Genomic DNA, 57,671 nt, shown 5'->3' with positions numbered 1-57,671 from the left:
TTGGCCGCCCTGCGCAGCACGCTGCATCTCTGGACGCGGTGCTTGCGGCGCACGCTGCATTTCCGGTCGCGGTGCCTGCTGTGCACGTTGCATCTCCGGCCGAGGTGCCTGCGGTGCACGTTGCATTTCCTGACCCGGGGCTTGGGGTGCGCGTTGCATCTCCGGCCGCGGCGCCTGAGGTGCACGTTGCATTTCCTGGCCTGCGGCTTGCGGTGCACGCTGCATATCCGGTCTCGGTGCCTGTGGAGTGCCTTGCATTTGCGCACGCGGCGTCTCGCCAGGACGAGCGGCCTCACCCGGCCGAGCAACCTCCGTTGGCCTCGCACCCGCTCCCGGCGGATGCGGAATTTCGCCTGGGCGAGCAGCCTCGCCCGATTGCGGCGCCCCGCCCGCGCGCACCGAGTTCGAGATCGGACCGCCTGCCGCACGAGCCGCGACCACACCTGCGCCGCTGAATTGACCCGGGCGGCTGGTCGCCGCAATGGTCGGCCGACCCTGGTTGACCGAGAGGCGTAGATCGCGATTGCCGCTTGCCGTCTGCTGATGCTGTGTCTGCAATGCCGTCGGAGCGATATGTTGCTCGCGCCCAAACGTTTGTTGCTGCGCACTCGGCCGCGCCGCGATCCCGCCCGTGCCGCCGTTGAAGCTGACGTTGTTGACCGTCGTACGGTTGATCACCGTCTTGTTATAGACGTTGGTGATGTGCGTATGGCCGAAGTTATTGACGGAGCGGTTGTAGTTGAACTGCCCGTGGTTCCAATATCCGCCTTGGTAGCCGTCGCCGCCATATCCATAACCATAGTTGATCCCGCCATAGAATCCGACGTGAGGCCCCCAATAACCGCGGTTGAATACGTAATAGCCGTTGTCCCATCCCCAATAGCCAGGCGTCCAGAGCACCCCGACCATCGGCGGCTGCACCCACGTGCCCGGCACCCAGAAATAACCCTCCTGTCCATAAGCCCAGTAACCCGGCGCCCAGATATAGCCCGGCGCGGGAATCTCAGGTTGGATATACACAGGTAACGGCGGCGGCGCTATGTCGATGGATACGCCGACATCGACCTGGGCCAAGGCCGCTGTAGAACCACAAAACAGAATACTCGCGGCCAATTGGGCAGCGTGAAGGCGGAAGTGCCGCATGGTGATCCCCTGATTTTTTTAAATGGTGATGGCGTCAAACCGATAGCTGGGTCGGGCTGTGTTTAGTGCTGTGGTTTTAGCAGCCCAGCCATGCGCGCCTGTTTGCTTGTGACCCGAGTCGGCGCGCAGCGCTATTCTACGTATTCGACGCATAGACTAATGCGATCGTCGCGATCATACGATGAGATCAGAGCGTGATTGGGGCTCGAAGTTCCACCCCGAGGGCGAACGGGCTCGCTCTCAGGTCGCTATTGCGCCGTAAATGCAATATCGAGGCCGTCTCAGTCCAGATCGATCGAACCGAGTGGGTCATACCCAATCGCCGGGATGTTCGATATGCGATCTGTGGAGGCTGCCGCTGGTGGACTCGCGTCGAGTCACCCAACCTAAGGCAAATGCAACGACCGCAAGTGTAAAAATTACAATCGTTACCCAGAGAGGGTCGACACCGATGCTCAACGACCCGACGCACAGCAGAAACCCGGCAATACACGCGGACCATATGTCTTTTTGCATTTTGTCACCCCTTGCCATGTCGTCTGGAACGATTCGAAACGGCACGTTGCCGCTCGAGTTACTCTTTATAAGCAAGAGTCGATCCAGCCGGCGCAATGCTGGCCGGGTTTGCCAACGGGGTTGCCAGTAGGCTTGCGTTACGGGTTTGCGTTACGCGGTTGGGTAACAAACGCCCTCATACGCCGCGTACGGGCGCAGGCACCGAGCACGCCAATAATCCTCCAACGCAAACAAAAAGCGCCGCCCATGAAAAACACCCCAAAGAGTGGACGGGTGTCCAACTTTTGGAATGCTGTTCACTAGCGGCGCTTCTATCAAATTCTTATTTTCGTCCATCCATCAACGAGGGACGACACGCGTCCCTCGATCGGTGATAGACGCTACCGACCTTTAGTGTCTGTAAGGCGGCAGGCCTGCGCTATTTTCCTGTTCAAGCGTTGCTACGCGGCGGCGCACTTCTTTCAACTGCTGCTGCGCAGTCTGGCGTTCCGTTTCCAGTTGCTTGGACTGCTGCATGATCTGCTGCTGACGGGCAGTAACCTCGGCTTGCTGCGTATGCGCAATCGTCAAGTCGGCCTGCAACTGGTTGGCACGCGTTTGCGACAGCGCGATCATGCGCTCGGTGTAGACCTTTTGCGATTCGAGTTCAGTCTTGCGAATTTCGACTTGCGACAACTGCACGGTCTGACGCACGAAATCGTTGAAGATCGCATTGGCCCGATCCGAGTTCTGAGTCTTGATGACTCGCCAGAAACTCTTTTGCTGGAACAGGGCAATGTAATAGGTCATTTCCTTGCCGTCAAACAACAGGCTCGCGCCGAAACTGCCGTTGTAGGTCGTGCGGAACTCCGTCAGCGCGCTGGCGCTAATCAGGCGCTGCACCTCAGCCACGTCACCACCGACCGCGTCGGGTGCGGGAGCGCTCGCCACCGGCGCCGGTTGTTCCGCCGGAGCCTGCTGAACGGCGCCTTGTTGGCTGCCGGGCGTGAGTGCCGTACTGGCAGGTTGAGGTGCTGCATCGTCGACACTTTGTGCTACTGCAAAATGACTTACCCCGAGGAGGGCCAGCATGAAGGACGCTGACCTTAACCCGCTTAAAATTTGTTTCATGTGGTTCTCAAGATCGAACTGCTTTTTTTTAAATTACTTGAATTATTACCTAAAAAACTTTCGTCGAAAATTCGTATCTATGAAATTTCGCAACTTTGTTTAAAAACGGCCCCGATGCCATCGCGCACCAGCATACGACACACGCGATCAATTGTGTTTGAAACAATCACGAATTTTAACAAGCTCGGCGCACATGCCTGCAATCTGTTGTGTGTCGACCGCAACTACGGGACGCCTCGGGTTGACGGAACCCCACAAAGCAGCGCTATATCGCCGCTCGCGACAGCCCATAGTTAGAAGTACCGCTGGCGAAAATACCGACGCAACTTCGCGTATGCTGCTTGAGCGATCAATAGCGTAGCGACAACCATCCGATGGAGACACCTGCATGACTCGACTGACCGAATCGACGCGCCCGCTCAGCGGCCGCCTCATGATGATTCTGGCCGCCGTTTCAATAGTGATCGGCTCAAACACCCTCGCCCACGCACAAACGACCGCAGAAGACTCACCGCTCGGCGTCTGGCAGACCATCGACGACCACACGGGCCAAGCCAAGGCGCTGGTCCAGATCAGCCAATTACCCGATGGCACACTCAGTGGAAAGGTTCTGACCGGGCTCGGTGCCGAGCACGATCCTCTGCGCCGCTGCACGGCCTGCACCGATGCGCGCAAGGATCAGTTGGTACAGGGGATGGTCATTCTGAGCGGACTCAAACGCGACGGTGACAATTGGGACGGTGGCGAGATTCTCGACCCCGAGAACGGCAAACTCTACAAATGCAAATTGCATGTCGAGAATCAAGGTCAAAACCTGGTGGTACGCGGCTATATCGGCTTCTCGCTGATAGGCCGTTCACAGACTTGGCGTCGCGACACGGGAACGCCCAAAGTGGAATAGTGAAGTAACGCGCGGGCCACGGCACTCACGGCCGAAAGTGAGGTGCCCGAACCTAGCACCGAAGCGGCAAGATAGCGCCCTTACGTCGCTATCTTGCCGGTCCAAGCGCTATATGCTCACTCGGATGCGGGGCGCCTCACTCGGACGCGGGGTGCGCGTGGGCGTCGCGGCAACCTGGGTCGCGCACGCGCAGGTCCGGCCACCCCGCCGGGTGCCGTGGCACCTTCTGCCGCCGCGGTGTCCGTCGCAACCGCGGGTTGCGGTTGACGCATACGCATGAGCACCCGCGCGTACACCTGCTCCACATCCTCGCTATATAGCTGCTTGAGCATATCTTCGAGGATGCCCTCCTCGTGCCACGCTTTGAAGCGCCGATGGCACGTTTGATACGGCGGAAACGTGCGAGGCAACAAGGACCAGGAGATCCCGGTCGAAATAATCCACAGCACCCCATTGAGCACGGCTCGACTATTGGACAGCGGCCGCCCGCGCAAATCCCTGCGGGGACGGCTTTCAGGCAACAACGGAGCGATCAAACGCCACTCTTCATCCGTAACTTCACGATAAGGTCTCATCCCTTCACCTCTGAACAAACGGCGCCTAAGCACCGGGTTCGCGGCCGCCATATAACAGGCCGGCTACGGCTCATCCCGCAGCCGGCCAAGAAGGTCCGAGGCAGTACACGTCAAAGACGGCGCTCGGCCGGGTCGGCCGGATACGGAAACCAGGCTTGCTGAGTCAGCAAGCCCAGGAGGACAAATTTATCGGGACGGAGCGCGCCTTGATATAAGACGATTCTCAAATCTGAGGACAATCGAACAGATCGCCGCGCAGCGCGTGAATTTCAGGTCAAGGTTGTATCGACAATACGACGCGGCGCAGCGCGATATTCTTCCGATTGCATTTCGATGATGCGCGAAACGGTACGCGCAAATTCATTGGCCATGGGCCCCTCCACGTACAGCTCGGAGGCTTGCGCTTGTGCCGACATGAGCAGCTTGATGCTATGGTCGTACAACACGTCGATGAGCCAGGTAAAACGCCGTGCTTCCGATTGCATCCTGGGCGTCATGACCGGCACCTCGGACAGAATTACGGTATGAAAACGAGTCGCCAATTCGAGGTAGTCATTTTGCGAACGCGGACCACCGCACAGCGTGGCGAAGTCGAACCAGACCACGCCGTCGGCCCGGCGCAGGGCCTTGATCTCACGCTGTTCGATGCGCAGCAGCGGGCTCTCGTCGGGCACCGCCGCGCTTTCCCTGAACGCATGACGCAATGCGCGGTCAGCCTCCGCGCCCAACGGGGTGTAATACGCCGCCACGCCAGCCATCGCGCGATGCCGATAATCGACGCCGGCATCGACATTGACGATATCGAGCTTGTCCTTGAGCAATTCGATCGCCGGCAACAGGCGATCACGGTGCAGGCCGTCCGGGTAAAGCGTATCGGGATGGTAATTCGAGGTCATCACAAACTGCACGCCGTTCTTGAACAACTGGTCCAACAGGCGATACAGCATCATGGCGTCCGCCACGTCTGAAATGTGAAACTCGTCAAAGCAAATCAGCCTGTAACGCTTGGCGATGCGCTTGGCCAATTCATCGAGCGGGTCCGCGGTGCCGCGCAGTTCTTCGAGCTGGCGGTGCACCTCACGCATGAACTCATGAAAGTGCAGACGCGTCTTGCGCGCAAGCGGCACCACCGCGTAGAAGCTGTCCATCAGGAAGCTCTTGCCGCGTCCGACACCACCCCATAGGTAAATCCCTCGAGGCAGATCGGGGTGAACGATCAACTTCTTGAAAGCATTGGAACGCCGGGATTTATATGCCATCCACTCGTCGTAGCAACGTTGCAACCGGTCGACCGCGGCGCGTTGCGCCGGGTCCGACTGGAAGTTGCGTTTCGTGAGTTCGCTTGCGTAATACTCGTTGACGTCCATTGCCACCGCCCAAAATAGATAAAGGCGAGCCAACTCGCCTTTATCGGTTCACTTCAAACTGGCCTGCTTACATATTCAGCGCGCGTTTGTCGACTGCGAGCGCCGCTTCACGCATCACTTCCGACAGCGACGGATGCGCATGGCAAACCCGACCGATGTCTTCCGAGGCGGCTTTGAACTCCATCGCCGCAACGGCTTCCGCAATCAAGTCAGAGGCGTTAGTCGAAACGATATGCACGCCGAGAATCTCGTCCGTTTTAGCGTCGGCGATCATCTTGACGAAGCCATCGGCGTTACCCATGCCGAGCGCACGGCCATTGGCCATGAACGGGAACTGGCCGGTCTTGATTTCGCGCCCTTCCTGCTTCAATTGCTGCTCGGTCTTGCCGACCCACGCAATTTCCGGATGCGTGTAGATCACCCACGGCACGCAGTTGTAATCGATGTGCGGCTTCTGGCCGACGATGACTTCGGCAACCAGCACGCCTTCGTCTTCCGCCTTGTGCGCCAGCATCGGGCCACGCACCACGTCGCCGATCGCGTAGACATTGGGCAAGGCCGTGCGGCACTTGTCGTCCACGTCGATGAAGCCACGAGCGTTGGCAGCCAGACCGATATTCTCAAGACCCAGGCCATCGGTATTGGGCACGCGGCCAACCGATACGATCAGGCGGTCTGCCTGCAAGGTTTGGGCTTTGCCCTCCTTGTCGGTGTAGTTGATCGCAACGCCCTTCTTGTCGGTCTTGACATCGCCCAGCGTGATGCCCAGCTCGATCTTCAGCCCTTGCTTGGTCAGCAGCTTCCACGCTTCTTTCGCGACGCCCTCGTCGGCTGCACCCAGGAAGGTCGGCAGCGCTTCGAGGATCGTCACTTCAGCGCCCAGGCGGCGCCAAACCGAGCCCAGTTCCAGGCCGATCACGCCGGCGCCGATTACGGCGAGCTTCTTCGGAATCGAGTCGAATGTCAGACCGCCTTCATTGTCCGACACGAGCACGTTGTCGACCGGCACGCCCGGAAGATGGCGCGCTTTCGAGCCGGTCGCGATGATGACGTGCTTGCCCGTGACCGTTTCGGTCTCGCTAGCGCCCGCCACTTCCAACTGATAACCGCTGTCGCTCTTGCCGACGAACTTGCCATGCCCCTTGAGCCAGGTGATCTTGTTCTTGCGGAACAGGAACTCGATGCCCTTGGTCATCTTGCTGACGATATTATCCTTGCGGGCCAGCATCTTGGCGACATCGATCTCGACGCCCTTGACGCTAATGCCGTGGTCGGCGAGGTGGTGCGACGTGTTTTCAAACTCTTCCGACGAAGCGAGCAAGGCCTTCGACGGAATACAGCCCACGTTCAGGCAGGTGCCGCCGAGCTTGAGCTCGCCGGCCGGGTTTTTCCAGCTTTCGATGCAAGCTACAGACAGACCCAATTGCGCCGCGCGAATCGCCGCAATATAGCCGCCGGGGCCGGCTCCGACCACGACGACGTCAAATTCTTTAGACATGAATTCCTCTTTGTTAGCACAGGATGAACACGCTGCCGCCCGCCTATCGTGACGTTTCGTGACGATAGGCGGCGCAATGCGGGTCCTCTACAGATACTTTTTTTTGACCGACTACATACACCAACCACAAGCACCGATCGCGGGGATCGGTGCTTGTGCGGGTGTTTGAGTCTGTGCCTGCTGTGTCGTCGCTAATGAGCAGTGACGATCATTGACGACAGCGAGCTGGGAGCCCTTACAGGTCCAGCAGCAGACGCGCCGGATCTTCCAGCGCTTCCTTCATCGCGACCAGCGCCAGCACGGCTTCGCGGCCGTCGATGATACGGTGGTCGTAGGACATCGCGAGATAGTTCATCGGGCGCACGACGATCTGGCCGTTTTCAACCACGGCGCGATCCTTGGTCGCATGCACGCCCAAGATCGCCGACTGCGGCGGATTGATAATCGGCGTCGAGAGCATCGAGCCGAAGGTGCCGCCGTTGGAGATCGAGAACGTGCCGCCCGTCAGGTCGTCCAGCGACAACTTGCCGTCCTTGGCTTTTTGGCCGAACTCGGCAATCTTCTTCTCGATATCGGCGAGGCTCATCTGATCCGCATTGCGTACGATGGGCACCACCAGACCGCGCGGCGAACCCACAGCAATACCGATGTCGAAATAGCCGTGATAAACGATGTCGTTGCCGTCCACCGATGCGTTCACGACCGGGTACTTCTTTAACGCATGCACTGCGGCCTTGACGAAGAACGACATGAAACCGAGCTTCACGCCGTGTTCTTTTTCGAACTTGTCCTTGTACCGGCCGCGCAGGTCCATCACCGGCTGCATATTGACTTCGTTGAACGTCGTCAAGATGGCATTGGTTTGCTGCGATTCGAGCAAGCGCTGCGCAACCCGCGCACGCAGGCGCGACATCGGCACGCGCTGTTCCGGACGGCCTTCGAGCCATTCGTCGCTATTGACCGGCGCCTTGACGTCCGGCAGGGACGCTTTCGGCGCTGCTGCCTTGGCTGCCGCAGGAGCGGGAGCCGCGGCGCGAGCAGGCGCTGCAGCAGCCTGTCCGGCTTGCAACACGTCGCCCTTGGTGATGCGGCCATCGCGGCCGGTGCCCGAGACCTGGCTTGCGCTCAGACCTTGCTCGCTCATCAACTTCGCAGCCGACGGCATCGCGCGGGCTTGATCCGCAGCCGGTGCTGCTGCAGCGGCCGCGGGTGCTGCAGCAGCAGGCGTAGCGTCGCTGACCGGGCGCACTTCCATCGGGCTGGTCGATTCCTTGGCCTCGGTGTCGATCTTGGCGATCACTTCCTCGGCGGCGACTGTGTCGCCGTCTTGACGAATCACCTGGGCCAGCACACCGGCGGCAGGTGCCGGCACTTCCAGCACCACTTTGTCGGTTTCGATTTCGATCAGGATTTCATCCTGTGCGACATACTGACCTGGGCGCTTCTTCCACTGCAGCATAGTTGCTTCGGAAACCGATTCCGACAGCTGCGGGACTTTGACTTCAACAATAGCCATTTTCTATTCCTGATTACCGTTTTCTTGGAGCGATGCGAGCGCGGCAAGGAGCCCATGCCCCTCGCCGACTATCGATGCTAAGTTATTTCACAAGGATGACGCCTTTGAGCCGGCCGAACGCGCCTTCGACCAGCGCTTTCTGCTGTTCGTAGTGTTTCGCGTAATAGCCCACTGCAGGCGACGCCGAAGCGGGACGTCCGCTGTAACCGAGCTTCATGCCGGGGCGCATGCCTTCGAGCAGATGATGCTCGATATAGAACCACGAACCTTGATTCTGCGGCTCGTCTTGCGCCCAGACCACATCGACCGCATTCTCGTACTTCTTCAGCTCGGCATCGAAGGCCTTGTGCGCGAACGGATAAAGCTGTTCGACACGTATGATCGCAACGTCCTTGATCTTGGCTTCGCGACGATGCGCGAGCAAGTCGTAGTAGACGCGGCCCGAGCATGCCACGACGCGCTTGACCTTTTTCGGGTCTATCGTTGCGTCCTTCTCACTGAGCACCGGATGGAAGCTGCCCTTGGCCAATTCCGACAGATCGCTCACCGCTTCTTTATGACGCAGCAGCGATTTCGGCGTGAAGACGATCAGCGGTTTGCGGAACAAGCGGATCATCTGACGACGCAGCAAATGGAACATTTGCGCGGGCGTACTCGGCTGCACCACTTGCATGTTGTTGTCGGCGCACAGTTGCAGGAAACGCTCGATACGTGCCGACGAGTGTTCCGGGCCCTGGCCTTCATAGCCGTGCGGCAGCAGCATGGTCAAACCGGAGACGCGGCCCCACTTCACTTCACCCGACGAAATGAACTGGTCGATCACCACTTGCGCGCCGTTGACGAAATCGCCGAACTGCGCTTCCCATGCCACCAAAGTATTGGGTTCGGCGGTCGAATAACCATATTCGAAACCGAGCACCGCTTCTTCGGACAGCACCGAGTCGATCACTTCGAACTTGGCCTGGCCATCCGCCACGTTTTGCAACGGAATATACGTGCCGTCGTTCCAACGTTCGCGATTCTGGTCGTGCAATACCGAGTGGCGGTGCGTGAACGTACCGCGGCCGCTGTCCTGACCGGTCAAGCGCACGGCGTAGCCGGACGCCACCAGCGAGGCAAGCGCGAGATGCTCGCCCATGCCCCAGTCCAGCGGTGCATCACCACGGCCCATCGCGCGACGATCGTTGATAACGCGCTCGACCAGCGGGTGAACCTTGAAGTTTTCCGGCACCGTCGTGACGCGTTCGGCGAGCCGCTTGAGCTCGGCCAGCGGCACAGCCGTGTCGGCAGCGTCGGTCCACTTGCGGTTCAGGAACGGCACCCAGTCCACCGCATACTTGCTCTTGTAGTTCGAGAGCACCGGATCGATCGTGTGATGACCTTCGTCCATGGCCTTGCGGAATGCCTTGATGTAGTCATCCGCGTCTTCAGCCGTGATCACGCCCTGCGCCACCAGCTTGTCGGCGTACAGCGCGCGCGTACCCGGGTGTTGCGCAATCTTCTTGTACATCAGCGGTTGAGTGACCGCCGGCGTGTCCTGCTCGTTGTGACCGAGTTTGCGGAAGCAAACGATATCGATCACGACATCCTTCTGGAACTCGGTGCGGTAGTCGATGGCCAACTGCACCGCGAGCACGACGGCTTCAGGATCGTCGCCATTGACGTGCAACACAGGCGCTTCGATCATCTTCACCACGTCCGAGCAATACATCGTCGAGCGCGAGTCGCGCGGATCCGACGTGGTAAAGCCGATTTGGTTGTTGATCACCAGATGAACCGTGCCGTGCGTGCCGTAACCGCGCGTCTGTGCGAGGTTCAGCGTTTCCATCACGACGCCCTGGCCGGCGAATGCCGCATCGCCATGCACCTGCACCGGCAACACTTGACGGCCTTCGAAATCGCCGCGGCGTTCCATACGTGCCTTGGCTGATCCTTCGACCACCGGGTTGACGATTTCCAGGTGCGACGGGTTGAACGCCAACGACAAATGGACCGGGCCGCCAGGCGTCGAAACGTCGCTGGAGAAACCTTTGTGATACTTGACGTCGCCAGCCGGCAGATCGTCGACATGCTTGCCTTCGAACTCGGCGAACAGGTCCGCCGGCATCTTGCCCAGCGTATTGACCAGCACGTTCAGGCGGCCACGGTGGGCCATGCCGATCACGATTTCCTGGATACCCTTGCTGCCGGCATGCGTGACCAGCTCGTCCATCGCCGCGATAAAGCTTTCGCCGCCTTCCAGCGAAAAACGCTTCTGACCGACGTAGCGCGTATGGAGATAACGCTCCAGGCCTTCGGCAGCGGTCAGGCGATCGAGGATGTGCTTTTTCTTCTCGACCGAGAACGTCGGGGTCGCACGCATCGATTCAAGGCGTTCATTCCACCAGCGCTTTTGAACCGGGTCGCTGAGGTACATGAATTCGGCGCCTATCGTGCCGCAATAGGTATCGCGCAGCGCTTTGACGATATCGCGCAACGTTGCCTGCTCAAACCCGAAATACAGATTGCTCGCATGGAAGGTCTGATCCATGTCGGCTTCGGTGAAATCGTAGAACGCCGGCTCCAGTTCGGGAATCGCCGGCCGTTCTTGGCGCTTGAGCGGATCGAGATTCGCCCAGCGTCCACCCAGGAAACGATATGCGGAGATCAACGACTGCACGTACACCTGCTTGCGTGCGGCGGTCAGATCGCGCGTGCCGACCCGGGGTAAAAATGCGTTGGATTTTGCGCGTTGCGCAAAGGACTCGAGGATCGGGCCATGGGCCACGTCGTTCGAATTGGTACCGTCAGCGGCGGGAACATTCTGGAGCGCATCGAAATAGTCGCGCCAGTTGTCCGGAACCGAGGCCGGATTATCAAGATAGGCTTCGTACAGTTCTTCAACGTACGGAGCATTGCCGCCGAACAAGTAGGAGTTCGACTGTAGTTGTTTCATCATTTGACGCTCACCTTTCTTCGAGTTTCTCGAAAAATAGCGGGTTACTCAACCTTCCGCGACACGGCCTGACCGTTCTGCGGATGCGTGAATCAAGGGTGCTTGGAAGGACCAAAATAATGCACAAACGGAGCATACCATGCCCAACGATATCGGGACAGACAGGGACATGAAGCAAATCCCCGCCGTTACACAGTAACTCTTTCCTGCCCGCTTTCCTGCAATTAGCGGGACCCAGCATGATACTACTACCGAGTATCACAAAGCCATCCCACTTGCTGCACAGAATAAAAAAAACCGCCCTCTAACCGGGCGGTTCGATCAATCTTTAAGCAGCCGTTTCGCGACCGGCTTTACGACGTTCATGCTCTTTCAAATGACGTTTGCGCAAACGGATCGATTGCGGCGTCACTTCGACCAATTCGTCGTCGTCGATAAACTCGACCGCGTACTCGAGCGACATCTGGATCGCCGGCACCAGACGCACCGCTTCGTCGGTACCCGACGCACGCACGTTGGTCAGTTGCTTGCCCTTGATCGGGTTCACGACCAGGTCATTGTCGCGGCTGTGTATGCCGATAATCATGCCCTCATACAACGCATCGCCCGGCTTGACGAACATGCGGCCGCGATCCTGCAGCTTCCACAAGGCGTAGGCCACGGCCGCGCCATCATCCTGCGAGATCAGCACGCCGTTACGGCGCTCGCCGATGCTGCCTTCACGCACTGGCGCGTACGCATCGAAAATGTGGGCAGCCAAACCCGTACCGCGGGTGAGGGTCAGGAATTCACCTTGGAAACCGATCAGGCCACGCGCCGGAATGCGATATTCAAGGCGCGTGCGGCCCTTGCCGTCCGATGCCATATCCAGCAGCTCGCCTTTGCGGCGGCCCAGCTCTTCCATCACTGCGCCCTGGTTGGCATCTTCCATATCGACGGTCAGCAATTCGTACGGCTCATGCTTGACGCCATCGATCTCATGGAGCACCACGCGCGGACGCGACACGGCCAACTCGTAGCCTTCGCGACGCATGTTTTCGATCAGGATGGTCAGGTGCAATTCACCGCGGCCCGACACTTCGAACACGGTTTCGTCGCCGGTATCTTTCACGCGCAGCGCCACGTTGTGGTTCAACTCACGGTTGAGGCGATCGCGGATCTGGCGGCTGGTGACGAACTTGCCTTCACGGCCGGCCAGCGGCGAAGAGTTGACGCAGAAATTCATCGTCAGGGTCGGTTCATCGACCGTGATCATCGGCAGCGCTTCGGGCGTATCGACAGCGCAGATGGTAGCGCCGATGCCGATGTCCTCGATGCCGTTGATCAGCACGATGTCGCCAGCTTCAGCCGTATCGACCATCACGCGTTCCAGGCCGCTGAACGACAGCACCTGGTTGATCTTGCGGTTCATCACTTCGCCTTCAGGGCCGAAGCGCATCGATACCGGCTGCCCCGGACGCAGACGTCCGCGCGAAATCCGGCCTACGCCGATGCGGCCGACATAGGTCGAATAGTCGAGCGAGGTAATTTGCAATTGCAGCGGGCCTTCCGGATCGGCGGGGCGCACCGGAACGTATTCCAGCACAGCATCGAACAGCGGACGCATGTCGCCTTCGCGTGCGTTGGGGTCCATGCTCGCGTAACCGTTGAGCGCCGACGCATACACCACCGGGAAATCGAGTTGCTCTTCGGTGGCACCCAGCTTATCGAACAGGTCGAACGTCTGGTTGACCACCCATTCCGGACGTGCGCTCGGACGGTCGATCTTGTTCACCACGACGATGGGCTTGAGGCCCAGCGCCAGCGCCTTGCGCGTCACGAAACGCGTTTGCGGCATCGGGCCGTCCACGGCATCGACCAGCAACAGCACGGAATCGACCATCGACAGCACACGCTCGACCTCGCCACCGAAGTCGGCGTGTCCCGGGGTGTCGACGATATTAATGTGGGTCTCGCCATATTCGACCGCGCAGTTTTTCGCGAGAATCGTAATGCCCCGCTCTTTTTCAATGTCGTTCGAGTCCATGACGCGCTCGACGAGATGCTGATTTTCTCGGAACGTGCCGGACTGCCGAAGCAGCTGGTCAACCAGGGTAGTTTTGCCGTGATCGACGTGAGCGATGATGGCGATATTGCGGAGCGCGCGGGTCATAAGGGAGCTTGATAGAAGTCGTTTGGGCGGCCGCCAGGGCCTGTGAGGCGCAAATCGGGCGCCCAGTTTGGACGGAACGCGTCTGCCACATACACGCTTCGAACCCGGTTGGGATATCGAAGACGCTAAAGATCCGAACTACAGATCGTATTTCTAGAAAGGCCGCATTCTCGTTAGCCTTGGATTATAGCATGCGTACATGAATTAACCGATGGCGATGCTGGGTTTGTGCAACGGGACCTGCAGTTCGACGACAACGGCGACACGACCGGGGGAACAATCGGGGAGCACCGTTGCGCGCCCAAACGTTGGCTGCGCAGCGCGCAATATTTACCCCCTCCATTAAAAATGAGATTATTGCCTAGTCAATTATAACTAGCTATACTCATGCCTAGTCAACTATTGCTTCACAATATAATCTTTCATGGCCGACTGCCCACCCAGCCTGTTTAACGAAATCTCCAAATATAAATTCGATGACAGTGTTGGCTACCTGCTCGCTCGCGTGCGCTCGACCATGTCGAACGCGGTGAATCAGCACACGATGGGCGAACTCGGCATCACCAGCACTCAGGCCAGCATTATTTTTCTGCTGGGTACCGGCAAGTGCGCCGCTGCCGTGGACTTGGCGCGCGAATACGGCATTGATGCCAGCGCCGTCACCCGCCTGATCGATCGGCTTGAAAAACACGGGCTGCTGGCGCGTATTCGCAGCAAGGAAGACCGTCGCGTCGTCAAACTCGAACTGACTGCACAGGGTTATGACCTCGCGGCGCGCATGCCGGCCATTTTCAACAAGGTGCGGGACGAAATGCTCAAAGGATTGGCGCCCGTCGAAGTCGATACGCTGCGGCAGACGCTGAAACGGATTCTATGCAATGCGGACGAGCGCGCGCCCCTTCAATCGGGCAGGCTCTGCGACGAATCCGGCGACACATAAAAAATCCAGGCGTCGGTGCGGACCCGGCATCGGTCCGCAAGCACCGATCCCCCATGCAGGCCACCGCTCATATTGTCGTCGTACCCGGTGCATCATCCCGACACGAAACGTTTTTTTAAAAACTGCGCAATGATCCTTCTTCCTCACACGCTCATGCCCCGTGGCTGCAAAATCAAGACCGCCGGCCTGCTCGCCGCGGTGGCGCTGAGCTTGGCCGGTTGCGTTACCTATACCGATATCAAGAACAGCAACCATGTGACCGCCGCCGATCAGCTCAACGCACAGCGCAGCTTGCCCGCCGAAGGCGGTCGCTGGCCGGACGTCGACTGGGCTGACCAATTCGGCGATCCCCAACTGACCAAGCTGATCGACGAAGCGCTGGCGGACAGCCCGAGCGTGGCGCAAGCGCGCGCTCGCATTGCGGCAGCCGCCGCCTACACGCAGGGCGCCGACGCCAAGCTGATGCCCCAGGTCAGCGTCGGATACACCCTGAATCGCGAACGCTATTCCGCCAATGCGCTTTATCCGCCTCCCTTCGGCGGAAGCTGGTACACGGAAAACACCCTGCTGCTGAACGCCTCGTTCGAACTCGATCTGTGGGGCAAGAATCGTCAAGGCGTACTCCAGGCGGTCTCGCAGGAAAAATCCGCGCAGGCTGATCAGCAGCAAGTCAGGTTGACGCTGGCCACCTCGGTGGCGCAAACCTACAATCAGCTTGCACGCGAATATGCGATCCGCCAGATCGCACAGCAGACCACTGACGATCGTCGCCATCTGGGCGCTCTCACCAACGGGCGTGTGTCGTCCGGCCTCGATAACCAGTTGGAACAACGCTCGACCGAAGGCGACCTGGCGTCCAGCCAAAGCAACCTGACCCAGATCGACGGCCAGATAACCGTGACGCGGTATCAGTTGGCCGCGCTGCTCGGTAAAGGCCCGGATCGCGGCATGGCGATCGAGGCGCCCAAGCTCGGACTTGGCAATCCGCTGCGCTTGCCCGATAACCTGCCGGCTGACCTGGTGTCGCGTCGCCCCGATCTGGTATCGGCTCGCTGGAACGTGGACGCCGCCTCGCACGGTGTCAAGGTCGCCAAGGCCGAGTTCTATCCCGACGTGAACCTGGTCGCGCTGGCCGGCTTTGACTCTTTTGGCTTTGGCCGCCTGCTCACCGCGAGCAGCAGTCAGTTTCAAGCGGGCCCGGCCATACACTTGCCGATCTTCGATGCCGGCACGCTGCGGGCCAACCTCAGAGGTCAGTATGCGAATTACGACAGCGCGGTGGCCTACTACAACCAGACGCTAATCAGCGCGCTCAATGAAGTCGCGACCGATGTCGAGACGATACGCTCGACCGACAAGCAATTGGTGGATGCGCAGAAAGCCGCTGAAGCGGCACGGCGGCGCCATGAACTCGCGCTGCTGCGCTATCGCGCCGGGCTATCGCCCGAAGCTAGCGTGTTGGACACGAATTTGAATTGGCTGGCCCAGCAGCAAGCTGTCCTGGATCTGCGCATGAGCCGCCGCTATCAGCAAATGGGCTTATACAAGGCGCTCGGTGGAGGCTTTGACGCGACAGGAAGTGCGCTCGCGCCCGACGCCGACGCTAAGAGCGGGGCTAACACAGATGTTAAGACAGATACGCACGCCAGCGCTGCGGCTGCGGCTGCGGCAAAAGCCGAGTGAAAAAACGACTGAGCAGCCGACTGAACACGATACCAAATATAACGAATCGACCAGAATTGAGAATACGGAGTAATTCATGAGCGACACCCAAGACCATCCATCGAGCACGCCCCCAGCGCCCAAGAGCAACGGCCGCCGCAAGACCATGATGCTGCTGCTGGGCGCGGTGGTGCTGATCGCGGCAATCGCTTACGCGTTGTACTACTTCCTCGATGCACGCTTTTATGAAAGCACCGACGACGCTTATGTCAACGGCAATGTGGTGCAGATCACCCCGCAGGTGATGGGAACCGTCGTTGGCGTGAACGCCGACGATACGCAGATCGTCAAGATCGGCGACCCCTTGATTACGCTCGACCCGGCCGATTCGAAAGTCGCGCTCGACCAGGCCGAAGCGAGCCTGGGTCAGGCTGTGCGCCAGGTACGCACGCTGTACGTGAACAACAACGCGTATGCCGCCGACGTCGTACAGCGCCAGGCCCTGTTCAGCCAGGCTCAGGAAGATTTGCGCCGACGCATGCTGGTGGCCCAATCGGGCGCCGTCTCGGGTGAGGAACTCGCCCATGCACAGGACGCCGTCAAGACGGCACAAGCGGCGCTCGACGTCTCGCAACAGCAGCTCGCCTCGAATCGTTCGTTGACCGACAATACGTCGATCACGCGCCATCCCAACGTCATGGCCGCTGCCGCCAAGGTCCGCGATGCCTACATCAACTACGCGCGCAACACCTTGCCCGCCCCGGTAACCGGTTACGTCGCCAAACGCACCGTGCAGGTCGGCCAGCGTGTCTCGCCGGGCACGCCGCTGATGGCCATCGTGCCGCTGAACAGTGTGTGGGTCGACGCCAACTTCAAGGAAGTACAGTTGCGCCACATGCGAATTGGCCAGCCGGTCGAATTGACGGCCGACGTCTATGGCTCGTCGGTGGTCTACCACGGCAAGGTCATCGGCTTTTCGGCCGGCACCGGCAGCGCGTTCTCATTGCTGCCCGCACAGAACGCAACCGGAAACTGGATCAAAGTGGTACAGCGTTTGCCGGTACGCATCGGGCTGGACCCGCAGGAACTCGAGAAGCATCCGCTGCGCATCGGGCTGTCGATGGGCGTCGAAGTCGGGGTTCGCGACGATCGTGGCACTCAACTCGCCGCAGCCTCGAACACGGTCTATCAAACCAATGTGTTCGAGAAATATGGTGACGAGGCCGACGCCGAAATCGGGCGTGTGATAGCCGCGAACGCCGGTCTACCCAACGACGTCCAGTTGAATCCGTCACGCAACACGCGCCAGATGCGTCCCATCCCGAAATTGATGTGAGCGGGATCTGATCGATGGCTCAAGCGTACGAAGCCCACGCCCCGTTATCAGGCATCAAGCTAGGCCTGGGAACCCTCGCCGTCTCGCTGGCGGTGTTCATGAATGTGCTGGACACATCGATCGCCAACGTTTCGATTCCGTCGATTTCAGGCGACCTCGGTGTGGCCTCCGACCAGGGCACCTGGGTGATCACGTCGTTCGCGGTCGCCAACGCGATTTCGGTGCCGCTGACCGGTTGGCTGACTGACCGGATCGGTCAAGTGCGCTTGTTTGTCGGGTCTATCATCCTGTTCGTCATTTCGTCGTGGCTGTGCGGCCTGGCGCCTACGCTGCCGATACTTCTGGCTGGGCGCGTATTGCAGGGCGCGGTGGCCGGCCCGATGATTCCGCTTTCGCAAACCCTGCTGCTGGCCAGTTATCCGAAGGCCAAGGCGCCGATTGCGCTGGCGCTGTGGTCCATGACCACGCTCACGGCCCCCGTCGCGGGGCCAATTCTCGGCGGCTGGATCTCCGACAATATCTCGTGGCCGTGGATTTTCTACGTGAATATTCCTGTCGGGATACTCGCGGCGGCCCTGACCTGGTTTATCTTTCGCGATCGCGACTCGGCTATCAAGAAGGCGCCGATTGACAGCATAGGACTCGCATTGTTGGTGATCTGGGTCGGCTCGCTGCAAGTGATGCTCGACAAAGGCAAGGATCTCGACTGGTTCAACTCGACAACGATCGTGACGCTGGCGCTGGTGGCCGTGATTGGCTTCACGATGTTCGTGATCTGGGAACTGACGGACGACCACCCGGTAGTCGATTTGTCGCTGTTTTCACGGCGCAATTTCACCGGCGGCACCATATCGCTTTCGATCGGCTATGGCCTGTATTTCGGCAACCTGGTGCTGTTGCCGCTGTGGCTGCAGACCACCCTCGGCTACACCGCGACGAACGCCGGTTTGATGCTCGCCCCTGTGGGCCTGTTCGCCATCCTGCTCTCGCCGCTCACCGGCAAGATTTTACCGAAGACCGATCCGCGCTACATCGCGACCATTGCGTTTCTGGTTTTCGCGCTGTGCTTCTGGATGCGCTCGCTCTATACCACCGAGGTCGATACTTGGGCCTTGATGGTGCCCACCTTGATCCAGGGCATCGCGCTGGCGGGATTTTTCATTCCCCTCGTGTCGATTACCTTGTCGGGCTTGCCAGGCAGCCGGATCCCCGCGGCGTCCGGACTCTCGAACTTCGTGCGGATCATGTGCGGCGGTATCGGTTCATCGGTCTTCACGACCGCGTGGGATCATCGCACCATCCTGCATCACGCCCAGTTGGCGGAACAAACGAGTGTGTATAACCCGGCGTTCAACCAATCTGTTACGCAATTGCAAGGGCTGGGAATGAGCACCCAGGCCGCCTACGCGTCGGTCAACGAGAGTTTGTCGCAACAAGCGGCGATGCTGGGTGTGAACGATTTGTTCTATCTGTCGGCTGGGATATTTATCGCGCTGATCGCCCTGATCTGGATCACCAAGCCGGAACGCAGCGCAGGTGGCGATGCAGGAGCAGCGGCCGCGGCGGCACACTGATCGTGATGCGGCGATCTTAGCGCGCTGATCGTGGTGCGTCGATCGTGGTGAGTCGATCGTGGTGAGTCGATCGTGGTGAGTCGATCGTGGTGAATCGATCGGGGTGCGTTGATCTTGGCATCGATGCCGATGGCGCTTTTAGTCAGCGGCAACAGCGCGCAACGCGTTCAAACCGCTTGAGTTGCAATCACCCGTTCGGGCGCCAGCAGTCCCTCCAGAAACCGCGCGGTCCCGAGCAGCCTGCCTTCGCCTTCGTAGACCCTGACGCGTTGACCACCCAGGTCGTCGCCATCGCCACCCTCGCTCAGCAGTAACGGCGCCGGCACAAGCGCTTGCGGCAAACGTATCCGCTGCCCTTGCAAAAACCGTAGTGTCAATTCCGGATCGAGCCTCACCGCAGCAAAAGTCGACAGCAGCACATCGACCGGCTGCAACCACGCGTCGCGCTCGCTGGGCTGCGCTTGCTCAAGCGCGGCCAGACCGATGGCGGCGTCCAGCGTCAGCGCACCGACTCCCGTGCGACGTAATGCGCTCAAGTGAGCACCGCAACCGAGCTGCTCGCCGATATCTTCGCCCAGGGTACGAATATACGTGCCCTTGCTACAACGCACGCGCATCCGGAACTCGGGCACGGCCGGCAAACCGCAGTCGATAATTTCCAGACTATGTATCGTGACTGGACGCGCCTCGCGCTCCAGTACTTCGCCAGCTCGCGCATATTCATAAAGCGGCTTGCCGTCGCGTTTGAGCGCCGAGTACATCGGCGGGATCTGCGTGATCTCACCGCGAAACGCGGGCAATACCGCGTCGAGCGCCGCCCGATCGCACTCTACCGGTCGCGTTTGAACGGCTTCGCCCTCGGCGTCGCCCGTGGCAGTACGCACGCCGAGCCGCACCGTAGCTTCGTAGGTCTTGTCGGCTTCGAGCAAATCTTGCGAGAATTTAGTCGCTTCGCCAAAGCACAGCGGCAACAGCCCCGACGCCAACGGATCGAGTGTGCCGGTGTGCCCGGCTTTCTTCGCCAGCAGCAGGAATTTGGCGCGGATCAGCGCGTCGTTACTGGACAAGCCAAGCGGCTTGTCGAGGAGCAGCACGCCGTCAAGCGTGCGCCGTTGCAAACGGGGACGATCGGACATACTTGGCGCTTAGTCGTCCTTGCTGCGGGTTGCGTTGGCGTGGTCAATCAAACGCGACATCTCGACCGCATGAGCGACCGTTTCGTCATAGACGAAATGCAGCGTCGGCACCGTGTGGATTTGCAGGCGCTTGAACAACAGATTGTGCAGGTGCCCGGCGGCATGACTGAGCGCGGCCTGGGTCGCGACCGGATCGCCGGTCAAGGTCGTGAAGAAAATCTTGGCGTGCGCGTAGTCGGGGGTCAGCTCGACGTTTTGTATCGTCACCATGCCGATGCGCGGATCCTTGACCTCGCGCTGGATGAGTTCCGACAAATCGCGTTGAATCTGGTCGGCAATGCGTACATTGCGATTGGGAGAAGCGCGTTTCCTGGGCATGACTGAATCCAAAAATAAAACAAAAAGCGGGGTGAGGCCGCGCACATCATTGCCGCCCCACCCCGCTTCGGTCGAAACACTTAAAGCGTGCGCGCGACTTCCGTGACTTCAAACACTTCAAACTGGTCACCCTCAACGATGTCGTTGAAGTTCTTGACCGACATACCGCACTCGAAGCCTTGCTTCACTTCGCGGACATCGTCCTTGAAGCGCTTGAGGGAGTCGAGTTCGCCTGTGTGTATCACGACGTTGTTGCGCAGCACCCGTACCTGCGAAGAGCGCTTGACGACACCGTCCAGCACCATACAGCCGGCCACGGCACCGATCTTCGGAACGCGGAACACTTGTCGAACTTCGACCAGTCCGATGATCGACTCTTTCTTCTCCGGCGCCAGCATGCCCGACATGGCTGCTTTCACTTCATCCACGGCATCGTAAATGATGTTGTAGTAGCGAATGTCGACGCCATTGGATTCCGCCAACTTGCGCGCCAGTGCATCGGCACGCGTGTTGAACCCGATGATCACGGCCTTCGAAGCGGTTGCCAGGTTGACGTCCGATTCGCTGATACCGCCTACCGCGCCGTGCACGATCTGCACGCGCACTTCGTCGGTGGAAAGCTTGGTCAGTGCGTGCACCAACGCTTCCTGCGAACCTTGCACATCGGCCTTGACGATCAAAGGCAGATTCTGGATCTCGCCTTCGGCCATCTGATCGAACATGCTTTCCAGCTTGGCAGCCTGCTGCTTGGCCAGCTTCACGTCGCGGAACTTGCCTTGACGGAACAACGCGATTTCGCGCGCCTTGCGTTCATCCGGCAACACGATGACTTCTTCACCGGCACCCGGGACTTCCGAGAGACCCTGGATTTCGACCGGAATGGACGGACCCGCTTCCTTGATCGGTTTGCCGGTTTCGTCCAACATCGCGCGAACCCGACCGTATGCCGAACCCGCCAGCACCATGTCACCGCGCTTGAGCGTGCCCGATTGCACCAGGATCGTGGCAACCGGACCCTTGCCCTTGTCGAGCTTGGCTTCAATCACGAGACCCTTGGCCGGCGTGGAAACCGCCGCAGTCAACTCCAGCACTTCGGCTTGCAACAGCACTTGCTCGAGCAAGTCGTCGATACCCTGACCGGTCTTGGCCGAGACCGGAACGAATGGCGATTCGCCGCCGTACTCTTCCGGTACCACACCTTCGGTAATCAGCTCTTGCTTGACACGCTCGGGTGCAGCTTCCGGCTTGTCGATCTTGTTCATTGCGACCACGATAGGTACGCCGCCCGCTTTCGCGTGAGCGATCGCCTCCTTCGTCTGCGGCATCACACCGTCGTCGGCAGCGACCACCAGAATCACGATGTCCGTAGCCCGCGCACCGCGAGCCCGCATCGCCGTAAAGGCCTCGTGACCCGGCGTGTCGAGGAAAGTGACCACACCGCGCGGCGTTTCGACGTGGTACGCGCCGATGTGCTGCGTAATGCCGCCCGCTTCGCCCGATGCCACCTTGGCGCGACGAATATAGTCCAGCAGCGAGGTCTTGCCGTGGTCGACGTGGCCCATCACCGTGACAACCGGCGGACGCGGCAACAATTCCACATTGGGCGCTTCGCCTTCGTTCTCCAGCAACGCTTCGGGATCGTCCAACTTGGCCGCAACCGCGCGGTGTCCCAGTTCTTCGACGATGATCATCGCCGTTTCCTGGTCCATCACCTGATTGATCGTCACCATCTGGCCCAGCTTCATCATCACCTTGATGACTTCCGAAGCCTTCACCGCCATCTTGTGGGCAAGGTCGGCCACCGAAATGGTTTCCGGTACATGCACCTCGCGCACGATAGGCTCGCTCGGCGCCTGGAAGGTCGTGGCGTCCTGATGCTTGCCCCGGCCGCCGCGCGGGCCGCCGCGCCAGCTGCGGTCAACGCCGCCACTGGTGTCGCCACGCGTCTTGATGCCGCGCCGTTTGGCTGCGTCGTCCTGCCATGTCGAGGTCTTGCCGGGCTTCTTCTTGTCCGGCATCGTGGTGGTCGTGGTCGCGACCGGCTTCTTGACTTCTTTCTTGACAACGGCTTCGCCAGCCGGACGAGCCGGCTTGTGCAGCGTGCCCTTGGCTTCGGCGAGCTTGGCGGCTTCAGCGGCAATCTGTGCAGGCGTCGGCGGCGGCGGTTCAGCCGGCTTCGGCGGCTTGCGCGGCGTGTTCATCATTTCGCGGATGGCTGCAGCCTCGGCTTCGGCCTTCGCGCGACGCACGCTGATTTCCGCTTCTTCCTGGCGAGTGCGCTCGGCGGCCAGACGCGCGGCGTCGGCAGCCTGCTTCGCCGCTTCGCGTTGCGAAGCGCGCTCGGCAGCCGCATGATCGTCAGCTTCTTTCTGAGCGGAGACCGGTTCGGCCTCGGCGCTATCTACAGTGCTGGCTTGCACAGGCTCAGCGGTCGCGGCTTGCTTCTTCTGCTCAGCCGCACGCTGTGCAGCCTCGCTTTCGGCACGCAGACGCTCGGCTTCGGCGGCGTCTTCACGCGCACGTCGCTCGGCTTCTTCGCGGGCCAGTTGTTCCTGGCGCTCATGCAGCTCACGCGCTTTTTGCTCGAGCAGCGCGGCTTCGCGGCGCGCCTCTTCTTCGCGACGCGTCAACTCCGCGTCGTCGATCTCGGGCGTGTCGAGCTCAACCGCGAGCTCGCCCGCGGAGGCACCGCCAGCCACGCCGGCGGCATCGACACGTACGCCGTCGGGCGTGCCTTCGTCGCGTTTGACGAACACACGTTTCTTGCGCACTTCGACCTGAATCGTGCGAGCCTTCCCGGTCCCGTCGGATTGCTTGATTTCCGACGTCTGCCGGCGGGTCAGCGTAATTTTTCGCTTCTCCGCGTCTTCGGTGCCGTGGGAACGACGCAAATGCTCGAGAAGTTGCGCCTTGTCTGTTTCGGACAAGGTGTCGTCATCGCTTTGCTTCTGAACGCCTGCGGCCTGCAACTGCTCAAGCAGTACGCCAGAAGGCATTTTAAGTTCCGCGGCAAATTGGGCTACGTTGTTGCTCGCCATTCATACCTCTTAAAGCAAGGAACCTGTCCTTGCGGTTAAACGTGATCAATGTGCCATACGAGCTCACTGAAACCAGTGTTCGCGTGCTTTCATGATGAGCGCCTTCGCCTCATCCTCGCCAATTCCCGTCAGCTCAGTCAGCTCATCCACTGCCAATTCAGCCAGGTCGTCGCGCGTATGGATCTGATGCTCGGCGAACTTCGCAAGGAGTTCATCGGTCATGCCATCCAGGCTTTTCAGATCGGCCACGATATGCTCGGCCTTTTCTTCGTCGGCAATTGCCATCGTCAGCAAGGCATTGCGCGAGCGATTGCGTAGTTCGTGTACTGTGTCTTCGTCGAAGGCTTCGATTTCAAGCATTTCATTCAACGGCACGTAGGCAATTTCTTCGAGGCTGGTGAAGCCCTCGTCGATCAGGATATCGGCAACCTCTTCGTCAACATCGAGACGCGCCATAAACAGACCACGCAGCACCGAACGCTCTTGGTTCTGCTTCACGGCCGATTCATCCGGCGTCATGATGTTGATCTGCCAACCGGTCAGTTCGCTCGCGAGACGGACGTTTTGTCCGCTACGGCCAATCGCGACAGCCAGTTCGTTTTCGTCCACCACCACGTCCATCGAATGCTTCTCTTCATCGACGACGATGGATTGGACTGCGGCCGGTGCGAGCGCACCGATTACGAACTGCGCGGGATCCTCCGACCATAGCACGATGTCGACGTTTTCGCCACCCAGCTCATTGCGCACGCCCTGCACCCGCGAACCGCGAATGCCCACGCAGGTGCCGATCGGATCGATGCGCTTGTCGTAGGCCACGACAGCAATCTTGGCGCGCACGCCGGGATCGCGGGCGGCCGATTTGATCTCGAGCAAACCCTGTTCGATTTCCGGCACTTCCATGTCGAACAATTTGATCAAAAATTCGGGGCAAGTCCGTGACAGCTCGATTTGCGGCCCGCGCGCAGTACGGTCGACCTTGGTGATATAGGCCCGCGCACGGTCGCCAATCCGCAGATTTTCCTTCGGGATCAACTGGTCGCGCCGCAACAAGGCCTCGACCCGGCCCGATTCGACCACCAGATTGCCCTTGTCGAGCCGCTTGACGGTGCCCGTCATGATCATTTCGCCGCGATCGAGGAAATCGTTGAGGATCTGCTCGCGCTCGGCATCACGAATTTTCTGCAGAATAACCTGCTTGGCCGCCTGGGCGCCAATCCGGCCGAATTCGAGCGAAGCGATCGACTCTTCGATGAATTCATCGAGTTGGATCTCGGGGTCCTGTTCGCGGGCCTCAAACAACAGAATCTGCTTGTCCGGTTCCTGCAAACCGGCTTCATCCGGCACCACAAGCCAACGGCGGAACGTCTCGTGCTCGCCCGAATTGCGATCGATCGCGACCCGGATATCGACGTCTTCGTCGTAAAGCTTTTTGGTGGCCGAGGCGAGAGCAGCCTCGAGCGCGGCGAAAACCACATCTTTATTGACGTTCTTTTCACGCGCCAGCGCATCCACCAGCATCAACACTTCGCGACTCATTGTTTGCGGCTCCTAAAATCTACGTGCGGTACCAGACGCGCTTTATCGATATCAGCCAACGTGAAATCGAGCACGGCGGGTCCTTCCTTTCCTTCAAATTCCAAACCAATGGATTCACCTTGCGGCGCCTTGAGCATGCCGCGGTACTGCTTGCGGCCGTCCAGCGGCTTTTTCAAGGTGATGGTAGCTTCGCAGCCGGCGAAGCGCTCAAAGGCCGCGAGCGTTTTCAGCGGTCGATCGAGTCCAGGGGAAGACACTTCCAGGCGCTCGTAGTTGACGTTTTCAACCGTCAGCACGTGCTGCAACTGGTGGCTTACTTTTTCGCAATCGTCGACCGAGATCCCGCTGGGCTGATCGATGGAAACGCGCAACAGACCACCGCCGGACCGTTCGAGGTCGACAAGCTCGTATCCGAGAGATACGACCGTGGCTTCAATCAATTCTGTCAAATGCACCTTAACCCCAGAAAAATCGTTCAATGTGCCGAGGACGCTTTTCCCGGAGCGCCGGCCACGACACAGGCCGACAACACCACGCGCGATATGCCACGCGCGTCAACCCGTACCACTTATGCAAATCGTTGCGACAAAAAAAAATGGGCGTAACGCCCATCTTCCGCACTGCCTTGCCCATTTATCACGCCACAATCATGCGGCTTGGGGCGGTGTTCGAGACACAAAAAAAGCAAGTGCCCGGCGACTTGTGGATTTTACTTATTTTTCAGTCAATTGGCAATTCGGAATACCGAAAACTGTCATGAATCACCCAAGAAATTATTAAAAACAGGTGTATTCACCACAGCGGCCGGTATTGGCAAAACCAACCGGCTCACAGCCGGAATTCAGCGCCCGCGTGTACGGTTGCGCGAGTTGCCGCGCGAGCCGCCAAAGCCGCCATTGCCTTCACCACTGTTGCCGTAACCGCCGCGTCCGCCCGCACCAAAACTGGCCGAACCGTTTCCGGTCGTAACTCGGCCGAAGGCTTGGTTCGGGCTGCGCGGCGCGCTGGTGCGCGGCCCAAAGCGTTTGGGCGCTGTCGCATCCTGGGCGGCGAAACCGAGACCGGTCTGCATCGGGTCTGGTTGACGCCGTGGTGCAGCATCGGCTTTCGATTTGTGCGTATCGCCCCCGGTCGGCACTTTCAGGCCGACCGACTGCAGCAACGCGCGCACTTGATTGTCTTCGAGCTCTTCCCAACGGCCGCGATGCAGCCCCTTAGGCAGCGTTACCGCGCCGTGCCGGGTGCGAATCAGACGGCTCACCAACAGCCCGGCGGCCTCGAACATGCGTCGCACTTCGCGATTGCGGCCCTCGGCCAGCGCGACGTGATACCAGCGGTTCGAGCCTTCGCCGCCGCCATCCTGAATGCGCAGGAAATTGGCCGGACCATCTTCGAGTTCCACGCCATGCAACAGTTTTTGGCGATTGCCTTCGGCCAGCTCGCCGACTACGCGCACCGCATATTCGCGTTCGACGTTGTAGCGCGGATGCATGAACCGGTTCGCCAGATCGCCGGAAGTGGTCAGCAATAACAAGCCTTCGGTATTGAAGTCGAGTCGACCGACCGCCAGCCATTTGGCCGTTTTCATTTGCGGCAGCTTGTCGAACACCGACGGGCGCCCTTCCGGATCCGCGTGACTGACGATTTCCCCGGCAGGCTTGTGATAGAGCAACACGCGCGGTGGGCGGTTCGCCAGCTTGCGCTTGATCAGCTTGCCGTTGATGCGGACCTGATCGGTCGGCATGATGCGTTGTCCGATATGCGCAGGCTCGCCGTTCACCGAGACCCGACCGGCAATGATCAGCTCTTCCATCTCGCGGCGCGAACCCATGCCAGCCTCGGCCAGCACCTTATGCAGCTTCGGCGTGTCGTCGTCGGGGGCAAGCACGCGCTTGGGGTTGGCCTCGGGCTTGCGGCCGCGCCGTACCAGCGGCGCGGGCACGCCGTCGCCGGAGCCGTTATCGGCGTCGAACGCCGGCGATGTTACATAAGCGAATACGTCCTCGGTGGGGGCTTTTGTCCCTTGCGCGCCGCGACCGCCAGCATTGGGTTTGCGCCCGCCCTCGCGCTTCTGCTCGCCGCGTCGTTCCTGCCCCGGCGCGCCCTTGGGGCCACCGCCGTTGGCGCCGCGACCCTGACCTGCTGCTTGCCCTGGACGCCCTTGTCCGGTGCGTCCCTGACCGTTACCGTTTCCGTTACCGTTACCTTGATCTGCGCGCTGTCCAGCACGGCCGTCCGGCGGGCGACCGCGACGCGGCTGGCCGCGGCCGCCCTCCCCGCGTGGAGCACGTGGCTGTGCTGCGTCGCCAGGCGCGGCAGAGGCCTCGAACGTATTGCCCGGCTCACCCGCTTGATCCGCTTGATCCGTTCGGGCCGCCCGGCCCGGTTGGCGATCGCTGCTGCGCTCGGCCGAATGCGCGGCGTCGCCGCCCTGCGCATCACCCTCTTTCTGTTTCGATCCGGCACGTCGACGCGCAATCAGACTGCGCGGACCACGTCGCAGACCGCGACGCTGGCGGCCATCGCCACCGGCCTCTTCCGTCGCCCCATTGTCGCCGGTCGCGCCAGCGCCTTCGGTCGCGGCGCCTGCCGTACCTCCGCCGACTGTGCCGTGCGGGGCGTCGTCAGCAGTGGAAATCATGCAGATCTTGCGCGGCGCATGGGCATGCGCGGAGTCTGATACCAGCGACTCGATAGCTTGGGTACGTTTCAAAACAACCTCTGAGTGTGATGGCGCGCGCGTCATGGCAAGCGCCGTAAAAGTCTTGCGTATCAGGTGCCCTGGGGAACCTGATCGTCGATATCGTCCGGAATTTCAAGCGTGCCGACGACGGTGTCATCCGATGAAACTTCTTTATGCGAATGCGGTTGCGCCGACGCCACTTGCGCGCCGATAGCCGGATCCACGTTGCCCTGAACTTCAGCTGCCGGCTGTGCCGTCTCGCCGGGTTCGTCGTGTGCCTTGTTTTGCGCGTCGGCTAGCGCTTCATGGGCGCTGTCTTGCGCTTCGGGCGCATCGTCTTGTGCCGCAACAGCGGCGATTTCCGTGTCAGGCGTCTCGTTGTCCGCTTGTGCATCGGCGTCGACGGCTTCCGGCGCCTCGCTCGCGTGCTCTTGCAGGGCTAGCGACTCCATGGAAGATTCGACAGGCGAATCCGCCAACAATTCGACCGATAATGCATCTGACAATTCACCTGACAGCTCAGCCGACTCCGGGAAATCGATCGCATGCTGAGCCAGTAAATCGATTTGCAATTGCGCATTCGGATCAGTCAGCGCCGGCAATTGATCCAGCGCCTTCAAACCGAGGTCGTCGAGAAACTGCTTGGTGGTCGCGTAAAGCGCCGGGCGTCCCGGCACGTCGCGGTGCCCGATGACTTCGATCCAGTTTCGATCTTCGAGCTGCTTGACTACCTGGGTATTGACCGTGACACCGCGAATTTCTTCGATGTCGCCGCGCGTAACCGGCTGCCGATACGCAATGATCGCCAGCGTTTCGAGGACCGCCCTCGAATACTTGGGAGGCTTTTCCGGGTGCAGACGATCCAGGTACGACCGGTATTCCGGCTTGCTCTGAAAACGCCACCCAGACGCCAGCGCCACCAGCTCAACGCCGCGGCCACTCCATTCAGTCCGCAAATCCTCAAGCAACGATCGTACGATGTCCGCCGAAACCGCATCGGCAAACAACTTGCGCATGTCGGCAACCTTGAGCGGCTCCTGCGCGCAAATCAACGCTGTCTCGAGGACGATTTTCGCCTCTTGGGTATTCATGCAGCTGACCAGACCCTTCAGATGAGCAGAACCAGATCAAAACCGGACCGTATCAGCCTGCCGGATCGAACGGGTGTATTAACTGCCCGTTAAAACGCCAACGCATAACAAGGCCCAACTTAAAAGCCCGGATCTGATGATGGTAGTGTGTATGGGAGCACATTTCAGGCGGCCCGCACTGATACGCATCGGCCGTTGGAGCGTGCCCCGAGGCCTTGCGCGGACTTGACCGCACAGCGAAAACCCTGGCGGGCTCGCTAAACTTGAACGTATGGTACGCAAAAAACCGGTTTGCGTAAACCTATGTCATGCGGAAATAGCCACCTGGGCGGTAGGGACGGCCTAAACCGACTCTTTTTCAAGGAAATGGCTCAAGCGGGCGACCCCTTCGTCCAACAAAGCCCGCTTGCCTGAGTAACACCATCGCACGAAACCTTCGCCTTCGTCGCCAAATGCGCTGCCGGGCGCCAGACCCAGTCGCGCTTCGCGCACCAGCCGAACACACAAGGCCAGGCTGTCCGATGCGCCAGGCAAACGAAAAAAGACATACATCGCGCCGTCGGGCGCTTTGACATCGAGCCCCGGTAGCGAATTAAGACCCTGCACCAGATGTTCGCGCGCTTGGCCCAGCTCGGCCACGACGCGAGCCGTGAGCTCGGCGCCGCCTTGCAGCGCCGCGATACCCGCATGCTGGACGAAATCCGGCGCGCACGACGTGTTGTATTCCAGCAATTTGCCGAGATCGGCCATCAATGCCGCGGGCGCCACGATCCAACCCAGCCGCCACCCGGTCATCAACCACGCTTTGGAAAACGAGTTGACGCACAGCACCCGCTCGTCGCGGCTCGCCAAATCGAGGAACGAAGGCGCGGCCGTGCCCTCGCCGTAATAAAGCCGCTCGTACACCTCGTCCGCAACGATCCAGATACCGTGCGCGCGGCAGTGCCCCAGCACCCGGCTCTGCTGCGCCCGCGTCATCACCCAGCCGGTCGGGTTGTTCGGCGAATTCACCAGGAGCATCTTGGTTTGGGGTGTCAACGCGGCAAGCAGCGCGTCCAAATCGAGCGTCCAGCCATCGGCACCGTGCGTGAGCGCCACGGTCTGGACGTGCGCACCGAGAATTTTCGGGATTTCGACTAGATTCGGCCACAACGGGGTCACCGCAACGACCCGGTCGCCCGGATCGACCAGCAATTGCGCGGCCAGCATCAACGCGTTGACACCCGAACTCGTCACTGCGATCTGCGCGGCGGAAGTCGCGCCATGCAAGCCCGTGACATAGTGCGCCAAGGCATCGCGCAGCGCGCCGAGACCGAGATTGTGGGTATAAAACGTATGGCCAAGCCGCAAGGCGGCGCTCGCCGCGTCGCAGATGAATTGCGGCGTGCTTTGATCCGACTCGCCAAACCAGAATGGCAGCACATCGGGCATATCGAGCGCCGCATTGGCGACCTCACGGATGCGCGACGCGCGTAGCGCCTCCACGCTGGGACGTGCGCGGACTCGTTGGCTAAGGTCCGCCCGCAAATCGGGATAATTCATCAACGCTCCAAATGAAATCCTACTTGCCGCAATGATAGGGACATCTTTCCCCAAGCGCAGCGTTATCGAATGCAATTTTATTGTCGCAGCGGGTACAGCCGGCGTAGGCACCCAAATCCGGTACCCAAACCCGGTATCTAAACCCCGCACCCAAACCCAGCCCCACACCCCACACACTCAATGGTGCAGACGGTGACCCGAGACAGCGCATATCGCTCTCCCGCGTGCACGAGATTGGTGATTCCCCCTGTATCGAAAATAGTGGCTATGGCCCAAGATCTGGCCACGGTCGCCGAGTCACGCGGCCAAGAGGCCGCATGCGTTGATTTTACGAGGCATGGCACGCTTCATGCTTTTTAGGATACCAAGTGGGGCAAGCCGTTCCAGAGCAGCCTGAAGGCATAAAAGCGGCAAGCGAAGGAACAACGCGAGTAGGAGCTCACTCCCGCTCGCCAATTGTCCACACAGGGGCTGGCACTTTACAAAGTGCCGAAGAGAAGTACGCAGATCGCGCTGCTTCGGGATTTGCTTCGTTGAGGTGAAATATGATGCTGTTCGATGATTTGAAAGATAACGAATGGGAACTGGTCGAAGACTTGTTCTGCGACGAACCCAAGCGTAGCGAACGCCGCGGTCGTCCTCGTGTCGAGTCGCGCGCTGTCGTCAATGCTGTGTTGTGGGTATTGGCGACTGGCGAAGGCTGGTCCAAGTTGCCGGGTCGTTATCCGTCGCCACCGACCTGTCGTCGCCGCTTCGACGAATGGCAGACGGACGGCACACTGGTCGAGGCGGTCAAGCGCCTGGGCACAGTAGGGCGTCCGATTTCCCTGCGCGGCCGCTTCGGCACCGCCATCGTCAAACCACCGGCTCCTCCGGTTAGGGATCGCCTGCGCGGCGCATTCTGGACCAACCCGGAATCGTGGCGTGCTCCGGCAAAGATGGCCTGAACACGGATAAAAGCATGCTGCGTGCGTGGTGCCCATGGTGCGTGTATACGTGTGGCGCCATAATGCCGCGGCGTGCTTTAGTCGACCCGCTGTGGTGGACCCGCTGTGGCCCTCGTCTCAAGGCTGATCCATCTAGGGTGATCCATCAAGCCTGATTCATAAGGCTGACTTATCAAGGCGGATTCACCAAGGCTGGTTCAAAACCGATACAGCCCCGCCGACTCGCATCACACTGGCCCGACAACTTGCCGGGCCACACGCGTCAGCCCTGACTATCGCGGCGCCCCATCACCTCTGGGGCGTTTTGCTATGGCGCGATGACCGAAGCCGGCTCGTCGTGCCGCGTGTACCCGAGCACACGCAGATCATCCCAATGCAGCGCCCGCTCATCGCGCTCCAGCCGCTCGATTTCTGACTTCCCCGAATCGGTCAGTACGGCGATATCGACCGGACTATGGTAGCCCGGCGCCGCCGCTGTACGCTGTCGCACTGTTTCAAGCAAACCCTGCGTGCGAAGAAATTCGAACACCAGGGGACGCTTGACCCACGGCACCTGGCGTAACTGGGCACGGCGAAGTGCCTCCAGAACTGCTTCGTTTGAATAAGTCATGATGCTCATCAAGAATTCAGTCGAATCAAAAGCACTGGCAAACCGCATTTCTCGCTACAAACCGCAGCTTATGCCAAAGCCAACCAAGCAGTACCGAAACAGTAAGATAATCTACTCATCATAAGCGCATCCCGACGATTCACCTATAGAGACAAAATATCATGGCACCGAGTCACGCCCAAGGCTGTCCGCTCGGCTATCGCCGATATGTATCACGTATGCTACATTCCGCCATCCCGAACCTTGTACCGCGCATTTGACCGAAAGGAACCGCATGAGCCATATCCAGTTTGATATCGAGTGGACCGAAGCCGCATCGCAAAAAATCGAGCGCCTGATGCCCAAGCGCAATCCGGAAACCCCGATCGCTTTGCCCCCAATCGAGTGCCTGCCGATGGAAGGCGATGTCTTATTTCTGGGACCGGTGGGCAAGCAACAGCCTTTTGTGGTCGTGGAACGGCAGTATCACCACGAAGGCGAGGCCGATTGGACGATAGTCCTGATTTTGGATGTGCCCGACGAGCATTGAACAGGTCGTTGAGCACCGGCCATGTGCCGAGCGCCCCGCTTGTTGACCCTCTCATACCTGCTTCGTACCCGCTTGGTACCGGATTTGTACCCGCAGGCAGGCATCGATTTATTGCATTTTACGTACTAGTTTATTCGCTCAATGGAAACAATGACGCGATAGTAAGGGTTTATACTGCCCTCCGTCACGCAGCGGACACATCCCGCTGCTAATTGGAGTTCACTATGCGTACCCTGAAAGTTCTTGCCACTGTCCTGTCGATGGCCCTATTAAGCGCCCCGCTCGCCGCTTTTGCGACGACGCAAGCGGGCCCGGATTCGGACGCGGCGCCCCAAACCGTTTACGCGCAGGCCGAAGCTGGATCGTCGGCGCCAAACGACGGCTCCACGCGTATCGCTTCCGCCGCTTACGCGACGAAAGTCCAGCTAGCGCAGACGACCTTGGGTCAACGCGCGTCGTATCTGCTGCAAAACGGCTAAGCTGCACGCGAGCGCGCGCCGCTCGCTTGGCCTACGCTGCGTGGCTAGCGTGCTGAACTAACGTCACGTCGCGCGCGCCCCTCTGCCCCTCCCCCGTTGCGCTTCGCCCAAAAAATAAGACCGCAAAAGGCTATGCTTTTGCGGTCCAGGTGCGATTTCACACAATTCAGACGTGATCCAACGAGCTCAAGACCTGCCATGAAGGCCGGCCTTCACAGACGCCCCCGACCCTCACCGGCGACTCAGCCCATTAGTTGAGCTGTGACGCGAGCAACTTGAGGATGCGCAGTGACTGTGGCGTCGTCTGCACCACGCCGGCAGAATCCACAACCGCCACGCGGCTCGAATTTTCCGTCAGCGCCTTCACATTGATCTGATACGGTTTGGCGATTTTTTCCTTCTTGCCATGGAAAATCTGGCTCCAGAAACCCTGGGTCGCCACGGTCAGATCGGTCGGATCCACATAGCGAATCGAGTAGAGCCCATGGTCCTTGTCGCTCTGATCCACGGTGAAGTTCGCATGTTCCAGACCTAGACCCGTGAGAGCCCATGCCTGATCATATCCGTTATTGAGCGTGATCTCGCCATCGGCCACCGGGACCGTGCGTTGCGGGCCACGCGCAGCCTCAAGCGCCGCTTGCCTCTTGGCTGCATCGGCTGCCGCGCTAGCCTGAGCGGCCTTCGACGTTGCCGCAGCGTTGGCGGCAATGGTGGCGTTCGCAACGGAAGTAGACACATCGGGGGCAATGCCGGCTTCCGCGCGGGACTGCACAAGCGCCAGCTTATCCATCAGACGGGTCAGGTACTCGGCTTCCAGGCCCGGATCGTTGGGGGTGTCCTCCCACTTGCTGCCGTCTTTGTTCGCGCCTACCAGCACCTCGTGTGTGCCCTTCTGGCTAATAAAAATATATTGACTGCCATCGGGGCCGGCCTCGAAACGGGTGCGGTATTTGTTGCGCACGCCCGTTACGTAGGAATTGTCCATCGCTTTGGATAGCAAATTGCGCACGATATCCTGGTCGATACTTGCGTGCGTTTCGTTCCAGTCGGTTTCCATCACACCGCCATTCTTCTGATCCACCACCAGAAGAAAACCCTGCTCTTCCCAGAATTTGCGCACTTCCGGCCACAATTGATCGAACGACTGGTTGCTCACTACCAGCCAGCGCACGCTGCCGTCGCGCTGAATGCGCATACCCGGCACGCTGGGCAAGACCTGTTCGGCATGCGTAGTCGTCGAGGCGATCTGGCGCTGGGCCGACAGTGAGGTGACACCGGTCACTGGAGCAAATGCGCGCTGATCCTGGGAACCGCTCAGATCAGGTGGCAACGCGAGCGACGGCGCCCTCGTCGTGGTAGTGCTTTGGTAATCGATAGCCTGGGGATCCACCGAACCACACGCCGCGAGCATGCCGGTCAGCGCGGTCAAAGCTGCCGCGCGCCCCATCAGGCTACGGAACATACGACGGTCAGAACGACATTCAACAGTAGAATACAGCATGCTGTAACGAGTAATTTTCATGGAGTCCTTCAACGGGCGCCGCGCAATGTGCGACGGAATTCGCTCGTGATTCTACCGGGATGAGGCGCGTACGTGCAAAAACCTTGCGTAAAAGATCCCTTACGCCATATTTCGGTCATCGCGTCGCGGCTTGCAACCCCATTTTCGATCCCGTTTTCAACCCCGCATGGGGCGCATTCAATTTCGCATTGAATTCCTAGACCACAGCCGAATTGTATCGCGTCAGGCGCTGCCGCCATTAAGTCGGTCAGCGCATGCCCCGCAGCGAGTCGCCGCGGATCGGCAACTTGAGCTTTACCCCGTCCAGCGCCTCGAGCTCGCGCAACTGACTGATCAGACTATCGCTGAGTGCATAGTCGGCCGCCAGTAGCAAGACGCCTTTCGTGCTGAGCAAATCGTGCGCCAGCACCATGCCCGGTTTTAGCTGCGTAGTCCTGAGCACAACTTCCTTGGGCCCCAACGTGCGCTCTTCCTCGATCAGAGCGAGAAAGACATTGACCACATCCGGATCGTAGCGCCGGCCGCGATCCTGCGCGATCGCCGCAGCAGCCTCCTCGGGCGTGAATCTCACGGTGTTGACAATACCGATCTGCAATCCGTCGAAATCATTGGCAACCGCCAAAATCCGCGCGCCCAACGCGATCTCGGTGCCGATCAATTGGTCGGGGTAGCCATGGCCATCGAAACGTTCGTGGTGAGCGCGAATCAATTTAGCCGGCTCGGCCATCGGCTCGAGCGCCATCAGCGCGGTCTGTCCCATGCCAGGGTGTTTGCGCACCCACGTCAATTGCTCGGTCGACATCTGATTGAGCGGCGTCGACAAGAGCTCGTCCGGCCAGGCCATTTTCCCTAGATCATGGAGCAGGCCAGCCAACATCAGGTGATTGACATCGACGGCGTCCAATCCCATACGCAAACCGATGCGCCGCGCCAAGTCGGCGACTCGGCGCGAATGCCCTGCCAATACATCGCTGCGCAACTCGAGCAGACTGGAAAATAATTTAATCAGCACGATCAAATTATGTTTGAGCTTGTCGTGCGCGGTGTCCAGCAGTGCGTGGACCTCGCTGAGTTGCTGCACGCGGTCCTGCACGCGCCTCTCCAGTGAGCGGTTCAACGCGCTTAACTCGTCGTTACGCCGCAGAAGTTCACGCTCGGCATGCTTGCATCGCGCGATGTCGTCTTCGAGCATGCGCTCCCGATCGCCAGCCTCATGAGTCATGACGCCCCCCCCCGGTTCTCGCGTGCCGATCCAGGTCCTCGCCTCGTAGGCGTCCCTCGTCGCACTGCGCCTGGTTCATGCTATGCCGCTATACCGCCGTGCCGCCAAAAATCACCCAACCGCTCGATCGCTCAACCTGGCAGTACCCCTGCCATGCGTATCGACTCGGGCTGCCATTCATGCAGCACGAACGCCTCGGCCTGAGCCGCCGGACGCGGCCTGCACAGCGCGTAGCCTTGCAGAATATCGCAACCGTGCTCTTGCAGAAACCGCACCTGCGCTTCGGTTTCCACGCCTTCGGCGACGACCTGCAAACCCAGCCCCTGCGCCATGGCAATAATGGTCTGACAAATCGCCGCATCGGACGGATCCGTCGACAGGTCGCGCACGAACGCACGGTCTATCTTCAGGATATCCACCGGCAATTGCTTGATCAGACTCAGGCTCGAGTAACCGGTTCCAAAATCGTCGATCGCGACCAGCACACCCAGCGCCCGTAGCGCCTCGAGTTCGATGCGCAGCCGCTCGACCTCCTCCATCACCATCGATTCGGTCACTTCCAGGCACAGGTAACGCGCCGACAATCCGGTTTGAACCAAAATCTCCTTGATCCGTTCGACAAAACCGGCGCGACGAAACTGAACCCGCGAGACATTCACCGAGATTGGCACCGGCGTCATGCCGCGCATCTGCCACTCGCGATTCTGCAGGCAAGCCTGCACCATGACCCATTCACCGATTTTTTCGATCAGGCCGCTTTCTTCGGCGATCGAAATAAACACATCCGGACCGAGCAAGCCACGCTGCGGATGCTGCCAGCGTATCAAGGCCTCGAAGCCGCGCAGCGCCCCACTGCGAGCGTCGATTTCCGGCTGGTAATGCAGCACGAACTCGTGGTCGCGCAGCGCGCGCACCAATTCGGCCTCAATCTCAAACTTGATATTCGCCGTGACGCTCAACGATGCATCGAAGAAATGACTGCGCGCGCGCCCCTTGTCCTTGGCGTAGTACATCGCCGCATCGGCATTTTTGATCAGGTCGGTGGCGCTCGCGCCATGGCCCGGATAAACCGCCACCCCGATGCTGGCGCTGGTGTCGAGCGAATTGCCTTGGATCGTCATCGGCAAGGCAACCTCCGCCGCTATTTTCTCGATCAATTCCGCCAGCGGATCGCACGAAGCGTTCGCAATCACGAACACAAATTCGTCCCCGCCAAAACGGGCCACCGTATCGCCATCGCGCGCCAGGCGGCCAAGTCGTTGCGCAATTTGCTTGAGCAACTCGTCGCCGTTCACATGACCGAGACTGTCGTTGACCCGCTTGAAGCGATCCAGGTCGATCATGGCCACCCCCACCTGTCGACCGTCTTGAGCTGCCCGCACAATCGCCTGGGCCAGCCGGTCCTGCAGCAAATGCCGGTTCGGCAGCCCGGTCAATGGGTCGTGCATGGCCTGGTGTGCGACGCTCTCTTCATAGCTGACGCGCTCGCTCGCATCGCGCAGGTACGCGGCGTAATGCGACACCCGGCCGTATTCGTCGCGCAGCGGCGCAATGCGTAAATCCGCCCAGAACAGAGTGCCGTCCTTTTTGTAATTGCGCAGGGTCGCGTGCCCCTCCCTTTGCTGCGCCAAGGCGGCGCGAATTTCATGCAGGCCGCTCTGGTCACGATCGTCGCGCTGCAAAAACCGGCAATTGCGCCCGAGCACTTCGGCACGGCTATAGCCGGTCAAATGTTCGAAAGTCGGGTTGACATCGATCAACGGCATATCGGGAAGATTCGCGTCGGCAATCAGCACACAGTTGTTGCTGGCCTGCATCGCACGATGACTCAATTGCGCGAGATGGTCGGCGTATCGACTTTCAGTCAAGTCCTCCAGCAAGCCGGAATAGCGCAGAATTTTTTGATCGGCGCCAAACTCGGGCTGACTACTGCCTTGCACATAACGCACTGTGCCGTCGCGACGTTGCAAGCGGTATTGGAGTTTGAGGGCGCGCCCCTGCGCAAGCGAATTGAAGCATTCGCGCCAGACACGCAGCCGGTCCGCCGGATGCACGATGCCGACATATTCGTACACGCTGATTTCACGCGTATCGGCAGGCAAGCCCATGATCTCGCACGTAAGTGCGGATATGCTCAGTATCGACAGGTCCACGTCGTACGACCAGGTGCCCAGTCCCGCCAGGGTCAAGGCCTGTTGCAGGCGTTCCTCGACGACCTGAGGCTGGTACGCCTGGCGCTCATCCTGATGCTCATGCTCGATTGCGACGGCGGCTTGGCCGCCAACCGAATTCGGCTGCAACAGATTAACTGCCAGGATCGCGAGTTGATCGAGTGCCTGGCGGCACACCCACGACCACGCGCGCGCCGAGGTATCGGTGACCACCAACGCGCCGAGCAAGCCGCTGTGCGCGCAATACAGCGGCACGCCGGCGCAGGCTCGCACGCCGCCGTCATGGACTTCCGGGCAAATGGCGAAACGCGCGTCGGCAACGGTGTCGTCGCTATATGCGTAGCCTGACGATACGTCGAGAAGATGGGTTAGCGCAGTGCGACGCGACGCTCGCTGCGGGACATCCGAGCCCACCGCACACAACGTATCGCAGGCATCGTTCGTCAACAACTCGATACGTGCGCCCGACGCATTGCAAGCGCTGCGGGCGAGCGCAACGATCGCGGCCAGCGCACGGTCCTTGCCGCGGGTCTCGCCAACGACATCGCCAGCGACCGCACCACCGACCTCACTGCCGGCCTCACTCCCAGCATCGAGCCGATACGGTTTCAAATCGACACATGGCGGCGCAAGCTGCGCCGCTTGGACAGGGTCATTCATATCGACCTTAATAAAACCGCGCGAGTATTGTCCGCGGGTGTTGTGTATGGATCTCCCCCCTACCGCGGCATCGCGCGAGTAAGCCATTCAGCTAACACCTCTATCTCAAATCGTAACACCCGCATAAGCGAGATGTCTTACGACTTTACGGCTTAGCAACGCAATCCTGTAGCCCAGACGCTGACAGAGCATCGACATTTATGAGAAAATACGGGTTATCCCGTATGTGTCACTGCATAATGGAGTCATCCAGTTGAGGGTATCCAGCGCAATGCGCAATCATGCAGCGGGAATAATCCGCAGTAATCCAGTAGCAGTCCACCCTCGCCCGGTAAACCTTGCATGTCAGATGAAAGTTCTTTGAACACGGCAGTGTCGCGCCAGCAGCACACGGCCGTCACGCTGCAAATTGTCGGTATCGTCGCATTTACCTTTATCGCATATCTCACGATCGGTATTCCGTTGGCCGTGTTGCCGGGCTACGTACACACCGACCTTGGCTACGGCTCACTGTTGGCCGGCGTGGCGATCAGCACGCAGTATCTGGCCACCATAGTCAGTCGCGCGTTGGCTGGCCGAATGGCCGATACGGCGGGCCCCAAGCACACGGTGCTCTACGGCTTGAGCGCGTGCGCTGTCAGTGGCGTGTTGATGACCTTGGCTGCGCTACTTCAAACGATCCCATTGCTGAGCCTGCTGGTGCTGCTGCTCAGTCGTCTTGCGCTGGGGCTGGGCGAGAGCTGGGTGGCAACCGGCGCCATCTTGTGGGGCATCGGTCGGGTCGGTCCGTTGCAGACCGCCCGCGTCATTTCATGGAACGGCATCACCACCTACGGGGCGCTCGCAATCGGTGCGCCACTGGGCGTCGTGCTTGAACATGCGATGGGGTTCGTCTCGATCGGCATCACGATGACCCTCTTGGCGCTGGTCGGCCTCGTACTGGCCAAGGCCAAGGCGGCCGTGGCCGTGGTGGTGGGCGAACGCCTGCCGTTTCGCAGCGTGTTCCGCCGGGTTCTACCGCATGGAATCGGGTTGGCGCTGGGCTCGGCAGGATTCGGTTCGATCGCCACGTTCATTACGCTTTACTACGCTAGCCGTCACTGGTCCAACGCCGCGCTGTCATTGAGCCTGTTCGGCCTTTTCTTCGTGGGCACCCGGCTGGTGTTCCCGAACGCCATTCGAAACTACGGTGGCTTTCGCGTTGCAATCGTGTCGTTTGCAATCGAAGCCGCCGGTTTGCTGCTGCTCGCGTTTGCCCCGGTGCAGGGTCTGGCCATGGCGGGAGCCGCGCTGGCCGGCGCCGGGTTCGCACTGGTGTTCCCCGCGTTGGCGGTGCAAGCCGTGGAATTGGTGCCCGCCGCGAGCCGCGGTTCGGCGCTGAGCGCCTACTCGGTTTTTCTCGACGTATCGCTAGGCGTGACCGGGCCCCTGGCCGGTCTGCTTGTTGCCGGCTTCGGCTATCGTTCGGTGTTTCTTTGCGCGGCCGGTGCCTCTGTGCTCGCCGTGTGCCTGACGCTCGCGTTGCTCAATCGCAGTCGCGGCATCCGGCCTGCAGCGCTCGCCTGAATTCGTCATTTAAATTTGGCATCGGCAGGCCTTATCTGCGTGCCTTATCTGCCTGCGCGAAGCGTTCACGGTGTGGTTATTTGATTTGACGCAACTGCGTGTCACAACTGTTTGATATCCTTGGCGTTTGCCCATTGGATATGCACATCGGCTGACGTAATTTTGTGCGGGCCTCGAATCGCTCACCCCTGGAACCCGATATGTTGAATAAATTGACGATTCGTACCAGTTTGACGTTGATCATCTCGCTGTTCGCCGTGTTGCTGATCATCGGCGGCGCGATCGGTTATTTCGGCATCAATTCCAGCAACGAATCGCTGCGCGTTATCGACCGTGGCGACGTCGCGGCCATCGATGCGCTCAACAATAGCTCGATGAGCCTGCTGCGCGCACGTATCGCGTTCTCGCGATTCGACTCGCTGTACGGCAACGGTGACCTCGACAACGCGACCAAGGCACTCAAGCGCGGCGAAGAACTACTCAGCGACGCCGACAAGGCGTGGCAGACTTATCAGGCGCTGCCCAAGGGTGACCAGGAACAAGCGCTCGTCGATACGTTGGCGGCCAAACGCGCCGTGCTGTTCGATCAAGGCATCAAACCCGAAGTGGCCGCCATGCATGCCAATGATATGACGACCTTTCGAAGCATCGCCGAGACCAAGATCAGCCCAATGTTCATCGATTTCGATAAAGCCATGTCCGCCGTGGGCGATTACCGCCGGCAGCACGCCGAGACCTTGTACGTCGAGGCTCAACAGCGCTCCTCGATCATTTCGACTCTGATCCTGGTAGGCGTCGGCGCTGCGGTGTTGTTCGCACTGGCAGTACGCGTGATGTTGACGCGCAAGATCGTCAACCCGCTCGATCTTGCCGTGACCCATTTCGACAGGATCGCCGCCGGCGATTTGTCGGCCCCGATCGTCGTGAGCGACAAAACCGAAACCGGCCGCTTGTTCTCCGCACTCAAGAACATGCAGGGCAGCTTGGCACGTACGGTCAGCTCGGTGCGTACCGGCGCCGAATCGATCGACGTCGGCGCGCGGGAAATCGCGGCCGGCAACGTCGACCTGTCTTCACGTACCGAACAACAGGCCTCAGCCCTGCAGCAAACCGCATCCAGCATGGAAGAGCTGACGGCGACCGTGAAGCAAAATACCGATAACGCCCGGCAGGCCAATCAGTTGGCGGCGACCGCGTCACTCACGGCCGAGCGCGGCGGTGAAGTGGTCAGCCACGTCGTCGAGAAGATGCGCAACATCACCGACAGCTCGCACAAGATCGGCGACATTATCAGCGTGATCGACGGCATCGCCTTCCAGACGAATATCCTGGCGCTCAATGCTGCAGTGGAAGCCGCGCGTGCCGGAGAACAAGGCCGCGGCTTCGCTGTGGTGGCCTCCGAAGTGCGCAGCCTGGCGCAACGCTCCGCTTCAGCGGCCAAGGAAATCAAAGGTTTGATCGAGACATCGGTCGAGCACGTCGAAAGCGGTTCGGCCTTGGTGGAAACAGCCGGTCGCACCATGGATGAGGTCGTTACCGCAGTCAAGCGCGTGACCGATATCATGGGCGAAATTTCGTCGGCATCGGAAGAGCAAAGCGCGGGGATCGAAGAGGTCAATCGCGCTGTGTCCGAGATGGACAGCGTGACTCAACACAATGCAGCGCTGGTCGAAGAGGCGGCGGCCGCAGCGGGTTCGCTGGAAGAACAGGCGCGGCGGCTGACGGAAGCGGTCGCAGTGTTCCGGATCAGCGGGAGCGGCGATGCGATGCGTGCCTTGGTCGGCTAATCAGCTCAGTCCGCTGCTCGGTCACGCTGCTCGGTCACGCTGCTCGGTCACGCTTCTAAGCCAAGCAAGTCAGCCATGCCGGTCAGCCAAACGTCACGACCTGATCGCGTCCCGCTTCCTTCGCGCGATATAGCGCGATATCGGCCTTGCGCACGCTGTCGGACGGGCTTTCCGGCTGATCGCAATAGTACAGGCCTATGCTCACCCGGACCTCACTCACCTCGGGCACGCCCGGCACGCTCACCTGCCGCACGGCCTCGAGCAGGCGTCGCGCGAGCTCTTCCAGCGCTGACCTTTCTACCGCCGGCACCAGCAGCAGAAACTCTTCGCCGCCCCAGCGCGAAAACACGTCGTATGGGCGCATATGCTGGCGCAACGTCGCCGCCACGGCGATCAACACCTGATCGCCGGCATGATGGCCGAACGCGTCGTTGATCGCCTTGAAATGATCGAGATCGAGCATCAGCAGCCCGAACGCAGTATGTTCGCGTATCAGCCGCGCGCACTCGGCGTTAAGCCGGTCGAGCAAACCGTTGCGATTCATCAGGCCGGTGAGCGGATCGGAAATCGCCTGCTCCTGCAGCACCTTGTTCATGTCCAGCACCTGCGACTGGAGCCGGTCGCTCATCATCGTGATTTTGTCGAGCCTAGCCTCGAGCCGCTGGTACTGATGCGCCAACCACTCCAGCTCCGCGACCAGCGGATGATCGCCGAACTGCTCGCTGGCACGTTCCAGGCGTTGCACGACATGCGTATCGGCAACGCGGAAAATCGGTGCACGCGTCGAGCGCTCCGTCATGACATATGCGTGTCGAGAACTTCGAACGAAAAGCTGATCTCGTCGGAGAATTCTTCAGCCGTTTCAAGCGCACGCGGATTACGTGAATCGTACTTCCAGACCACCTGCACCGATCGCCCTTCCTGATGAGCCTCTTCGAGCAAATCGAACAGGTCCAGCATGCTCTTGATACTGCCCGTATTCACGTACGAGAGCTCGAGCTCCATGCGCACGTCGGCCCGATTACTCTGCAGGAAATCGCCCAGCCATTGCACGATGGGCCGATAAAACTCGAAACTATTGGCCGGATAGCTTTCGCCGACCAATTCAAGTAAGCCGCGCTCCGGATCCAGTCTGACCCAAGGCGTCGAAACAGTCGCCGCTTGTTCGTAGTACTGCATCACATTCCTCAAATTACAGCGGTCAAATGAAAGTAAGCCGTATCCGCATCGATGTCGCGCACGCGATATTCCAGCGGACGGCTGGACTTGCGCGCCATGTCGATCAGCCCCAGGCCCGCGCTGGGCGAACCGTCTTCACGCGGGCGGCGACGCTGCTCGCGATAGCAGGCCTTCAGCCCATCGGCATCGAGCTTGGCCAGTGAATCGAGCAATGCCATCAATGGCGGCAAATCGCTTTTGGCTACCGGATTGCCGGACGTCACGAGATAGTGATCGTCGTCGAGCCGACCGATCGCGATGGTTGCGCTGTCGTAGCGCTGCAGTTCGGACAGCGATGCGCTCGCAGATGCAGCCTGGATTGCAGCAGTTTTACCCGCCGTGTAATTCTGGATATTCTGCGACTGCTCGATATATACGGCAAATACGTCGTAAAGACGGCCTGCATTGTGCGTTTCCGCCTCAAGGTATCGTTTCACGGCAACCCCGAGCTGTTCAATGATACTTTGCGAAAGCGGCCCGTTAAAGCAAATCAGTATGTTCGCCTCATCAAGCTTCTGTCGCAGATCCCAAAGATCTAGACCGTTCATTGTCAGTCCTATTATTCAAATGCCGGGGCATGGAAACCCAGCAAGGTGATGTCATCGCGCTGCGCGAGCGGGCCGCGATACTCCCTGAGGGTGCGCTCGAACTGCTCGGCCTGCCGGCTCAATTCCCATTGGCTGAATTCCGCCAACGCCACCTCGAATTGTGCCCGGCCAAAGCCGTAGCCGTAAAGTCCCCCCGGCTGGTCGAACACGCCGTCGGTAGGCAAATATACCGTCTCATGCGTCGTAAGTTGGCGTATCTGCACCGGCACGGGCAATTCCGGCCCCCGGCTGCGGTAGCCCAGCCCACGTTTGCGGCCCATGAGACGGCTTACCGCGCCATCCGATGCAATATAGGCGTCGATGCCGCAACCGGCAAATTCGAGCGTGCAGGTGGCGCTGGCGGATTCAGCCCGTGTGAGCCGGCATAAACCCAGGTCCATGCCGTAGTCGAGACCCGCCTGATCGCGGCGCAAACTGTCGCGCAACTGCGCGTCGATCTCGGCGATCAGTACATTGAGGGGCACCGCGGGCGCGTTCGCGCCGTGGCTGAGCACCTGCCGAATCACCGAATAAGCGGCCATGCTCATGAACGCGCCAGGAACCCCATGACCGGTGCAGTCGGCAACGCCGACATATCGGTTTTCCGCGTCTTCGAACAGAAAATAGAAATCGCCGCCCACGATATCGCGCGGCAACCACATCACACAGGTCTCGCCCAGGGTACGCCGCAGCCGATCCGGCGCCGGCAGCAAGGCGCTTTGTATCATCTTGGCGTAGCGCAGCGAAGCGTGAATTTCGTCCTGCTGCTCAGCCAGCACCACGTTGGCATCGTTGAGCTCGGCAGTGCGCTCGGCCACCCGCGCTTCGAGGTGCGTGAGCGTGTCGCGCACCTTGCCGGCCATGGTCTCGAACTGGTTCGACAAACGCCCCAGTTCGTCGTCTTGCGCGGCGGGCAGATGCAGGTTGTAGTCGCCGCGCGCCACCTGCCGGGTCGCCACGGCCAAGTGGCTAATCCGCCGCAACACCAACCGATCGAGCGCAGCAGAGACCAACAATAAACACAGGATCAGTGCCAACCCGATCACCGCCAATATGATGCGGAACGGCGCCGTACCGATCAGCAAGCGCAAATCCATTTCGCTCACGACGTACCAGTCCAGCCCGGGCAGATAGGCCACCGCCAGCAAGCGGGGCTGTCCCTCGAAACTCACGAACAGCGTCTGTACCCCGTCCGGAGCCTTCTTCAAGGTCATGAGTGCGTTCGACAGCGCGTCGCGGTCGGCGGCCGAACCCAGCAGTTGAAACACGGTCTTGCGTGCCCCGGGTGACTTCGACGAACTATCGAGCGTGATGTAGCTGTGATTCGGATGCGCCTGGATCGACCCGTCAGGCCCGATCAGCATGTTGGTGACGCCGCGCGTCTCGCTACGCACCACGCGCTGCACGAAATCGGTCAGATCGATGCCGGTGCCGACCAGTCCCAACATTGCGCCGGTGCGATCCTGCACGCGCATATTGATCCAGACCTTGGTGACGTCCAGTGTCGCGTCGGAATTTACGTTGAGCTCGTAAGGCCGGCCGCTGTCGCGCATTTCGAAGTACCACCTGTCGCGCTGCAGCTTGGGATCCAACGTGTAGCGCAACTCTTTGCCGGCGTACTGATTCGAATGGTCATTGAAGTAATAATGCAGCGAGCGGTTGATGATCAGGAAATAGCTATGATCGGAAAACACCGTGCGCAAATCTTCGAGTTCGGTCATGGCCACGCGACGCGCCTGCGGATCGGTCTCGTCCGTCAGCCACGCACTCAGAAAGGCCGAGTGAGCGAGCGTCGATGTCAGCGCAATTTCCCGTTGCACCGGCGCGAGAATGCGTTCACGGTCATACAGCACCTGGCGTTGCGCAAAATAGGCACCCAGTTCGCTGCTGATGCCGGCAGTAATGCGTTCGAACGCAACCCAGGTGATTGCGCCGGCGACCAGGAACACGCACAAGGTCAAGCCGAGAAACCGGCTGCGCAAGCTCGCAGCGCGAAAAAATCCAGAGAAAGGACGCCTCATGAAGCCACCAGCCGTCTTTGTCTCCGTCTTATACTACCCAGCCCCGGGAGCACAGCCCACGGGCATCCAGCGATTAGTTCTATTTTCATTTTTCCGCAATTCGAAACGCCGACATCCCCGAATCCGTGTCTGGCGTTTAGCTCGTGCGATCATAACAAACAACGCCCGCACGACGACATGTGTCGCGGCGATGAAACGCTTTTTTTAACGTTGCTTTAGTACCGCTTTACTGCTGCTTTAGTACCGCTTTACTGCGACTTCATGCAAGCGCCGCTGCCGTCTTTCACGCATTCGATGTCGTCACGGCGCGCCTCATAGCGGTGCCCGGAGAAAGCCAGCCTCCCGCTGGATGCCCGCCGGTGGTGCACAAGCAGTGCACCGCGCCGCCCCGGCTCGATAGATCGCAGCGCGCCCAACGCCGCAGGCAAGTATCTGATTCGCGCTGGCTGAGTTAGTATCGAACTCAGCCACTGGCTCGGAACTTGCTCGGCTTACACTGGCTTTACATCTGTCACCGATCCATCCACTGGGCTGCTCATGTCGATCCACGTCGCGCTAAACCATGTTTCGCACTACCGGTATGACCGTCCGGTCAGCTTGAGCCCGCAGATCATCCGGCTGCGCCCCGCGCCTCACGGCCGCACCCCCATCCTGTCGTACTCGCTCAATATTTTTCCCAAGCAGCATTTCGTCAACTGGCAGCAGGATCCGCAAAGCAACTGGCTCGCGCGCGTGGTGATCCCCGAGAAAACCACTGAATTCCGCATCGAAGTCGACCTGATCGCCGAAATGTCGGTGATCAACCCATTCGATTTTTTCCTCGAACCGCAAGCCGAGAACATCCCCTTCCAGTACGAAGCGTGGCAAAGCCATGAGCTGGCGCCTTATCTGCAGACGTTGCCGCTCACGCCGCACTTTGCGCGCTACCTCGCCGAAGTGCCGCGCGAACCGCAACCCAGCGTCGATTTTCTCGTCGCGCTGAATCAACGCGTGCAAGGCGACGTGGGCTACTTGATCCGGCTCGAGGCCGGCGTGCAGACGCCGGAAGAAACCCTGACCAACGGCACGGGCTCGTGCCGCGATTCCGCCTGGCTGCTCGTGCAACTGATGCGCCATCTAGGGCTGGCCGCGCGCTTCGTGTCGGGTTACCTGATCCAGTTGGTGCCAGACGTCAAATCGCTGGACGGCCCCAGCGGCACCAAGGTCGATTTCACCGATTTGCATGCGTGGTGCGAGGTCTACCTGCCCGGTGCGGGCTGGGTCGGGCTGGACCCGACATCGGGCCTGTTCGCCGGCGAAGGCCATATCCCGCTTGCCTGCACGCCCGAACCGTCGTCGGCTGCGCCCGTGACCGGTCTGAGCGAGCCGTGCGAATGCGAATTCGAACATCGCATGTCGGTCACGCGGGTGTGGGAAGCGCCGCGCGTGACCAAGCCTTACACCGATGAGCAATGGCAGCACATCGAAGTGCTCGGGCACCGCATCGACGGTGATCTCGACGAACTCGACGTGCGCCTGACCATGGGCGGCGAGCCAACCTTCGTTTCCATGGATGACCCGGACGGCGCCGAATGGAATACCGCCGCGCTCGGACCCACCAAGCGCAAGCTGGCCGGCACGCTGTTCCACAAACTGCGCGATCATTACGCGCCGCACAGCCTGGCCCATTTCGGCCAGGGTAAATGGTATCCGGGCGAGCAGTTACCGCGCTGGTCGCTGAACTGTTTTTGGCGCAAGGACGGCGAGCCGGTATGGGACGACGCGCGGCTATACGCCGACGAAACCGAGCCGGCCCAAGCGGACGCCGAGCTGGGCCGGCGTTTTCTCGCCAATGTGGCGGGACGGCTAGGACTGGACGCGAAGTACGTATTCCCGACCTTCGAGGATGCTTACTACTACCTTTGGCGTGAACGCCGGCTCCCGGCCAACGTCGACCCGTTCGATTCCCGCCTGGGCGATGCGCTCGAACGCCAACGCCTGAGCCAAGTGTTCGAACAGGGGCTGGACACGGAAGTCGGCCACGTATTGCCGGTGATGCGTGCGCCGGCGGGCGTTTGGCAAACCGGCTCATGGTTCTTGCGCAGCGAACGCTGTTATCTGATCCCCGGCGACTCGCCGATCGGCTATCGGCTGCCGCTGGATTCGCAGCCTTGGGTAGCCGAAGGCGATTTCCCTTATGTCTACCCGCCCGACCCGTTGCGACCGATCAAACCGCTGCCGACCGCCGCGATGTTGCGACAATACGTGTGCGAGGCCGAGCGAGCCACTAGCCCGGCTCCCGCTGCCGCCAAGTCCGCGACCGCCGCATCTGCACACCCACATCCCGATCCCGATACGCCGCTCGCGGCCAAACAATCGGCCGGCTGGATCACGCGCCGCGCGATGTGCGCGCAGGCTCGCGACGGCATCCTCTATATCTTCATGCCGCCGACCGACGCGCTCGAGGATTACCTAGAGCTGGTCGCTGCCGTCGAAGCGAGCGCGGCCGCACTCGGTGCGCAGGTGATCCTGGAAGGCTACGAACCGCCCTCCGATCCGCGCCTCACTCAATTTCGCGTCACGCCCGATCCGGGCGTCATCGAAGTCAACATTCATCCCAGCAGCAGTTGGGATCAATTGGTCGAACGCGCCACGCACCTGTACGAAACCGCGCGCGAGACCCGGTTGATCACCGAAAAATTCATGCTCGACGGCCGCCATACCGGCACGGGCGGCGGCAATCACTTTACGCTGGGCGCGTCGACGCCGGCCGACTCGCCGTTCTTGCGCCGCCCCGATCTGCTGCGCAGCCTGATCTCGTACTGGCACAATCATCCGTCGCTGTCGTTTCTTTTTTCCGGCCTGTTTATCGGCCCGACCAGCCAGGCGCCACGCATCGACGAAGCCCGCAACGATTCGGTCTACGAACTCGAAATCGCCTTCGCGCAAATTCCGCAAGCGGGCGAACCGGTCCCGCCCTGGCTGATCGACCGCGTGTTGCGCAACCTGCTGACCGACGCCACCGGCAACACGCATCGCGCCGAGTTCTGTATCGACAAGCTCTATTCGCCGGATAGCGCAACGGGACGCCTGGGTCTGCTCGAAATGCGCGCGTTCGAAATGCCGCCGCATGCGCGTATGTCGCTGGCCCAGCAGTTGCTGTTGCGCGCACTGATCGCGCGTTTCTGGAAAACGCCATACGCGCCGCCCAAGCTGGTGCGCTGGGGTACCGAATTGCACGACCGTTTCATGCTGCCGTATTTCGTCAAAGAGGATTTCAACGACGTGCTCAGCGAAACGGCGGCGGCAGGCTACCCGATCAGCCTAGACTGGTTTGCGCCGCACTTCGAATTCCGCTTTCCGACCTACGGCGATTTCTCGGCGCGTGGCATTCACGTCGAAATGCGCCATGCGCTCGAACCGTGGCATGTGCTGGGCGAAGAAGGCGCGCCCGGGGGCGCCGTGCGCTACGTCGACTCGTCGGTCGAACGCATGCAAGTAAAGGTAACCGGCATGGCCAGCGACCGCTACATACTCGCGTGCAATGGGCGGGCGGTACCGCTGCAACCGACCGGCAATGTGGGCGAATTCGTGGCCGGCGTGCGCTATCGCGCGTGGCAACCGCCGTCCTGCCTGCACCCGACGATCGGTAGCCATGCGCCGTTGGTATTCGATCTGATCGATACCTGGATGAACCGCAGCATGGGGGGTTGTCAATATCACGTAGCGCATCCGGGAGGGCGCAACTACGACGATTTCCCGATCAACGCGTATTCCGCCGAGAGTCGGCGCCTGGCGCGTTTCTTCCGGATGGGGCATACCCCGGGCACGATGACGGCCCCGTCTATCGAGGAGAATCCGAACTTTCCCTTCACTTTGGACTTGCGGCGGTAAAATAGCGAATTGCCCTATCTCGTGTGCCCATGCCCAGCGCGTTGCTTTCTTCCTATACCCCGCATCCGGACCGTTATGACGAGATGCTCGATGCGTCGAGCGCGGTCCGGGATCATTGGCGTGCGCTATGGACACAACTGAATACCGCTAGCCCCGAGCAAATGCACCAGCACGCCGATTTCGTGCGCAGCCAGATCGTTGAAAACGGCGTCACCTACAACACCTACGCATCGGCCCAGGACGCCGGGCGCCCCTGGGAGCTCGATCCGCTGCCGCTGGTGCTGCCGGCCTCGGAATGGGAACCGCTGGCAGCGGCCGTAGCACAGCGCGCGCGCCTGCTCGATGCGGTGCTCGCCGACCTCTACGGCCCGCAGACCCTGCTCAGCTCCGGCTTGCTGCCGCCGGCGATGGTGTTCGGCCATCCGGGTTTCCTATGGCCTTGCCAGGGCGTGCAGCCGCCGCACGGCCGCTTCCTGCACATGTACGCGGTCGACCTCGCACGTTCGCCCGATGGGCGCTGGTGGGTTATCGCCGATCGCACGCAGGCGCCATCGGGAGCCGGTTATGCGCTCGAGAACCGCTTGATCGTGTCGCGTGTTTTCCCCGATCTGTTTCGCGACTTGCGCGTGCATCATCTCGCCGAGTTCTTCCGCGCCCAACATCAAGCCTTGTCGTACTTCGCGCCCACCGACGGCGAAACGCCGCTGATCGTACTGCTCACGCCGGGCCCGTACAACGAGACCTACTTCGAACACGCCTACTTGGCGCGCTACCTCGGGTTCCCGTTGGTCGAAGGGCAAGACCTGACCGTGCGCGGCGACAAGGTCTACCTGAAAACCTTGAACGGTTTGCAGCGCGTGCATGCGATCCTGCGCCGCCTGGATGATGGTTATTGCGACCCGCTCGAATTGCGCGGCGATTCGGCGCTGGGCGTCCCGGGCCTGTTGCAAGCTGTACGCGCAGGCCAAGTGCTGATGGCCAACGCGCTGGGCAGCAGCGTGGTCGAATCGACCGCGATCGCGGCCTTCCTGCCTAACATTTGCGAACACCTGCTTGGCGAGCCGCTCGCGATTTCCTCGGTCGCTACATGGTGGTGCGGCGAGACACCGGCGCTCGAACATGTGATCGAGAATCTCGACGAGTTGGTTATCAAACCCGCTTATCCGTCATTCACTTTCGAACCTGTGTTCGGCCACGATTTGCAGGGTGCGCAGCGCGATCAATTTATCGAGCGACTGCGCCAGCAACCCCACGCCTATGTGGCGCAGGAACTGGTCACGCTGTCGCAGGCGCCGATGGTTTCGGCCGATCCGCGCCAGCCGCTGGCGGCACGCTCGGTGGGCTTGCGCATGATGGCGACGGCCAAGCCCGATGGCGGCTACAGTGTAATGCCCGGTGGCCTGACGCGCGTGGCCGACCTGGGCACTGCGCAAATGATCTCGATGCAGCGCGGCGGCAGCAGCAAAGATACCTGGGTGCTTTCCGAACAACCGGTCAGCACGCTGAGCCTGCTCAAACGCGTCACCGTCGCGCGCGACCTGGTGCGCAGTCCGGCCAGCCTGTCGTCGCGGGTAGTCGAAAACCTGTTTTGGCTGGGCCGTTACACTGCGCGCTGCGACGACGTGGCGCGCCTGTTGCGCGTTGCGCTCACGCGCTTTGACGACGCGAGCCGCGAGGCGCCGCTTGCGCGCGCCGCCGCCGTGGACGTGTGTCGCTGGCTCGCTCTGATCCCCGACTGGGACGAGGACAGCCACGAACCCGCGCCCGACGACGAGCAAGCACTGCTTGCCGCGATCTTCGACGATCAAGAGTCGTCCAGTTTGGCCAGCAATCTGGCCAACCAGATGTGGGCCGCCACCCAGGTGCGCGAGCGTCTGTCGCTGGACAACTGGCTCGCATTGAACCGGATGGAACGTTCGCTGGCCGCGAGTGCCAGAAAAATGGCCGGTACCCGCAATCTCGCCGAAGCGATACGCTCGCTCGATCAACTGATGACATCGTGTGCCGCACTCGCCGGTTTTGCGATGGACTGCATGACGCGCGACGACGGCTGGCGCTTGCTGATCATCGGCCGTCATATCGAACGACTGGCCTTCCTGAGCAGTGTCGTCAGCCGTTTCCTCGCGAATCTGGACGAGCAGCCGCGCCACCAGGGCGAGAACTGGGCCAGCTTCGACTGGTTGCTGGAAACCGCCGACAGCATCGTGACGTATCGTCACCGCTATCGCGCGCAGCCCGAACTGCTCCCGGTACTCGATCTGATCGTCTTCGACGACACCAATCCGCATGGCGTCGTGTTCCAGATCCACCAGTTGTTAAGTTATCTCGACGAATTGACCAAGAGCCTCAATCAGGACTCCACGGAAATGAATGGCGTGCTGCCGATACTACTGAAGCGCCTGACGGGGTTCGATCTGGTACGCTTCGAGTTTGGCAGCCGGGCGGCTTGCCGTGACCTGCGCCACTTGCTCGACGAGATCACGCAAGCGGCGTGGACACTCTCGGATCGCCTGGCGATGCGCCACTTTACGCATATCGGCGAGATCAGCCGGCAAACGCTGGCAGCCTGAATTTCCTCCCGATTTTTGTTGCCCCGATTTTTGCCCCGATTCAGGCCCCAATGGCAAAGCAACCCACACGGCATATGGCGCGTTACCACATCATCCACGATACCGAGTATCGCTACGCCGCACCGGTTTCGTTGTCGCGCCAGTTGCTCCATCTGACACCGCGCTCGGTGCCTTGGCAAAGCTGCGTCGCGCATCGGCTCGATATCGAGCCGGCGAGCGCCCTGCGCCTGGAGCGCCGCGACGTGTTCGGCAATCCCGTGACGCTGCTCGCGCTGGAATTTCCGCATGAGCAGTTGCGGGTGCGCGCCGAAATGACGTTGGATGTCAGCGATCAGAACTGGTCGACCGATCGCGAGACGCCCCCCTGGGAAACCGTGCGCGACCGGCTTGCGTATCGTTCCGGAAAAGCCCCGCAAGCGGGCGCCTTGGCGGCTAGCCGTTATCGTTTCGAATCGCCGTACGGGCGGGTCAAGCATAATTTCGCCGAGTACGCCGCCGAGTGCTTTGCGCCCGGTATAGCGCTAGCCGACGGCGTGCGTGCGTTGACCAGCAAGATCCATCGCGATTTTGCCTTCGACACCGAGGCCACCAACGTAGCCACTCCGGTGATTGAAGCGTTCGACGCGCGGCGCGGCGTCTGCCAGGATTTCGCGCATGTGATGGTGTCCTGCTTGCGCTCGCTCGGGCTGGCCGCTCGCTACGTCAGCGGCTATATTCTGACCACCCCGCCACCCGGCCAAACGCGCCTGATCGGCGCCGATGCGTCGCATGCCTGGGTGTCGGTGTGGTGTCCGCTCGACGGCGAAGAACTCTGGCTCGACGCCGATCCGACCAACGATGTGCTGCCGAACTGCCAGCATGTGACACTCGCCTGGGGCCGCGATTTCAGCGACGTTTCGCCGCTGCGCGGCGTGATCCTCGGCGGTGGCAGCCATGAGCTTAAAGTCAGCGTCACGATGGTGCCGCTGGATGAATTGGCGCTGGGCGGCGTTTGATCTCCTGGGTTGATCTCCTGGGTTGATCTCCTGAGCTGATCGTTTGAACTCCACGGCCGTGGACGGGTCAGTCTTGTAGGTCACCCGACGTTACCCGAGCGAAATTAGCCGAGCGAAGTTACCCGAGATGAATGCATGAAAACGTTTCATTGCGATCAATGCGGCCAGCAGGTATTTTTCGAAAACATCCGCTGCGAGCGTTGTGGCTGCATGCTGGGTTACCTGAGCGATTTGCGCGATATCAGCGCGTTCGAGCCAGTCGAGCCTGACCAATGGCGCAGCCTGAACCGGCAAGCCGGCAAACGGCTTTATCGAAAATGCGAAAATTATTCGCAACACAATGTCTGCAACTGGATGATACCTGCCGACTGCGGCGACGCACTGTGCGGCTCGTGTCAGTTGACGCAGACCATACCCTCGCTGTCGGTGGAGCCGAACGCAGAACGCTGGTATAAGCTTGAACAAGCGAAGCGGCGCCTGCTGTACTCGCTGGCGTCGCTCAATCTGCCCATCGTTTCGAAACGCGAGGACCCGCAAGGTGGGATCGCGTTCGAATTCCTCGCCGCGACGACCCCTTGTGAAGGGGTGCTCACAGGTCACGATCAGGGCCTGATCACGCTGAATATCGCGGAAGCCGACGACGCGCAACGCGAACAGATCCGTACCGCGATGAACGAGCCGTACCGCACTTTGCTCGGACATTTCCGTCACGAATGCGGCCATTATTATTTCATGCTGTTGATGAACGAAGAGGCCGATCTTGAGCGCTTTCGCGCACTATTCGGCGACGATCGCGTGGACTACGGTGTGACCCTGCAGCGTTATTACCAAGAGGGGCCGGCGCCCCAGTGGGATCAGTCGTTCGTGAGCGCCTACGCCAGCGCCCATCCGTGGGAGGATTGGGCCGAAACCTGGGCACACTATTTGCACATGAGCGATACGTTGGATACCGCGCACGCCTGTGGCTTGGCGCTGAACCCGCGAAGCGCGCAAGAGCCCTCGATCAAACTCGAACCGTCGGGCGTGGAGGTCACGTCATTCGAGAAAATGATCGACCAGTGGTTTGCATTGACCTACGTGCTCAACAGCCTGAACCGCAGCCTCGGCATGCCCGATGGCTATCCGTTCACGCTCGCGCCGCCGGTGATCGAGAAGCTGCATTTCGTGCACAACGTGATACACCGTGGTCGCGACGCGAAACCGACTTCGGGTGCATCGCTGGCACGCTAGGAATACGACGCCAGAATGCCAGCCGCGTATCGCCGCTTCCTGCCTGCTGCGCGCTGCCGTATCCACGCAGGTAGCGCACCGCCACGGCCGTCCGTCATTTCATTTCAGGCTGGCCCACAGCGCAGGCATATCGAGGTTGCTCGCCAATGCATCGGCCAGCGCGTCGATCGAGGCCTCGCGCTGCGCGTCGTGGTCGAGCGCTTCGGCGTGCGCCAAGCCCGCCCAGCTCAGCCATGCGGCGCACGCTTGCGGTGAGTTGAACAGCCCGTGGACATAGGTTGCGGCGATCTGACCATCCTGCGACAGCGCACCGTCGGGGCGCGGTCCGTCGCGACTATCGAGCCATAGTGCGGGATGCTCGAGCGCGCTGCCCGTCGACTCGCCCATATGAATTTCGTAGCCACGTACGGGAATCCGCGGGGAGCGCTCGTGCGCGTTACCGGCTTCGTCCGGGCTACCCGCCCAGGCCAACTGGCCTGTGACATTTTCCAGCAGTTTGCGCGCGCTTAGCGTGGTATCGAAATCAAGCCAACCCAGCCCTGCCACATCGCCCGCCGGCCCTTCGACGCCAAGCGGATCGCGCACGCTACGGCCGAGCATCTGCATGCCACCGCAAATGCCCAGCACTTTGCCGCCATAGCGCAGATGGCGGCGCAGCGCGGCCTCCCAACCCTGCGCGCGCAACCAGGCCAGATCGGCTTGTACGCTTTTGCTGCCGGGCAAGATAATCAGGTCGGCCGGGGGCAGCACTTCGCCCGCCCCAACATAGCGAAAATCGACCTGCGGATGCGCGCGCAGCGCATCGAAATCGGTGTGATTGCTGATGCGCGGCAAGGCGGGCACGATCACCCGCAACGCGTCGGTGCGCGTCGCCTGCGCATGCCGCTCGCCGGGCAACATGTCTTCGGCATCGAAGTGCATGCCCAACAGATAAGGCACAACGCCGAACACCGGTTTGCCGGTGCGCGCTTCCAGCCAGTCGATGCCCGGTTGCAGCAATGAGAGATCGCCGCGAAACCGGTTGATGATGAAACCGCGCACGCGTGCGCGTTCGCTTTCGGACAAGCAATCGAGTGTGCCGACCAAATGCGCAAACACGCCACCCCGGTCGATATCGGCGACGATCACCACGGGGCAATCGACCGCCTCCGCAAAACCCATATTGGCGATGTCACCTGCGCGCAAATTGATTTCGGCCGGGCTTCCCGCGCCCTCGACCAGCACCGCGTCGTAGCGGCCGCGCAAACGCTCGTAGGACTGCAACACCGCTTCCATCGCGCGAGGTTTATAGGCCTGGTACTCGCGGGCATTGAGGTTAAAGCGGGCCTGCCCGTGAATGACCACTTGCGCGCCGAGGTCGCTGTTGGGCTTGAGCAGCACCGGATTCATATCCGTGTGCGGCGCCAGGCCGCAGGCGAACGCCTGCCACGCCTGAGCACGGCCGATCTCGCCGCCGTCGGCAGTCACCGCGCTGTTGTTCGCCATATTTTGCGGCTTGAACGGCACGACGCTTGCGCCAGCGCGCAGCGCCAACCGACATAAGCCAGCCACCAGCGTGCTCTTGCCGGCGTCGGAAGTCGTGCCTTGTATCATCAGCGTGCCGCGCGGAATCGCCGCGAGCTCGCGCACTATTGGAGGAGTAGGCATATATGCATAGTCGTAGCCGGATGTGCATTATCGCATTGCGGCCCGGTACAATTCGCCGATGATCCTTTTTTCAACGCCGCGCGCGCACCGCGCTGACCAACGTTCCTCACGTTCGTTACGTGATCCACGCTTACCGTCGATGTGCATGACTCGGGCACCCCATTGCATCGAAGGTGGCTTATGAATATGCCGCCCGATATGCTGTGGACCGCGTTGCTCGCATGCGCCGCCGTGATGCTTGATCGGCTGTTGGGCGAACCACGTCGCGCTCATCCGCTGGTTGGGTTCGGGCGCTACGCGAATTGGTTGGAAGCGTGGTTTAATCCAGCGCAGTCCGATCCCACGCGGTTCGATCCTGCTGCATTGCAAGCGCTTTCGGCTACCGCAGAACATGCCGTTGGGTCGACCGCGACACCCGCCGATTCAGCGCGTCGCCGCGCTCGTGCACTAGGCGTGGCCGCTTGGTTATTGGCTGTCGCGCCGCCTGTATGCGTGGCACTGGTACTGATCGCTTCGCTGCCATTTGCATGGGCGTGCCTTGTGCATGTTTTATTGCTCTGGTTTGCACTGGGTGCACGCAGCTTGACGCAGCATCTCGAACCGATCGCGCGTGCATTGGCGGCGGGCGATCTCGCGGCTGCGCGTCTCGCGACAGCACGCATTGTTTCGCGCGACACACACGCTGCCGATGAAACCGCGCTGGCGCGCGCCGCAGTCGAGTCGGCGCTGGAAAACGGCAACGATGCCATCTTTGGCGCACTGTTCTGGTTTGCCGTTGCCGGAGGCCCCGGCGCGCTGGCGTTTCGTCTGGCCAACACGCTGGACGCCATGTGGGGCTATCGGACACCGCGTTATCTGCATTTCGGCTGGGCCGCGGCACGTCTGGACGACCTCGCCAATTGGGTACCCGCACGCTTGACGGCGATCAGCTACGCGGCCTGCGGACATAGTCGCAGCGCACTTGCATGCTGGCGCGCGCAGGCACCACAGTGGGATAGTCCCAACGCGGGGCCTGTCATGGCTAGCGGCGCCGGAAGCCTGCAACTGCTGCTGGGCGGCGTGGCTCGTTATCATGGACGCGATGAAATCCGTCCGGTACTGGGCACGGGGCGTCCTCCGGTGGCCGACGATATCGGACGCGCGTTGCGATTGGTACGGCATAGCCTGCTGATCTGGCTCGCGACGCTGCTGATATGGGGGGTATCGGGTCATGGATGATGAGGCCACGGATAAACGCGTCGCGCAGCCCTTGCGAGCGCGCAGCCCGGTCCCGCATGGCGGCGATCTGCGCATTGCGATCGAGCGCTTCGGCGGTCCGGCCGAGCGCTGGATCGATCTTTCCACCGGAATCAACCCGCATGGGTATCCGGTTCCCGCAATCGACACCCAAGCCTGGCTACGGCTC

At 60.6% G+C, this 57,671-nt stretch carries 40 protein-coding genes and 1 pseudogene (2 of these 41 only partly in view); 16 read left to right on the top strand and 25 right to left on the bottom strand.

The window, feature by feature from the left end; genetic code table 11:
* Positions 1 to 1,143: the 5' portion of a YXWGXW repeat-containing protein gene (locus GSQ77_RS17765; protein WP_158904099.1), read on the bottom strand. 102 nt of this gene lie to the left of the window's left edge; the window shows 1,143 of its 1,245 coding nt (coding positions 1-1,143); its start codon is at positions 1,141 to 1,143; its stop codon lies beyond the left edge, outside the window.
* Between the two features lie 906 nt (positions 1,144 to 2,049).
* Positions 2,050 to 2,769 (bottom strand): DUF2968 domain-containing protein, encoded by a 720-nt coding sequence (locus tag GSQ77_RS17760; protein WP_158904098.1) that lies wholly within the window; start codon positions 2,767 to 2,769, stop codon positions 2,050 to 2,052.
* Positions 2,770 to 3,157: 388 nt separating this feature from the next.
* Here GSQ77_RS17760 and GSQ77_RS17755 point away from each other — a divergent pair, with 388 nt between their 5' ends.
* Entirely contained in the window at positions 3,158 to 3,670 is a 513-nt protein-coding gene (locus tag GSQ77_RS17755) for a DUF2147 domain-containing protein (RefSeq protein WP_158904097.1), read from the top strand.
* Positions 3,671 to 3,786: 116 nt separating this feature from the next.
* Here the strand turns inward: GSQ77_RS17755 and GSQ77_RS17750 are convergent, their stop codons facing one another.
* The 6 genes from GSQ77_RS17750 to typA all read right to left on the bottom strand — a co-directional run bounded on the left by GSQ77_RS17750 (position 3,787) and on the right by typA (position 13,713).
* Positions 3,787 to 4,245 (bottom strand): transposase, encoded by a 459-nt coding sequence (locus GSQ77_RS17750; protein WP_158904096.1) that lies wholly within the window; start codon positions 4,243 to 4,245, stop codon positions 3,787 to 3,789.
* A 269-nt stretch (positions 4,246 to 4,514) separates the two neighbouring features.
* Positions 4,515 to 5,612, bottom strand: a complete 1,098-nt coding sequence (gene zapE, locus GSQ77_RS17745) for a cell division protein ZapE (protein WP_158904095.1) — start codon at positions 5,610 to 5,612, stop codon at positions 4,515 to 4,517.
* A 67-nt stretch (positions 5,613 to 5,679) separates the two neighbouring features.
* Complete coding sequence (gene lpdA, locus GSQ77_RS17740; protein ID WP_158904094.1) at positions 5,680 to 7,110, bottom strand: dihydrolipoyl dehydrogenase; 1,431 nt, start codon at positions 7,108 to 7,110, stop codon at positions 5,680 to 5,682.
* Between the two features lie 235 nt (positions 7,111 to 7,345).
* Entirely contained in the window at positions 7,346 to 8,626 is a 1,281-nt protein-coding gene (odhB, locus tag GSQ77_RS17735) for a 2-oxoglutarate dehydrogenase complex dihydrolipoyllysine-residue succinyltransferase (protein WP_158904093.1), read from the bottom strand.
* 82 nt (positions 8,627 to 8,708) lie between these two features.
* Positions 8,709 to 11,564, bottom strand: a complete 2,856-nt coding sequence (locus tag GSQ77_RS17730) for a 2-oxoglutarate dehydrogenase E1 component (protein ID WP_158904092.1) — start codon at positions 11,562 to 11,564, stop codon at positions 8,709 to 8,711.
* 325 nt (positions 11,565 to 11,889) lie between these two features.
* Positions 11,890 to 13,713, bottom strand: a complete 1,824-nt coding sequence (typA, locus tag GSQ77_RS17725) for a translational GTPase TypA (protein WP_158904091.1) — start codon at positions 13,711 to 13,713, stop codon at positions 11,890 to 11,892.
* Between the two features lie 424 nt (positions 13,714 to 14,137).
* On the opposite strand from typA, the gene GSQ77_RS17720 reads away from it, so the two are divergent.
* The 4 genes from GSQ77_RS17720 (at position 14,138) to GSQ77_RS17705 (ending at position 19,225) form a co-directional block, all read left to right on the top strand.
* Positions 14,138 to 14,653, top strand: a complete 516-nt coding sequence (locus tag GSQ77_RS17720; RefSeq protein WP_158904090.1) for a MarR family winged helix-turn-helix transcriptional regulator — start codon at positions 14,138 to 14,140, stop codon at positions 14,651 to 14,653.
* 129 nt (positions 14,654 to 14,782) lie between these two features.
* Positions 14,783 to 16,336 carry an efflux transporter outer membrane subunit gene (locus GSQ77_RS17715; protein ID WP_254067684.1) on the top strand — a complete coding sequence of 518 codons (1,554 nt, stop codon included), beginning with the start codon at positions 14,783 to 14,785 and terminating at the stop codon, positions 16,334 to 16,336.
* 76 nt (positions 16,337 to 16,412) lie between these two features.
* Positions 16,413 to 17,651: an HlyD family efflux transporter periplasmic adaptor subunit gene (locus GSQ77_RS17710; RefSeq protein ID WP_158904089.1), complete on the top strand. Its 1,239-nt coding sequence runs from the start codon at positions 16,413 to 16,415 to the stop codon at positions 17,649 to 17,651.
* A gap of 14 nt (positions 17,652 to 17,665) precedes the next feature.
* Positions 17,666 to 19,225 carry a DHA2 family efflux MFS transporter permease subunit gene (locus GSQ77_RS17705; protein WP_158904088.1) on the top strand — a complete coding sequence of 520 codons (1,560 nt, stop codon included), beginning with the start codon at positions 17,666 to 17,668 and terminating at the stop codon, positions 19,223 to 19,225.
* Positions 19,226 to 19,392: 167 nt separating this feature from the next.
* Here GSQ77_RS17705 and truB read toward each other — a convergent pair whose 3' ends face one another.
* From truB to GSQ77_RS17665, 8 genes are all read right to left on the bottom strand, one after another.
* Positions 19,393 to 20,361, bottom strand: a complete 969-nt coding sequence (truB, locus tag GSQ77_RS17700; protein WP_158904087.1) for a tRNA pseudouridine(55) synthase TruB — start codon at positions 20,359 to 20,361, stop codon at positions 19,393 to 19,395.
* A 9-nt stretch (positions 20,362 to 20,370) separates the two neighbouring features.
* Positions 20,371 to 20,739, bottom strand: coding sequence for a 30S ribosome-binding factor RbfA (gene rbfA / locus GSQ77_RS17695; protein ID WP_158904086.1), 369 nt, complete (start codon positions 20,737 to 20,739; stop codon positions 20,371 to 20,373).
* An 80-nt stretch (positions 20,740 to 20,819) separates the two neighbouring features.
* Entirely contained in the window at positions 20,820 to 23,777 is a 2,958-nt protein-coding gene (gene infB, locus GSQ77_RS17690) for a translation initiation factor IF-2 (protein WP_158904085.1), read from the bottom strand.
* A 63-nt stretch (positions 23,778 to 23,840) separates the two neighbouring features.
* Positions 23,841 to 25,316: a transcription termination factor NusA gene (gene nusA, locus GSQ77_RS17685; RefSeq protein ID WP_158904084.1), complete on the bottom strand. Its 1,476-nt coding sequence runs from the start codon at positions 25,314 to 25,316 to the stop codon at positions 23,841 to 23,843.
* Positions 25,313 to 25,771 (bottom strand): ribosome maturation factor RimP, encoded by a 459-nt coding sequence (gene rimP, locus GSQ77_RS17680; RefSeq protein WP_158904083.1) that lies wholly within the window; start codon positions 25,769 to 25,771, stop codon positions 25,313 to 25,315. The genes nusA and rimP overlap by 4 nt, the downstream gene beginning before the upstream one ends.
* A gap of 386 nt (positions 25,772 to 26,157) precedes the next feature.
* Positions 26,158 to 27,957 carry a 23S rRNA pseudouridine(2605) synthase RluB gene (gene rluB, locus GSQ77_RS17675; RefSeq protein ID WP_158904234.1) on the bottom strand — a complete coding sequence of 600 codons (1,800 nt, stop codon included), beginning with the start codon at positions 27,955 to 27,957 and terminating at the stop codon, positions 26,158 to 26,160.
* 131 nt (positions 27,958 to 28,088) lie between these two features.
* Positions 28,089 to 29,090: an SMC-Scp complex subunit ScpB gene (gene scpB / locus GSQ77_RS17670; protein ID WP_158904082.1), complete on the bottom strand. Its 1,002-nt coding sequence runs from the start codon at positions 29,088 to 29,090 to the stop codon at positions 28,089 to 28,091.
* 342 nt (positions 29,091 to 29,432) lie between these two features.
* Positions 29,433 to 30,632, bottom strand: a complete 1,200-nt coding sequence (locus GSQ77_RS17665; RefSeq protein WP_158904081.1) for a pyridoxal phosphate-dependent aminotransferase — start codon at positions 30,630 to 30,632, stop codon at positions 29,433 to 29,435.
* A gap of 548 nt (positions 30,633 to 31,180) precedes the next feature.
* Between GSQ77_RS17665 and GSQ77_RS17660 the strand changes: the two are divergent.
* Positions 31,181 to 31,564: pseudogene (locus GSQ77_RS17660) on the top strand (transposase); the annotation flags it as partial.
* 322 nt (positions 31,565 to 31,886) lie between these two features.
* On the opposite strand, the gene GSQ77_RS17655 reads toward GSQ77_RS17660, so the two are convergent.
* The gene (locus GSQ77_RS17655; protein WP_158904233.1) at positions 31,887 to 32,192 is read right to left on the bottom strand and encodes a hypothetical protein; all 306 of its coding nucleotides are present in this window, start codon (positions 32,190 to 32,192) and stop codon (positions 31,887 to 31,889) included.
* 271 nt (positions 32,193 to 32,463) lie between these two features.
* Between GSQ77_RS17655 and GSQ77_RS17650 the strand changes: the two genes are divergently transcribed.
* Positions 32,464 to 32,718 carry a DNA-binding protein gene (locus tag GSQ77_RS17650; RefSeq protein ID WP_158904079.1) on the top strand — a complete coding sequence of 85 codons (255 nt, stop codon included), beginning with the start codon at positions 32,464 to 32,466 and terminating at the stop codon, positions 32,716 to 32,718.
* A gap of 224 nt (positions 32,719 to 32,942) precedes the next feature.
* Positions 32,943 to 33,197 (top strand): hypothetical protein, encoded by a 255-nt coding sequence (locus GSQ77_RS17645; protein ID WP_158904078.1) that lies wholly within the window; start codon positions 32,943 to 32,945, stop codon positions 33,195 to 33,197.
* 250 nt (positions 33,198 to 33,447) lie between these two features.
* On the opposite strand, the gene bamC is transcribed toward GSQ77_RS17645, so the two are convergent.
* From bamC to GSQ77_RS17630, 3 genes are all read right to left on the bottom strand, one after another.
* Entirely contained in the window at positions 33,448 to 34,659 is a 1,212-nt protein-coding gene (gene bamC / locus GSQ77_RS17640; protein ID WP_158904077.1) for an outer membrane protein assembly factor BamC, read from the bottom strand.
* Between the two features lie 307 nt (positions 34,660 to 34,966).
* Positions 34,967 to 35,941 (bottom strand): HD-GYP domain-containing protein, encoded by a 975-nt coding sequence (locus tag GSQ77_RS17635; protein ID WP_158904076.1) that lies wholly within the window; start codon positions 35,939 to 35,941, stop codon positions 34,967 to 34,969.
* 131 nt (positions 35,942 to 36,072) lie between these two features.
* Positions 36,073 to 38,772, bottom strand: coding sequence for a bifunctional diguanylate cyclase/phosphodiesterase (locus GSQ77_RS17630; RefSeq protein ID WP_158904075.1), 2,700 nt, complete (start codon positions 38,770 to 38,772; stop codon positions 36,073 to 36,075).
* Positions 38,773 to 39,114: 342 nt separating this feature from the next.
* On the opposite strand from GSQ77_RS17630, the gene GSQ77_RS17625 reads away from it, so the two are divergent.
* Together GSQ77_RS17625 and GSQ77_RS29840 are read left to right on the top strand one after the other, a co-directional pair.
* Positions 39,115 to 40,338, top strand: a complete 1,224-nt coding sequence (locus GSQ77_RS17625; RefSeq protein ID WP_158904074.1) for an MFS transporter — start codon at positions 39,115 to 39,117, stop codon at positions 40,336 to 40,338.
* Between the two features lie 200 nt (positions 40,339 to 40,538).
* On the top strand, positions 40,539 to 42,125 hold the full coding sequence (locus GSQ77_RS29840; RefSeq protein WP_301951168.1) for a methyl-accepting chemotaxis protein: 1,587 nt from the start codon (positions 40,539 to 40,541) through the stop codon (positions 42,123 to 42,125).
* 82 nt (positions 42,126 to 42,207) lie between these two features.
* On the opposite strand, the gene GSQ77_RS17615 is transcribed toward GSQ77_RS29840, so the two are convergent.
* Genes GSQ77_RS17615 through GSQ77_RS17600 form a run of 4 tightly spaced genes read right to left on the bottom strand, consistent with a single transcriptional unit; the run spans position 42,208 to position 45,951 of the window.
* Entirely contained in the window at positions 42,208 to 42,924 is a 717-nt protein-coding gene (locus GSQ77_RS17615) for a diguanylate cyclase (protein WP_158904073.1), read from the bottom strand.
* Positions 42,921 to 43,304: a DUF1987 domain-containing protein gene (locus GSQ77_RS17610; protein ID WP_158904072.1), complete on the bottom strand. Its 384-nt coding sequence runs from the start codon at positions 43,302 to 43,304 to the stop codon at positions 42,921 to 42,923. The genes GSQ77_RS17615 and GSQ77_RS17610 overlap by 4 nt, the downstream gene beginning before the upstream one ends.
* Before the next feature lie 8 nt (positions 43,305 to 43,312).
* Positions 43,313 to 43,891, bottom strand: a complete 579-nt coding sequence (locus GSQ77_RS17605) for a SiaB family protein kinase (protein ID WP_158904071.1) — start codon at positions 43,889 to 43,891, stop codon at positions 43,313 to 43,315.
* Between the two features lie 11 nt (positions 43,892 to 43,902).
* Positions 43,903 to 45,951: a SpoIIE family protein phosphatase gene (locus GSQ77_RS17600; protein WP_158904070.1), complete on the bottom strand. Its 2,049-nt coding sequence runs from the start codon at positions 45,949 to 45,951 to the stop codon at positions 43,903 to 43,905.
* A 537-nt stretch (positions 45,952 to 46,488) separates the two neighbouring features.
* Here GSQ77_RS17600 and GSQ77_RS17595 point away from each other — a divergent pair.
* From GSQ77_RS17595 to GSQ77_RS17580, 4 genes are all read left to right on the top strand, one after another.
* Entirely contained in the window at positions 46,489 to 49,824 is a 3,336-nt protein-coding gene (locus GSQ77_RS17595) for a DUF2126 domain-containing protein (RefSeq protein WP_158904069.1), read from the top strand.
* Positions 49,825 to 49,853: 29 nt separating this feature from the next.
* On the top strand, positions 49,854 to 52,394 hold the full coding sequence (locus tag GSQ77_RS17590; RefSeq protein WP_158904068.1) for a circularly permuted type 2 ATP-grasp protein: 2,541 nt from the start codon (positions 49,854 to 49,856) through the stop codon (positions 52,392 to 52,394).
* 50 nt (positions 52,395 to 52,444) lie between these two features.
* On the top strand, positions 52,445 to 53,389 hold the full coding sequence (locus tag GSQ77_RS17585; RefSeq protein ID WP_158904067.1) for a transglutaminase family protein: 945 nt from the start codon (positions 52,445 to 52,447) through the stop codon (positions 53,387 to 53,389).
* A gap of 135 nt (positions 53,390 to 53,524) precedes the next feature.
* Positions 53,525 to 54,619, top strand: coding sequence for a putative zinc-binding metallopeptidase (locus GSQ77_RS17580; RefSeq protein ID WP_158904066.1), 1,095 nt, complete (start codon positions 53,525 to 53,527; stop codon positions 54,617 to 54,619).
* Positions 54,620 to 54,718: 99 nt separating this feature from the next.
* On the opposite strand, the gene GSQ77_RS17575 is transcribed toward GSQ77_RS17580, so the two are convergent.
* Entirely contained in the window at positions 54,719 to 56,266 is a 1,548-nt protein-coding gene (locus tag GSQ77_RS17575; protein WP_158904065.1) for a cobyric acid synthase, read from the bottom strand.
* Between the two features lie 180 nt (positions 56,267 to 56,446).
* On the opposite strand from GSQ77_RS17575, the gene GSQ77_RS17570 reads away from it, so the two are divergent.
* Together GSQ77_RS17570 and GSQ77_RS17565 are read left to right on the top strand one after the other, a co-directional pair.
* Positions 56,447 to 57,484, top strand: a complete 1,038-nt coding sequence (locus tag GSQ77_RS17570; protein WP_254067683.1) for a CobD/CbiB family cobalamin biosynthesis protein — start codon at positions 56,447 to 56,449, stop codon at positions 57,482 to 57,484.
* On the top strand, positions 57,477 to 57,671 hold the start of the coding sequence (locus tag GSQ77_RS17565) for a threonine-phosphate decarboxylase (protein WP_158904064.1). It continues 1,095 nt past the right edge of the window; 195 of the gene's 1,290 nt are visible here — the first part of the coding sequence; its start codon is at positions 57,477 to 57,479; the stop codon falls past the right edge of the window. Before GSQ77_RS17570 ends, GSQ77_RS17565 begins: the two co-directional genes overlap by 8 nt.

The organism is Burkholderia sp. L27(2015), assembly GCF_009765705.1.
Taxonomy (GTDB): domain Bacteria; phylum Pseudomonadota; class Gammaproteobacteria; order Burkholderiales; family Burkholderiaceae; genus LMUX01.
Note: the sequence above shows the minus strand (reverse complement) of the source record. Positions and strands in the feature narration are given on the sequence as shown.

What these genes read in the sequence shown, in the direction of transcription:
- GSQ77_RS17625 (WP_158904074.1), top strand. Translation starts at nt 39,115, where the DNA reads ATGTCAGATGAAAGTTCTTTGAACACGGCAGTGTCGCGCCAGCAGCAC.
- GSQ77_RS17650 (WP_158904079.1), top strand. Translation starts at nt 32,464, where the DNA reads ATGAGCCATATCCAGTTTGATATCGAGTGGACCGAAGCCGCATCGCAA.
- GSQ77_RS17635 (WP_158904076.1), bottom strand. Translation starts at nt 35,941, where the DNA reads ATGACTCATGAGGCTGGCGATCGGGAGCGCATGCTCGAAGACGACATC.
- GSQ77_RS17750 (WP_158904096.1), bottom strand. Translation starts at nt 4,245, where the DNA reads ATGAGACCTTATCGTGAAGTTACGGATGAAGAGTGGCGTTTGATCGCT.
- GSQ77_RS17615 (WP_158904073.1), bottom strand. Translation starts at nt 42,924, where the DNA reads ATGACGGAGCGCTCGACGCGTGCACCGATTTTCCGCGTTGCCGATACG.
- GSQ77_RS17605 (WP_158904071.1), bottom strand. Translation starts at nt 43,891, where the DNA reads ATGAACGGTCTAGATCTTTGGGATCTGCGACAGAAGCTTGATGAGGCG.
- GSQ77_RS17715 (WP_254067684.1), top strand. Translation starts at nt 14,783, where the DNA reads ATGATCCTTCTTCCTCACACGCTCATGCCCCGTGGCTGCAAAATCAAG.
- GSQ77_RS29840 (WP_301951168.1), top strand. Translation starts at nt 40,539, where the DNA reads ATGTTGAATAAATTGACGATTCGTACCAGTTTGACGTTGATCATCTCG.
- GSQ77_RS17575 (WP_158904065.1), bottom strand. Translation starts at nt 56,266, where the DNA reads ATGCCTACTCCTCCAATAGTGCGCGAGCTCGCGGCGATTCCGCGCGGC.
- rluB (WP_158904234.1), bottom strand. Translation starts at nt 27,957, where the DNA reads ATGATTTCCACTGCTGACGACGCCCCGCACGGCACAGTCGGCGGAGGT.
- scpB (WP_158904082.1), bottom strand. Translation starts at nt 29,090, where the DNA reads ATGAATACCCAAGAGGCGAAAATCGTCCTCGAGACAGCGTTGATTTGC.
- GSQ77_RS17730 (WP_158904092.1), bottom strand. Translation starts at nt 11,564, where the DNA reads ATGATGAAACAACTACAGTCGAACTCCTACTTGTTCGGCGGCAATGCT.
- GSQ77_RS17600 (WP_158904070.1), bottom strand. Translation starts at nt 45,951, where the DNA reads ATGAGGCGTCCTTTCTCTGGATTTTTTCGCGCTGCGAGCTTGCGCAGC.
- GSQ77_RS17705 (WP_158904088.1), top strand. Translation starts at nt 17,666, where the DNA reads ATGGCTCAAGCGTACGAAGCCCACGCCCCGTTATCAGGCATCAAGCTA.
- GSQ77_RS17585 (WP_158904067.1), top strand. Translation starts at nt 52,445, where the DNA reads ATGGCAAAGCAACCCACACGGCATATGGCGCGTTACCACATCATCCAC.
- GSQ77_RS17610 (WP_158904072.1), bottom strand. Translation starts at nt 43,304, where the DNA reads ATGCAGTACTACGAACAAGCGGCGACTGTTTCGACGCCTTGGGTCAGA.
- zapE (WP_158904095.1), bottom strand. Translation starts at nt 5,612, where the DNA reads ATGGACGTCAACGAGTATTACGCAAGCGAACTCACGAAACGCAACTTC.
- odhB (WP_158904093.1), bottom strand. Translation starts at nt 8,626, where the DNA reads ATGGCTATTGTTGAAGTCAAAGTCCCGCAGCTGTCGGAATCGGTTTCC.
- typA (WP_158904091.1), bottom strand. Translation starts at nt 13,713, where the DNA reads ATGACCCGCGCGCTCCGCAATATCGCCATCATCGCTCACGTCGATCAC.
- GSQ77_RS17630 (WP_158904075.1), bottom strand. Translation starts at nt 38,772, where the DNA reads ATGAATGACCCTGTCCAAGCGGCGCAGCTTGCGCCGCCATGTGTCGAT.
- truB (WP_158904087.1), bottom strand. Translation starts at nt 20,361, where the DNA reads ATGTCCGATCGTCCCCGTTTGCAACGGCGCACGCTTGACGGCGTGCTG.
- GSQ77_RS17590 (WP_158904068.1), top strand. Translation starts at nt 49,854, where the DNA reads ATGCCCAGCGCGTTGCTTTCTTCCTATACCCCGCATCCGGACCGTTAT.
- GSQ77_RS17720 (WP_158904090.1), top strand. Translation starts at nt 14,138, where the DNA reads ATGGCCGACTGCCCACCCAGCCTGTTTAACGAAATCTCCAAATATAAA.
- GSQ77_RS17665 (WP_158904081.1), bottom strand. Translation starts at nt 30,632, where the DNA reads ATGAATTATCCCGATTTGCGGGCGGACCTTAGCCAACGAGTCCGCGCA.
- GSQ77_RS17755 (WP_158904097.1), top strand. Translation starts at nt 3,158, where the DNA reads ATGACTCGACTGACCGAATCGACGCGCCCGCTCAGCGGCCGCCTCATG.
- GSQ77_RS17645 (WP_158904078.1), top strand. Translation starts at nt 32,943, where the DNA reads ATGCGTACCCTGAAAGTTCTTGCCACTGTCCTGTCGATGGCCCTATTA.
- lpdA (WP_158904094.1), bottom strand. Translation starts at nt 7,110, where the DNA reads ATGTCTAAAGAATTTGACGTCGTCGTGGTCGGAGCCGGCCCCGGCGGC.
- GSQ77_RS17760 (WP_158904098.1), bottom strand. Translation starts at nt 2,769, where the DNA reads ATGAAACAAATTTTAAGCGGGTTAAGGTCAGCGTCCTTCATGCTGGCC.
- GSQ77_RS17570 (WP_254067683.1), top strand. Translation starts at nt 56,447, where the DNA reads ATGAATATGCCGCCCGATATGCTGTGGACCGCGTTGCTCGCATGCGCC.
- infB (WP_158904085.1), bottom strand. Translation starts at nt 23,777, where the DNA reads ATGGCGAGCAACAACGTAGCCCAATTTGCCGCGGAACTTAAAATGCCT.
- GSQ77_RS17580 (WP_158904066.1), top strand. Translation starts at nt 53,525, where the DNA reads ATGAAAACGTTTCATTGCGATCAATGCGGCCAGCAGGTATTTTTCGAA.
- GSQ77_RS17595 (WP_158904069.1), top strand. Translation starts at nt 46,489, where the DNA reads ATGTCGATCCACGTCGCGCTAAACCATGTTTCGCACTACCGGTATGAC.
- rbfA (WP_158904086.1), bottom strand. Translation starts at nt 20,739, where the DNA reads ATGCCCAGGAAACGCGCTTCTCCCAATCGCAATGTACGCATTGCCGAC.
- nusA (WP_158904084.1), bottom strand. Translation starts at nt 25,316, where the DNA reads ATGAGTCGCGAAGTGTTGATGCTGGTGGATGCGCTGGCGCGTGAAAAG.
- bamC (WP_158904077.1), bottom strand. Translation starts at nt 34,659, where the DNA reads ATGTTCCGTAGCCTGATGGGGCGCGCGGCAGCTTTGACCGCGCTGACC.
- GSQ77_RS17710 (WP_158904089.1), top strand. Translation starts at nt 16,413, where the DNA reads ATGAGCGACACCCAAGACCATCCATCGAGCACGCCCCCAGCGCCCAAG.